The 52,890-nt window shown below is 39.4% G+C and carries 43 protein-coding genes and 2 pseudogenes; 24 read left to right on the top strand and 21 right to left on the bottom strand.

Going from position 1 to position 52,890, the window contains the following annotated elements; genetic code table 11:
* Together L655_RS0123445 and modA are read right to left on the bottom strand one after the other, a co-directional pair.
* Window positions 1–290 (bottom strand): annotated as a pseudogene (locus L655_RS0123445) (molybdate ABC transporter permease subunit); the annotation flags it as partial.
* Complete coding sequence (gene modA, locus L655_RS0123440) at window positions 277–978, bottom strand: molybdate ABC transporter substrate-binding protein (RefSeq protein WP_024606456.1); 702 nt, start codon at window positions 976–978, stop codon at window positions 277–279. The pseudogene L655_RS0123445 and the gene modA, both read right to left, overlap by 14 nt.
* Window positions 979–1,074: 96 nt before the next feature.
* Here modA and glp point away from each other — a divergent pair, with 96 nt between their 5' ends.
* The gene (gene glp, locus L655_RS0123435; protein ID WP_024606455.1) at window positions 1,075–2,310 is read left to right on the top strand and encodes a gephyrin-like molybdotransferase Glp; all 1,236 of its coding nucleotides are present in this window, start codon (window positions 1,075–1,077) and stop codon (window positions 2,308–2,310) included.
* A gap of 52 nt (window positions 2,311–2,362) precedes the next feature.
* On the opposite strand, the gene L655_RS0123430 is transcribed toward glp, so the two are convergent.
* Together L655_RS0123430 and L655_RS0123425 are read right to left on the bottom strand one after the other, a co-directional pair.
* Window positions 2,363–2,815, bottom strand: a complete 453-nt coding sequence (locus L655_RS0123430; RefSeq protein ID WP_024599117.1) for a hypothetical protein — start codon at window positions 2,813–2,815, stop codon at window positions 2,363–2,365.
* 274 nt (window positions 2,816–3,089) lie between these two features.
* A complete protein-coding gene (locus tag L655_RS0123425) occupies window positions 3,090–4,514 on the bottom strand; it encodes a sodium-dependent transporter (RefSeq protein WP_024606454.1) in 1,425 nt (474 codons plus the stop codon).
* A 189-nt stretch (window positions 4,515–4,703) separates the two neighbouring features.
* On the opposite strand from L655_RS0123425, the gene L655_RS0123420 reads away from it, so the two are divergent.
* From L655_RS0123420 to L655_RS0123395, 6 genes are all read left to right on the top strand, one after another.
* On the top strand, window positions 4,704–5,006 hold the full coding sequence (locus L655_RS0123420; protein WP_024599115.1) for a YciI family protein: 303 nt from the start codon (window positions 4,704–4,706) through the stop codon (window positions 5,004–5,006).
* A gap of 160 nt (window positions 5,007–5,166) precedes the next feature.
* Entirely contained in the window at window positions 5,167–5,424 is a 258-nt protein-coding gene (locus tag L655_RS0123415; protein WP_024594903.1) for a PepSY domain-containing protein, read from the top strand.
* 2 nt (window positions 5,425–5,426) lie between these two features.
* Window positions 5,427–6,101, top strand: a complete 675-nt coding sequence (locus L655_RS0123410) for a response regulator transcription factor (protein WP_002959806.1) — start codon at window positions 5,427–5,429, stop codon at window positions 6,099–6,101.
* Window positions 6,095–7,432: an ATP-binding protein gene (locus L655_RS0123405; RefSeq protein ID WP_024606453.1), complete on the top strand. Its 1,338-nt coding sequence runs from the start codon at window positions 6,095–6,097 to the stop codon at window positions 7,430–7,432. Before L655_RS0123410 ends, L655_RS0123405 begins: the two co-directional genes overlap by 7 nt.
* Window positions 7,419–7,829, top strand: coding sequence for a hypothetical protein (locus L655_RS0123400; protein WP_024606452.1), 411 nt, complete (start codon window positions 7,419–7,421; stop codon window positions 7,827–7,829). Before L655_RS0123405 ends, L655_RS0123400 begins: the two co-directional genes overlap by 14 nt.
* Before the next feature lie 123 nt (window positions 7,830–7,952).
* Window positions 7,953–9,032: an FAD-dependent oxidoreductase gene (locus tag L655_RS0123395; protein WP_024606451.1), complete on the top strand. Its 1,080-nt coding sequence runs from the start codon at window positions 7,953–7,955 to the stop codon at window positions 9,030–9,032.
* A gap of 69 nt (window positions 9,033–9,101) precedes the next feature.
* On the opposite strand, the gene L655_RS0123385 is transcribed toward L655_RS0123395, so the two are convergent.
* Window positions 9,102–10,139, bottom strand: coding sequence for an AI-2E family transporter (locus L655_RS0123385; RefSeq protein ID WP_024595420.1), 1,038 nt, complete (start codon window positions 10,137–10,139; stop codon window positions 9,102–9,104).
* Between the two features lie 170 nt (window positions 10,140–10,309).
* On the opposite strand from L655_RS0123385, the gene L655_RS0123380 reads away from it, so the two are divergent.
* On the top strand, window positions 10,310–11,200 hold the full coding sequence (locus L655_RS0123380; RefSeq protein WP_024606450.1) for a TIGR01777 family oxidoreductase: 891 nt from the start codon (window positions 10,310–10,312) through the stop codon (window positions 11,198–11,200).
* 155 nt (window positions 11,201–11,355) lie between these two features.
* On the top strand, window positions 11,356–12,519 hold the full coding sequence (locus L655_RS0123375; RefSeq protein WP_024606449.1) for a GGDEF domain-containing protein: 1,164 nt from the start codon (window positions 11,356–11,358) through the stop codon (window positions 12,517–12,519).
* Between the two features lie 134 nt (window positions 12,520–12,653).
* Here the strand turns inward: L655_RS0123375 and L655_RS0123370 are convergent, their stop codons facing one another.
* Window positions 12,654–15,206, bottom strand: coding sequence for a glycoside hydrolase family 3 N-terminal domain-containing protein (locus L655_RS0123370; protein ID WP_024606448.1), 2,553 nt, complete (start codon window positions 15,204–15,206; stop codon window positions 12,654–12,656).
* Complete coding sequence (locus L655_RS0123365) at window positions 15,206–16,480, bottom strand: sugar MFS transporter (protein ID WP_024606447.1); 1,275 nt, start codon at window positions 16,478–16,480, stop codon at window positions 15,206–15,208. Before L655_RS0123365 ends, L655_RS0123370 begins: the two co-directional genes overlap by 1 nt.
* 268 nt (window positions 16,481–16,748) lie before the next feature.
* On the opposite strand from L655_RS0123365, the gene L655_RS0123360 reads away from it, so the two are divergent.
* The 3 genes from L655_RS0123360 (at window position 16,749) to L655_RS0123350 (ending at window position 20,513) form a co-directional block, all read left to right on the top strand.
* Window positions 16,749–18,077 (top strand): GH1 family beta-glucosidase, encoded by a 1,329-nt coding sequence (locus L655_RS0123360; RefSeq protein WP_024606446.1) that lies wholly within the window; start codon window positions 16,749–16,751, stop codon window positions 18,075–18,077.
* Window positions 18,078–18,123: 46 nt separating this feature from the next.
* On the top strand, window positions 18,124–19,446 hold the full coding sequence (locus L655_RS0123355; protein ID WP_024606445.1) for an MFS transporter: 1,323 nt from the start codon (window positions 18,124–18,126) through the stop codon (window positions 19,444–19,446).
* 62 nt (window positions 19,447–19,508) lie between these two features.
* The gene (locus tag L655_RS0123350) at window positions 19,509–20,513 is read left to right on the top strand and encodes a LacI family DNA-binding transcriptional regulator (RefSeq protein WP_010552528.1); all 1,005 of its coding nucleotides are present in this window, start codon (window positions 19,509–19,511) and stop codon (window positions 20,511–20,513) included.
* A gap of 72 nt (window positions 20,514–20,585) precedes the next feature.
* On the opposite strand, the gene L655_RS0123345 is transcribed toward L655_RS0123350, so the two are convergent.
* Window positions 20,586–21,254, bottom strand: coding sequence for a DUF2987 domain-containing protein (locus L655_RS0123345; RefSeq protein WP_024606444.1), 669 nt, complete (start codon window positions 21,252–21,254; stop codon window positions 20,586–20,588).
* Window positions 21,247–22,053: a glucosaminidase domain-containing protein gene (locus tag L655_RS0123340; protein ID WP_024606443.1), complete on the bottom strand. Its 807-nt coding sequence runs from the start codon at window positions 22,051–22,053 to the stop codon at window positions 21,247–21,249. Before L655_RS0123340 ends, L655_RS0123345 begins: the two co-directional genes overlap by 8 nt.
* A gap of 248 nt (window positions 22,054–22,301) precedes the next feature.
* On the opposite strand from L655_RS0123340, the gene L655_RS0123335 reads away from it, so the two are divergent.
* Window positions 22,302–23,594, top strand: a complete 1,293-nt coding sequence (locus L655_RS0123335; protein WP_024606442.1) for an anti-phage deoxyguanosine triphosphatase — start codon at window positions 22,302–22,304, stop codon at window positions 23,592–23,594.
* A gap of 104 nt (window positions 23,595–23,698) precedes the next feature.
* Here the strand turns inward: L655_RS0123335 and L655_RS0123330 are convergent, their stop codons facing one another.
* On the bottom strand, window positions 23,699–25,855 hold the full coding sequence (locus L655_RS0123330) for a prolyl oligopeptidase family serine peptidase (protein ID WP_024606441.1): 2,157 nt from the start codon (window positions 25,853–25,855) through the stop codon (window positions 23,699–23,701).
* A gap of 164 nt (window positions 25,856–26,019) precedes the next feature.
* Here L655_RS0123330 and L655_RS0123325 point away from each other — a divergent pair, with 164 nt between their 5' ends.
* The gene (locus L655_RS0123325) at window positions 26,020–26,334 is read left to right on the top strand and encodes a DUF962 domain-containing protein (RefSeq protein WP_024606440.1); all 315 of its coding nucleotides are present in this window, start codon (window positions 26,020–26,022) and stop codon (window positions 26,332–26,334) included.
* A 511-nt stretch (window positions 26,335–26,845) separates the two neighbouring features.
* Window positions 26,846–29,416 carry a TonB-dependent receptor gene (locus L655_RS0123320; protein WP_024606439.1) on the top strand — a complete coding sequence of 857 codons (2,571 nt, stop codon included), beginning with the start codon at window positions 26,846–26,848 and terminating at the stop codon, window positions 29,414–29,416.
* A gap of 81 nt (window positions 29,417–29,497) precedes the next feature.
* Here L655_RS0123320 and L655_RS0123315 read toward each other — a convergent pair whose 3' ends face one another.
* The 3 genes from L655_RS0123315 to L655_RS0123305 form a co-directional block, all read right to left on the bottom strand.
* Window positions 29,498–30,556 carry a branched-chain amino acid aminotransferase gene (locus L655_RS0123315; RefSeq protein WP_275041178.1) on the bottom strand — a complete coding sequence of 353 codons (1,059 nt, stop codon included), beginning with the start codon at window positions 30,554–30,556 and terminating at the stop codon, window positions 29,498–29,500.
* 134 nt (window positions 30,557–30,690) lie between these two features.
* Window positions 30,691–31,743, bottom strand: coding sequence for an acyl-CoA desaturase (locus tag L655_RS0123310; RefSeq protein ID WP_024606437.1), 1,053 nt, complete (start codon window positions 31,741–31,743; stop codon window positions 30,691–30,693).
* A complete protein-coding gene (locus tag L655_RS0123305) occupies window positions 31,740–32,783 on the bottom strand; it encodes an iron-sulfur cluster-binding domain-containing protein (RefSeq protein WP_024606436.1) in 1,044 nt (347 codons plus the stop codon). The genes L655_RS0123310 and L655_RS0123305 overlap by 4 nt, the downstream gene beginning before the upstream one ends.
* A gap of 267 nt (window positions 32,784–33,050) precedes the next feature.
* Between L655_RS0123305 and L655_RS01000000126130 the strand changes: the two are divergent.
* From L655_RS01000000126130 to L655_RS0123275, 5 genes and pseudogenes are all read left to right on the top strand, one after another.
* Window positions 33,051–34,165: pseudogene (locus tag L655_RS01000000126130) on the top strand (PQQ-dependent sugar dehydrogenase).
* Window positions 34,166–34,318: 153 nt separating this feature from the next.
* Window positions 34,319–34,498, top strand: a complete 180-nt coding sequence (locus L655_RS0123295) for a DUF6435 family protein (protein WP_007375469.1) — start codon at window positions 34,319–34,321, stop codon at window positions 34,496–34,498.
* 614 nt (window positions 34,499–35,112) lie between these two features.
* Entirely contained in the window at window positions 35,113–35,400 is a 288-nt protein-coding gene (locus L655_RS0123290) for a hypothetical protein (protein WP_024606435.1), read from the top strand.
* Between the two features lie 86 nt (window positions 35,401–35,486).
* Complete coding sequence (locus tag L655_RS0123285; RefSeq protein WP_024606434.1) at window positions 35,487–35,966, top strand: hypothetical protein; 480 nt, start codon at window positions 35,487–35,489, stop codon at window positions 35,964–35,966.
* A 730-nt stretch (window positions 35,967–36,696) separates the two neighbouring features.
* Window positions 36,697–37,449 (top strand): DUF5677 domain-containing protein, encoded by a 753-nt coding sequence (locus L655_RS0123275; RefSeq protein ID WP_024606432.1) that lies wholly within the window; start codon window positions 36,697–36,699, stop codon window positions 37,447–37,449.
* Between the two features lie 387 nt (window positions 37,450–37,836).
* On the opposite strand, the gene L655_RS0123270 is transcribed toward L655_RS0123275, so the two are convergent.
* The 7 genes from L655_RS0123270 to L655_RS0123240 form a co-directional block, all read right to left on the bottom strand.
* The gene (locus tag L655_RS0123270) at window positions 37,837–38,289 is read right to left on the bottom strand and encodes a GNAT family N-acetyltransferase (RefSeq protein WP_024606431.1); all 453 of its coding nucleotides are present in this window, start codon (window positions 38,287–38,289) and stop codon (window positions 37,837–37,839) included.
* A 60-nt stretch (window positions 38,290–38,349) separates the two neighbouring features.
* Window positions 38,350–38,943 carry a DUF2238 domain-containing protein gene (locus tag L655_RS0123265; protein ID WP_007583339.1) on the bottom strand — a complete coding sequence of 198 codons (594 nt, stop codon included), beginning with the start codon at window positions 38,941–38,943 and terminating at the stop codon, window positions 38,350–38,352.
* 61 nt (window positions 38,944–39,004) lie between these two features.
* Window positions 39,005–39,796: an SDR family oxidoreductase gene (locus L655_RS0123260; RefSeq protein ID WP_024606430.1), complete on the bottom strand. Its 792-nt coding sequence runs from the start codon at window positions 39,794–39,796 to the stop codon at window positions 39,005–39,007.
* A 60-nt stretch (window positions 39,797–39,856) separates the two neighbouring features.
* A complete protein-coding gene (locus L655_RS0123255; protein ID WP_010553511.1) occupies window positions 39,857–40,360 on the bottom strand; it encodes an Mpo1-like protein in 504 nt (167 codons plus the stop codon).
* Between the two features lie 83 nt (window positions 40,361–40,443).
* Entirely contained in the window at window positions 40,444–40,851 is a 408-nt protein-coding gene (locus L655_RS0123250; RefSeq protein WP_024606429.1) for a hypothetical protein, read from the bottom strand.
* A gap of 71 nt (window positions 40,852–40,922) precedes the next feature.
* Complete coding sequence (locus L655_RS0123245) at window positions 40,923–41,597, bottom strand: Crp/Fnr family transcriptional regulator (RefSeq protein ID WP_024606428.1); 675 nt, start codon at window positions 41,595–41,597, stop codon at window positions 40,923–40,925.
* Between the two features lie 3 nt (window positions 41,598–41,600).
* Complete coding sequence (locus tag L655_RS0123240; protein ID WP_241764550.1) at window positions 41,601–42,260, bottom strand: hypothetical protein; 660 nt, start codon at window positions 42,258–42,260, stop codon at window positions 41,601–41,603.
* Between the two features lie 687 nt (window positions 42,261–42,947).
* Here L655_RS0123240 and L655_RS0123235 point away from each other — a divergent pair.
* The 3 genes from L655_RS0123235 to L655_RS0123225 all read left to right on the top strand — a co-directional run bounded on the left by L655_RS0123235 (window position 42,948) and on the right by L655_RS0123225 (window position 49,047).
* A complete protein-coding gene (locus L655_RS0123235) occupies window positions 42,948–45,914 on the top strand; it encodes a TonB-dependent receptor (RefSeq protein WP_024606426.1) in 2,967 nt (988 codons plus the stop codon).
* 102 nt (window positions 45,915–46,016) lie between these two features.
* Window positions 46,017–47,567 (top strand): tryptophan halogenase family protein, encoded by a 1,551-nt coding sequence (locus L655_RS0123230; RefSeq protein ID WP_024606425.1) that lies wholly within the window; start codon window positions 46,017–46,019, stop codon window positions 47,565–47,567.
* Window positions 47,560–49,047 (top strand): tryptophan halogenase family protein, encoded by a 1,488-nt coding sequence (locus L655_RS0123225; RefSeq protein WP_024606424.1) that lies wholly within the window; start codon window positions 47,560–47,562, stop codon window positions 49,045–49,047. The genes L655_RS0123230 and L655_RS0123225 overlap by 8 nt, the downstream gene beginning before the upstream one ends.
* Window positions 49,048–49,096: 49 nt before the next feature.
* On the opposite strand, the gene L655_RS0123220 is transcribed toward L655_RS0123225, so the two are convergent.
* Complete coding sequence (locus tag L655_RS0123220) at window positions 49,097–51,676, bottom strand: exo 1,3/1,4-beta-D-glucan glucohydrolase (protein WP_024606423.1); 2,580 nt, start codon at window positions 51,674–51,676, stop codon at window positions 49,097–49,099.
* Window positions 51,677–51,915: 239 nt separating this feature from the next.
* Here L655_RS0123220 and L655_RS0123215 point away from each other — a divergent pair.
* Window positions 51,916–52,890, top strand: a 975-nt coding sequence (locus L655_RS0123215) for a family 1 glycosylhydrolase (RefSeq protein ID WP_024606422.1), incomplete at its 3' end; no start/stop codon positions are given.

The following is a 52,890-nucleotide window of genomic DNA, read 5'->3' as shown; positions in this document are numbered from 1 at the left end:
GAGCCAATAACCACGCCCTGAAAACTAAACGCAAGCTGCGTACCCGTTAGCCAAAACCAAAACTGCCCAAAAGCGTGATCAGGCGAAAACAAAACAAGTAAATAAAACCCTAACAACGTAGGCGGTAGCACTAAAGGCATTGCAATTAATGCCTCTAAAAATGGTTTAAATTTACCGTTATAGCCAGCGAGCTTGTATGCCAGCGGAATACAAAAAATAAGAAGGAGTACTGCGGTTATAAAGGCAAGTTTTATAGTTAACCACAGCGCGGTTAAATCACTTTGAAGCATTGTTATCCTTTATTCTGTAACCTAATTCAATTAACTGCTGCTGCGTAGCCTGCGTCATTAAAAATTGCATAAGTTGCTTAGCGCTAGCATGCTTTTTAGTCGAGCTAATAATAACGCCTTGTTGAATTATGTCGGGATATTGATTGGTAGGCAGCACGGTGTAATCTAAATATTTTTGATCTTGCGTGTTACTGTAAGCCGCCTTTAGGGATGAAACAGCCACCAGCCCTACTCCTACATTACCACTTTGCACAAACTGAAACGCATGCGTAATATTATTCCCGTACACATAATTTATTGGTTTTTTAAAATGGTTATTCGCGTAGTGCTCTGAGGCACGTCCGTATGGTGAAAAACGCGGATTAGCAATGGCTACTTTATCATTTACTTTTTCAGCTTTGGGTTGCCACAAAGCAAGTTCGCCTAACGCGTAAGTGATCAAACTACTTTGCTCGGCATAACCTTCTTTAATAAGCGATTGCGGGCGAAAATCGTCGGCCGATAAAAACACATCAAATGGCGCGCCATGCACTATTTGCGAATATAAAACACCGCTAGAAGCGGCTGATATTTTCACGTCAACATTAGGTAATGGGGATTTTTTTAGTAGGGTTTCCAATACAGTTTTAAAATTACTCGCTACGGCTACATGCAGCGTTTCTTTTGCGTTTACGCTGCACGAAAGCATGCATATCACACACAAAAAATAACCCAACCATGTATTGTAAAGCTTTGACATTATAAGTATTGTTTCAAAATAAAATGATTTAAGTAAGCAATATATATGAACGATGTTTGCAATGCACCCGGTTTATTACCAATTGAAACTGCAATACAAAATATACTTGGCACAATAACGCCTGTTAAAGACGTTGAAACCATTTCTATAATGCAAAGTGTTGATCGCGTTTTAGCAAGCGATGTTAAGTCAACTATAAACGTACCCGCTCATAACAACTCAGCAATGGATGGCTATGCGCTGTGTATTTCAGATAAAAGCTTAACCTACACACAAGTAGGCAGCGTGTTTGCAGGTCAAGTTTTTGAAGGAACACTTACCCCAGGGCAATGCGTAAGAATAATGACCGGCGCCGCCATTGCACCTGGCGCTAACGGCGTTGTAATGCAAGAAAACGCCTCGGTTGATGGCGATAAAATTACGTTTACTGCGCAACCTGAGCGAAATGGAAACGTGCGTTTTGCTGGCGAAGATATTGCTATAGACGACGTTATTTTAAAAGCAGGCGATAAATTAAAAGCCGTTGATGTGGGATTACTGGCATCTTTAGGAATTGCGAATATAGATGTGGTAAGAACCCTAAATATAGCCGTGCTTTCTACAGGCGATGAGCTAATAGAACCTGGTCAGCCTCTTAAGCAAGGCGCTATTTTTGAAAGCAACCGCGCTGTTATTATTAGTGCGCTGCAACAAAAAAATATAGACGTGCTTGATTTAGGAATAATCCCTGATGACAAAGAACTCATCACTAATGCATTTTTAAAAGCGAACGAACTTGCCGATGCCGTAATAAGCTCAGGCGGTGTATCGGTTGGTGAAGCCGACTTTACCAAAGAAGTGCTCAACGAAATTGGCAATATCCACTTTTGGAAAATAGCCATGAAACCAGGCAAACCTTTTGCCTTTGGTAAATTAAGTAACAGTTACTTTTTTGGCTTGCCAGGTAACCCTGTGTCGGCTGCTGTTACGTTTAATCAGTTAGTAGAGCCTGCACTGCAAAAGCTGTCGGGTCTTGGTGACGTAAACCCTAAAATGCGCTTTAACGCTGTTACTACATCCGTCATTAAAAAGCGCCCTGGCAGAGCTGACTTTCAACGCGGTACTGCAACAATTAACGAGCAAGGTGACTTAGTGGTTGCCCCGTTTAATAAACAGGGCTCGGGTGTACTTTCGTCGCTTAGTAAAGCTAACTGCTTAATTGTAGTGCCTGCGCAAAGCGGCAATATCGAAAAAGGCGCAACAGTAAGTATTGAGTTGCTAGAAAGTATTGAGGTGTTATAAAGCCTAACATGCTACAGCTAACTGTATAATTTAGCTGTAGCGCTACTCTAATTTAAAATATTTTTATGTTTAGAGTTTGGATTAAACAGTTTAACTTTTCGCTACGTCCTACAAACTCTTCTTTGCTCAACCTATTAACACACTTCAGCGCATTTTTAGTCGCAAAGTATCTATCATAACTTAGGCTTCTTTCGCATTTAACACTATACGTTGAGGGCCAAGAGCCACCGGCACCCGTTGCTATGCCAACAACGTTACATGTAGCATCTATATACTGCTCCCATGCTTTTATTTGCGCTTTAACTGCATCTACTTGGTAATCATCAGTTAGTTGCGGGTAGATCTCATCCATCATTTTACTGATTTTAGTTTTGTATCTATTGCCCTCTAAATTATAAGTATTGCCCGTGTGCATTGCACCGCCTTCTGGCCAATCATCAGTACTTTGTGCAAATGCGCCAAATGATGAAATAGCAAAAGCAAACCCAATAATAATTTTATTCATTTTAAATCCCTTTAATACCAATCTGCTTATATATGGGGTCTATTTAACGTTAAGAAAATTACGCTAGAACTAGGCAAAAATTTTTGTATCTAGTTGTTCTAAATAAAAAATTTTTAACGACGTTATAGTGCAATTTAATTCGTTAAATTGATCAAAGATTTATGCAGGTTGGTATAATAGTTAGACCAGATACCTGTACAAAACGCCTATAAAAAATGCCGCTAAGCTTAACTGAGCGGCATTATATTATTCAATAAGCTTTTAAAGAGGCCTATTAAAAACCAAATATTTTTAAATCAAAAAACTTAGTCGCCACTGTATTTATAAATATTACAGCTAGAATGACAGGAATAAACGTTGAAAGTGAAAAGTTAACGTACTTTTCCATCAAGCTTCCCGCATAATTAGGCGAACCTAAGCTTAGCTCTTGTGTTAAGCGTGCTTTTTTCCAGCGGTACATTACAAACAAACACACCATTAAGCCATTAAGCGGTAAAATTGTGTCGTAAAATACATCAACAATAATATCAAAAAAGCTCTTACTAACGCCGCCATAACTGGTGAAAGATGTAAGGCTGTCAATCATACCAAACGACATTGTACATAAAATAGTAAGTACACCGGTTGAAAGTGTAAGGATGCCCAGTGCTTTTTTACGGCTAATACCTTTACGGTCGCTTAGTGTTGCTGTCGGTACTTCCACTATTGAAACAAGTGAAGTAATCGCTGCAAAAAATACTAATAAGAAGAATGAGAACGCAACAATAGACGCACCTACATAACCAATATCATTTTGCAGTGCTAATAATATTTTAGGTAGGTATACAAAAATCATTGATACGGACGAATCAGAAAGTGCTGATGGGTCTGTATTTGGGTCAAAGCTAAATATCGCTGGCAACACCATTAGCCCCGCTACAAACGCAACGAGTGAGTCAGTAATAGCGACCATTTTAGCACTGCTTACAATGTCATCTTTTTTAGAAATGTACGACGCGTAAGTCATTAATATACCCATACCCAGCGATAGCGAGAAAAACGCTTGGCTTAATGCGCCATTAAGTACACTTGCATTCATTTTAGAAAAATCAGGAATAATGTAGTATTTAACACCGGCCATTGCGTTATCAAGCGTTAATACATAAGTAACTAGAGCTAGTAGCATAACTAATAAAGCGGGCATTAAAAATTTGGCGGCTTTTTCTATGCCTTGTTTAACACCACCTAACAAAATTAAGTTCACCATAATAACCACAACAGCCATATAACCAAACACAGTGTAACTATTAATAAAAACACCAAAGTGGCCAGGATCTGCAAGTAAATCTAAATTACCGAGGCCTGTTTGCGTTAAATAACCAAAGATCCAAACCGTAATCACCATATAAAATACAGCAATCATAAATGGTGTAAGCACCGCAAAAAACCCAGCTAACTTCCATTTTTTATCGTTATTAGATAATAGTTTGTACGAACCAAGTGGATCTTTTTGAGCGTTACGACCCATTGCCATTTCAGCCATCATGACTGGTAAACAAATGAATATGACAAATAAAGCGTAAATTAATAAGAATGCGCCACCACCATTTTTAGTAGCAGAAACCGGAAAACCAACTAAATTACCAATACCAACAGCTGAACCGGCCGCTGCCATTATGAATCCAAGGCGGGAACTAAATCGTTCTCTATTTTCGCTCATGCATAAAACCTTTTTATTATTTTGTATATTTCAGCGACTCTACCAGTGTTACACAGAGATTTTCAAGCAATTACAGCTTAAAAATAAAATCGAAGTGTAAACCTGTGTAAATACGCTTTTAATTCACCAATTTTCAACGCTGTGGTAGTATTGCGTTAATCAAATTTAACAATTTTTATGAGATTCCTTATGTTGTACATGATTCACTCAACAGACGTTGAAAACAGCTTAGAGCTTAGAAAAGCAGCACGCCCGGCACATTTAGCACGCCTTAGTGAGCTTGATTCACAAAACCGTCTACTTACCGCCGGTCCATTACCGGCAGTCGATAGTGAAGATCCTCAAGAAGCAGGTTTTACCGGTTCATTAGTGGTTGCTGAATTTGAATCAATTGAAGCAGCTCGAGAGTGGGCAGCAGCAGACCCTTACGTTGCCGCTGGCATCTATGAAAATACAATTGTTAAACCTTTTAAAAAGGTATTTCCTGCTTAAAAAGTATTAAACCCTAGAGCGTGCGTTGCACTGTAATTCAGGGTTTGTTCACAGGTTTTTAATTAAAATTATCAGGATAAAAACGAATTTACCGTTTTTACTTGAATTTTAGTAACTTAGTTAATTAAACTAAGTGAGTCTGGTCTAGGAGTTTTCCATTATGCGCGTATTATTAAGCCTCGGTTTTATTGCTTGTGTTAGCTTAGCTAACTTTAGTCAAGCAGCAACCGCCACCCAAGCATCTCATGCTGAGGTGGACAAAAAGAAAGCCGTAATACTCGCAAAGAAAACAATTGGCGGTAAGACCTTAAAAATTACCGAAAAAACAGATTTTTATACCGTACGAATACTCAAATCTGACGGCCACGTCGTTGATTTACATATTAATAAAAAAACCGGCGAAGTGAAAAAGGATTAAAAATGCGAATTTTAGTTATAGAAGACGATTTACATTTAGCAGATAACCTACGTAATGCCTTAGAAAAAGAACGTTACAGCGTGGATTTATGCCACGATGGTGAAGCAGGTCTTTTCCACATTACAGAATACCCGCTTGATATGGCCGTAGTTGATTTAGGTTTACCTAAAATAGACGGTATTGAGCTAATTAATAAAGCACGAGCACAAGGCATTACAATCCCTATTTTAATCTTAACCGCGCGCGATCGCTGGCAAGATAAAGTAGAAGGTTTAGATGCAGGTGCCGATGACTACCTTACTAAGCCATTTCATGTTGAAGAGCTTATTGCCCGTTGTAATGCATTAATTCGTCGCAGTGCTGGTAAAGCAAATCCAGAAATGACTGCAGGTCCAATTAAAATCCATACACGTTCACAACAAGTATGGGTTGATGACAAAGAACTTAGCCTGACAGCTTACGAATATAAAGTACTTGAATACTTAATGGTAAATCCGCAAAAAGTAATTTCTAAATCAGAATTGACTGAGCATATTTACGACCAAGATTTCGATCTTGATTCAAACGTAATTGAAGTATTTGTACTACGTTTGCGTAAAAAGCTTGACCCTGATGGTGTGCTAAACCCAGTAGAGACACTACGTGGGCGTGGTTACAGGCTTAAAAGCCAGTGGTAATACCGCAAATATCGTTAAAAATAAGGCAAGGATTTATCCTTGTCTTTGTTTTATTAGTCGCGCTCCCTATCTTATTTTATTCAATTGGCAAAGCGTATTACGCTTCACTTGTTGATGCGACTGAAAAAACTCTCGAAGCACAGCTTTACTCGCTAATATCTGAAGTCGACTTTACTGAGCATGGTATTATTATGCCCAGCACTATTTTAGCGCCTGAGTTAAACAGATTAAATTCTGATACCTACGCAATGATCTACCGCGATGATGACCCGGTTTGGAACTCAGAGTCGGCTGTAAATTTAAACTATGTACCTCAGCAAATAGAGACCAAAGCAGGTGCTGCTGACTTTAGGCGTGTAGAATATAATAATACCGCTTATTGGCAACTTAGCCTGACTGTAATTTTAAACAACATAGATCAATCAGAACAAGCTCGCTTTATATTAGTTAAACGTAACGACGCTCTACTTCGTTTAATGGATGGCTTTAAGCAAACCCTTGTAGATTGGATGTTTATCATGGGGATTGCAATCGCAGGCCTGATGGCGATTGGTTTCATTTGGAGCGCTCGCCCACTCCAACGACTCGATAAAGAAATAAAAGCAATTGAATCGGGTGATATTCAAGAAATTAAAGGCCTCTACCCTGTAGAACTGCAAACAATAAAAGCAGACCTAAATTTGCTACTTGAGTCGCAACAACGCCAAAAAGAACGCTATAGAGCCTCATTGAGCGATCTTGCTCATGCACTCAAAACGCCGCTTGCTGTATTAAAATCAAGTCCATTGGCAAACGATGCCGATGCACAAGAACAACTCGACCGCATTAATGTGATGATCGAGCACCAATTAAAACGTGCTGCAACGGGCGCATCAGACACGTGGAAAAAACAAACCCCTATTAAGCCAGTACTCGATTCAATACTCAGTGCTATGGCAAAAGTATATCGTGATAAAGATATTATTTTTAGCTGCACTGTAACCGAAAAAGATTATTTTTTAGGCGATCAAACAGATTTAATGGAATTACTCGGTAACTTGATTGATAACGCCTGTAAAGCGTGTCGCTCACAAGTAGCAATACAAGTTATTCAAAGCAAAACTTTATGTATTGGAATTAGCGATGATGGTCCTGGCGTGCCAGAGGACAAACGTGAATCTCTACTTACACGGGGTACTCGTCTGGATACATACGAAAGCGGACACGGCGTAGGGATGGCAATTGTATCTGACTTGGTTAAGTCCTATCGCGGTACACTTACCATTACAGAAGCTGATAACTTAGGCGGCGCTCAATTTATTTTAGAGTTTAATTACAATGACAAAAAGTAACTATTTATTAAAACTAACTGCCATTGTGTTATTAGCTTCAAGCCAATACAGCTTTGCAGATGAAGCATGTACTTTAGCCGCTAAAGCAACAACCGATGAAGCTAAGCGATATATTCAATGCCTAGATAGCCAAATTGATAAAGCAAAACAAGCACAAGGCAGTTGGATACAAAAGCGTAAATATGAGCTAACTAAGTCACAAGAAAGCACAGGCAATACGCAAGTGCTGCCGTTATTTATGCGCAGCATTAAAACTAATGAAAAGTACCTTGAGAGCGCCTGCCAATGGCGTTACTTAATAAAACTTCCTAATGCGACAACCGCAGCCATTAGCTATAAACTGTGTGAAATTGAGCTTATAAATCAATTTACAGAATCACTAAAACACCCATTTTGACGTAACTTAAGCACACTAAACTAGTTACGTTTCTTTACTCACTCCCTATAGCTTACTTGACAATTTATTCATACCAAAACAAACGACCTACTAGTAGATTGCTAAAAACTAATGGATAAACAGATGACTAAACCAGTAATTATTATAGGTGGCGGACTTGCTGGTTTGTACAGTGCGTATAAATTACAACTACTTAATATTGAGTACTTATTATTAGAAGCTAAATCGCAATTAGGTGGCCGAATTTTTGCCGCGCAATCACCAATAAATAACGATGTTAGTTTTGATTTGGGTCCTACGTGGATATTTCCCCACCAACCAAAAATTCAAGCGCTAATAAAGTCACTCAACTTAAGTATATTTGAGCAATACCATAAAGGTGATGTGTTATATCAAGCACCTAACTTCAAACAACCTCAACAAATTGCAGGTGCTGGAGATATGCAACTATTTAGACTCAAACACAGCATGAATACCTTAATAACTGCCTTATATGAGCAGCTTAATCCTGATTCAATATTATTAGAACATAATGTCACTGAGCTTAAAAAAGGTGATAATAACTGGCTAATTACGGTTAATCACTTAGGCAATATAAAGCACTTTACTACTGGCAAATTAATTTCAGCAATTCCTCCTCGTATGGTTACAACGCATTTAACACCTGAACTATGGGCGACTCCAACACTCATAAACCGCCTTAGCAGCGTACCTACATGGATGGCAGGACAAGCCAAGTTTATAGCTACTTTTGAACATGCATTTTGGCGTGATAAAAACTTATCTGGGCAAAGCTTTAGCCGCGTAGGCCCTATGGTAGAAATTCACGATGCCAGTGCTGAGGATAGTAATTACGCCGCATTATTTGGCTTTATAGGTGTGCCCTACTTATCACGAAACCAAGTAACTCAAGAGCAATTAATTCAAGCCTGTGCCCAACAGCTCAGCTACTTTTATGGTAAGGATGCTGAAAAGGCAACCGGATACTTTATTAAAGACTGGGCAGAGGATAAATTTGTAGCTAATAAAGACGATCAAACTCAGCCTTCACAGCACCCAGAATTTGATTTTTCAAACTTGGAAGAGCAATTAAGTAACCTCAATATTCATTTTGTAGCGAGTGAGTTTGCAAAACAAGAAGCAGGATATTTAGAAGGCGCAATATACGCAGTGGATGACGCTATTAAATCGTTTATTAATTAATAGCCCTGTATTTATTGATAACTTAACCATCAAGGGTTTTAATTTTACAGCCCTTGATGGTTATAAATGTTAGTTATTTTTAGTAACGTCTTCACCGCTGCCCAATAAAGTGGCAACCCACTTGCCTTCTGCACTGGCTTCTAGGGCTATTTTTACAATCATTGTTAATGGTACAGATAAAAGCATACCCACAGTACCTAATAACCAGCCCCAAAATATTAATGATAAAAACACCACTAACGTTGAAAGACCCAGCCCTTTACCCAAAAATTTAGGCTCTACAATATTACCCATTACCGTATTTATTGTTAAATATCCTGCAGCAACAAGACCTGCCACTAATGGGCCTTGAGTAATAAGGGCAAGTAATACAGCTGGTACAGCCGCAATAATTGAACCTATATTTGGAATGTAATTGAACATAAATGCCAACACGCCCCAAAGCACAAAGTAGTCAACGTCTAAAATCCATAAGTAAAACGCAGCAATAATACCCGTCCCTAAACTTACTAGCGTTTTAATTGCCAAGTATGAATTAATAGATTCTAAAAAGCGGTCAATTTGCTTCATTTTACTATCAGGGTCTTCAAGTGCCATATGTATTTTCTTGCTCAGCATTGGCCCTTCAAACAGCATAAAAACAACCGTTAAAATAATTAAAAACATGTTTGCCATTACGCCACCTAACCCAGTGAGCATATTAGTGGCCACATCAACCATTTTGCCAGGGTCGAACATATTAATTAACTGATCTTTATTGATCAGTATGTTGTATTGAGATGCTAAATCGACCAGCCACACAAACTCTTCTTTAAGTTGTGTTTTATACTCAGGAAGCTGCTGAGAAAAGTCGTTGATAGATTGCCCTACAAGCCCGCCAAGGCTTACCCCTAAGCCAACTATAATCAGCACGACCAACATAACAGCAATGCCTTTAGGAATTTTGTAGCGCGCAAAAAACTTGATAAGCGGGTTACAAATAATGGCAATAAATGCCGCCAAAATAAACGGAATAATAATTACACTCGCGGCTTTTATTCCAGCGAGGACCACTACTAAGGAAGCAAAAACTATTAAGCTTTTATTTACTCCAGTTAAACTTGCCAATTTATTAATCCTTTTATTAACTATATCGTCCCAGTGTAAGGCAAAAGGTAATTAAATGAAATAATTACGAAGTGATCATAAAAGCCTGTTTTACGTATAAATTTGCAAAGCTGTTTGCTAGCGAGTATGTTTTTTAATCACTTGCTTCTATTTTATTGTAAGGATGAATAATGCATATATTTATAACTGGCGCGACCGGATTAATTGGTAAGCACTTATGCCCTTTTTTACTTCATCATAATACTGTTACTGTACTTAGCCGCAATCCAACTAAAGCAAACGTATTATTAGGCCACAAATTTAAAGCCGTAAGTGACATTAGTGATGTTGACTTTAACACTGTTGATATCGTTATTAATCTCGCTGGCGAGCCGATTGTAAATAAACGCTGGAGCGACAAACAAAAGCAAATAATACGAAACAGTCGTATTGATATTACACAGCAAATTAGTCAAGCGATTAAAGCCTGTAGTATACCCCCGCATACTTTTATATCTGGCAGTGCAATTGGTTTTTATGGTCGACAAAATAGTAATCCTATTGATGAAACTTTTGAACGCCCACACGATGAATTTAGCCACCAGCTTTGTAAAGACTGGGAAAATGCAGCACTACTCGCCCAATCAGAACAAACCAGAGTATGCCTTTTGCGAACGGGTATTGTTTTAGCTAAAAAAGGAGGTGCACTTGGAAAAATGTTACCTGCTTTTAAATTATGCCTGGGTGGCCCGATTGGTAATGGCGAGCAAGGCATGTCGTGGATACACATCGACGATATGATTCAGCTAATACTCTTTATTATTAAACACCCAGAAATATCAGGCCCTGTTAACGCAACAGCACCCAACCCTGTAAGCAATGCTCAATTTAGTAAAAGCTTAGGCGAGGCGCTCTCTCGACCTGCATTTATCACTATGCCAACCCCAGTACTTAAACTATTAATGGGTGAAATGTCAGACTTACTAACAACGGGGCAATTTGTAGTCCCTAAAAAGGCACTCGTTAACAATTATCGTTTTCATCATCCTGATATAAAATCGGCTTTAGAGAGCTTGGTTTAGCGGGCGTTAATATTCGTTCAGTTAAAATCCCTTTCAAATTAGATACATGGGTAAATTACTACTTTTTACCCATATTGACCTTTAAACATTAATACATAATAATCAGCAAGTTTTCCACGCCAACCACGCCTATCTTTAATAAAAGAGAATCTTAAATGCTACACCTGCCTACTGTGATCAGTCTCTCTTTTATTCTTAACGTATTAATAGGCTTGTTTTTTTTATCCGTACATAACTTTAAAAAACAAACATCATTTTTATTATTTGGCCTAGCGTGCATTACCTTTGCATTTGCCGAGTTACTTGCCTGTTTAAAGTTAGTAATAGACGCGCCTTTTATTACTCACTATTTGGCTGATATTTTTATATTACTAAGTCCATTGTTAATTATTATTGGGTTAAATAAATATAAGCACAGTAAGGCACTAAACTTAAAACATCTGTATTGTCTCCTTGGATTAACGGGGGTTGCTTTATTACCCATATATTCAGACCCTGCAGGGCAAATGCTGACAAGCTTAATTATTTCGGTTTTATACCTATATTCCGCATATATTATTAAGCAGATGAACTTTGTAGCCACTTTGCAAAAAAAAGCGCTGATAGTTTGTTTGTCAATTCACAGCATTTTAATGCTCATACAAACAACACTATTGGCAATATCTATTTTTAGTACTAATTCGCCAAACTACATAGAGCCACTGCAACTTATCTTAAGTAGTCATTTAATTTTAGCCACTTGTAGCGCACTAATATTGCCATACCTGCTGGCTTCTAATACAGAGCATACACTTTCAAGCCTTGCTAACACCGATACTTTAAGCCAATTACTTAATCGCCGTGGCTTTTTTACAAAAAGTAAAGAAGCACTAAGTGATCCTAAAAATATAGACAAAAATGTGTCTGTTATTTTGCTCGATATTGACTTTTTTAAACGTGTAAACGATCAGTTTGGTCACGAAGCGGGCGACCACGCAATTAAGTGGATATCTCACTTTATTAAAGAGCAATTTTTAAATGTAGGTATTAGTGCCAGAATTGGCGGAGAAGAATTTGCCATTTTACTACCTGATTACACACTTAGTGCAGCAAAACGTGATGCTGAGCTATTAAGAAAGAATATAAGCACTCAAGCTTTTTATCATGAAAATCAGCATATAAAACTTTCCGTAAGCGCTGGGGTAAGTAATGCAATTAATGGGAATGCAACTATAAAAGAGCTGCTCGCTTATGCTGATAAACGCCTTTACTTAGCTAAAGAAACAGGCCGAGACAAAGTAGTAACCTTTGATGAAAAAAACTTACTCACTAAAAGTTAATTGCTTTTAAGTGACTTATAAGCGCATTAAAAACAACTATATTTACACTACCATATTTTATCTAGCTAACATCTATCCATAAAAAAAGCCCTTCATTAGAAGGGCTTTGGTATACACACAATAAAGTTAATAAACTACTTACAAGACAGCGTAGCCTCGTCCGCTTTATTTGGCACAAACTGAATATTAGCTACAGAAATTGATGCTTTACCATTGCTGTGCAAGCTAAATGGGCTTGTAAGGCTTGCAAAATTAACACCCTTATCAGCAAAACAACCTAAATCAATTGATACTGACTGCCATTTATTTTCAATAGTTTTATCCACTACGTTTGCTAAATCAATGCTTGCACCACACTCACCCGAACAAGTCATAGCAAGGGCTACATCGTTCGTTAGTGCCTCGTTTAATTTAAGATCAAAGCTAATCACACTGTTTGCTTCAACGTAGGCAATGGTATCTTCTGCAAAGCTTGTTACTATTTCAGCACTGGCTTTTTCTGCACCGCTGAAGTTAAATTGGCGCGCGTCTTCTTGTACTGTTTTGTCCTCAGTACGGTATTTAATTGCACCAAATTCATGGGTACTACTCGATACATCTAAAAGCCCATCGCCCGATTTTAACAATAAGCGCCATGGTGCTACAGGTGCACCAACAAGTATATCCATACTTGTAAGCCCTGAGTTATCAAGTTTAGAGTCTTCATCAAGGTCGTCAGCTAGCACATTTTTATCGCCATACGTTAAACCAAAACCATAAGGAAGTAATGGATCGTAATTTTCATCGCCCTTATTAACCGCAGTTTGTACCGCCGATTTAGGCCAAGAAAACGATAGCTTACCTTTAAAGTTATTTTGGATGGTGCCGTCTGCCGCTTTTAATAACACATCAGCAATACCCGCACCTTCTGTACCTGGTAACCAAGCAGCCACAAAAGCATCAGATGCGTTAAGTTCGCTGTTCACCCACATAGGGCGACCTGAAATAAACACAGATACAACAGGAATGCCTTGCTCTTTTAGCGAGCTTAAAAGTGCTAACGACTTTTTATTTCCGCGCTCAAACTCAAGGTTATCTTTATCGCCGTGCCCTTCTGCGTAAGGTTCTTCACCAAATACAACAATGGCAACATCAGGACGTTGTTCAAACGTACCATCAGCACTTAAAGTAACACTTCCACCTGCTGCAGATATTTGCTCTTCAAGCCCTTTGTAAATTGACGTTGCTCCAGGGAAGTCTGCATTTTTATTATTAGTCCCTTGCCACGTAATACTCCAACCACCCGACTGTTTACCTATGTTATCGGCACCATCACCTGCAACAAGTACGTGTTGATTAGCTGCGATAGGTAATAGGTTATTTTTATTTTTAAGTAATACAAGCGATTCGCGCACAGCTTGGCGTGCTACTTCGCGATGCGCTTGAGCGCCAATAAGCTCTGTTTTACCCGAGTACAGGCGCTTAGCCGGACTTGGTTTATCAAATAACCCAGCGCGTAACTTAACGCGTAAAATACGTGCAACCGCATCATCAATGCGGCTCATACTTATTTTACCTGCTTTTACTTGTGCAATTGTATTTTCATATAGCGGCTTCCACGCACCTGTTGGCACCATAAAAATATCAAGGCCAGCATTTACCGCTTCTGGGCAGCTTTCGTTAGTACAGCCTTTAATTTGCCCATGGCCGTTCCAATCTCCCACTACAAAACCATCAAAACCCATACGTGTTTTTAATACATCTGTAAGTAAGTATTTATTGCCGTGATTTTTAACGCCATTCCAGCTATTAAAAGATGCCATAACAGATTGACTACCCGCCGACAAACCACCTACGTAACCTTGGGCATGAATATCAAATAGCGATTGCTCGCTGTCTATATTATTTCCCTGATCATCTCCATCAACGGTGCCGCCATCGCCAATAAAGTGCTTAACCGTGCTAATAACGCGCTTATCACTTAAAAAGTCGCCATCGGCTTTACCTTGCAATCCATTTACAATCGCTGCTGAGTAATCGTGAACAATTTTTGGATCTTCAGAATAGCCTTCGTACGTTCTGCCCCAACGGTCGTCTCGTACTACTGCTACAGTGGGTGCAAATACCCAATCTATCCCCGTAGCCATTACTTCTACTGCGGTAATAGACGCTATTTGCTCTATTAAATCTGGGTTATTAGCCGCGCCTAAACCAATGTTATGTGGAAAAAGTGTCGCGCCAATTACGTTATTATGACCATGTACTGCATCGGTGCCCCATATAGTCGGAATTTTGCTGCCGTCCACTGAGTCATCAATAGATGCTTGATACATTTTTTCTGCAAGTGCAACCCAATCCTCTGGCGTTGCATGCTTATCGCCATTAGGAAAAGCACCACCGCCATTGAGGTAAGAGCCAAAACCATATTTACGCATGTCTTCAACGGTAATATCACGAATTTCTGGTTGAATCATTTGCGCTACTTTTTGCTCAAGCGTCATATTTTCTAAAAACGTGACAATTTGAGCTTCAATAGCAGGGTCTTTTTTCACTGCAATTGAAAGCTTTGGCCAAATTTTCTCAAGCTTTGATTGCGCTTCAACATTTACTTTTTCAACATTGCTTTCGTTAGTACATCCGCTTAGTGCAGTAACACTTCCTACTAACGTTGCAATTGCTAATGCATTAAGTTTAAAAGTCGTTTTCATTATGATGGCTCCTTCACTAATACTGGTTTGCTGCCTCGTAGGCCGTAAAAAACAATGAATATGTAACATAAAATAGGTAAAACATACGAAAGTTGAACACCCACACTATCAGCAAGCGCACCTTGTAAAAGTGGCACTATTGCACCACCTACAATCGCCAAACACAAAATACCAGAGCCTTGAGCGGTATGCTTACCAAGTCCATTTAACGCTAAACTAAAAATAGTTGGGAACATAATCGAATTGAATAAACCAACCAATAGTATTGACCACATTGCTAATTGACCCGACGTGCTCATGGCAATAATGACTAAAATAATAGCCATGGTTGCGTTAAAGCCAAGTACTTTACCTGCGGGTAGTTTTTGCATTACAGCAGCACCAATAAAACGCCCAACCATAGCACCACCAAAATAATAAGTGATGTAATGAGCTGCAACATTCTCTTTTAGCCCTGCTATATTTTCTTGTGCTAAAAAGCTTACTAAAAAGCTACCAATTGCCACTTCGGCGCCTACATACATAAATATACCCACAGCACCTAATACAAGATGGCGATACTGCCAAGCACTGCCTTCAATTGCCTCTGATTTTTCGGCTTCTGCTTTTTGCTCGCTCATAATGTCTGGTAATTTAAGCCAAGCAAAAATACCGGCTAGTAAAATAAGCATTGCAGCTAGAAGGAGGTAAGGAAGTTGAACTGACTCTGCATTTTGAGCCGGTGTTAAAAAGGCTTCTGACGCTGAGTCTAGAATTAACAGAGCACCAAATGATGGCGCAACAGTGGTACCTAATGCATTAAAAGCTTGGGTAAGCGTAAGTCGAGATGACGCAGTTTTTGGTGAGCCCAACAAACTTACGTAAGGATTAGCAGATACTTGCAATAACGTTATGCCGCTGGCAAGTACAAATAAAGCGAATAAAAATACAGAGTAACTATGTAAAGACGCTGCTGGGTAAAATAATATACACCCGACTGCTGCAATTAATAATCCAATCACAATGCCTTTTTTATAGCCCACCTTTTTAACTATATAACCACTTGGAAGTGACATTAAAAAGTAAGCGCCAAAAAAGCAAAACTGAACCAACATGGCTTGTACATACGTTAAGTTAAATACGGCTTTTAAGTGTGGGATTAAAATATCATTTAAGCAGGTTATAAATCCCCACATAAAAAATAATGTTGTTAGAGAAGTTAATGCAAAACTGTAATTTTTATCCTGATAGTTTTGCGACTGTGTGTGTGTTGTCACTGGTGCTGAACTTGCCATGTGTTCTCCGTATTTTATTATTATAAATCTATTCTTAAGCTGCCCTGTTTTAGTTTTCAGCTGTCTTTAAACCATCCAGAAGCATTAAAGAGTTGACCTAAGAATTAATAAACACTAACCTTAAATGTAAGCGCTTTCATATGCAATTAAATACGAACAAGCTGTATATTTCAACACTTTTTATTTTTTGTACCACGCATACAGCATTAATTAAGCAAAAACACAGAGCTTATTTCTCTGTAAATGACTAACAAAAGGTTTGTTATTAATGACAAAATTATCATTACCACCCCATTCACCGCTTTTATCTAAAAACTTTGTATACGGTGTGGCCACAGCTTCTTTTCAAATAGAAGGCGGATCCCAAGATCGTCTCCCATGTATTTGGGACACTTTTTGCGATACGCCCAATAAAATAGTCGATAGCTCAGACGGGCATACCGCGTGCGATCACTATAACCTTTGGCGTGATGATATAGACCTTATTGAGTCACTTGGCGTAGATGCTTACAGGCTTTCTATTTCTTGGCCGCGCGTGATGACCCAAGACGCAAAGTTAAATCCTGTTGGCGTGAAGTTTTATACTGATATTTTAGATGAGCTAAAACGTCGCAATATTAAAGCCTTTGTTACTTTGTACCACTGGGATTTACCGCAACACCTTGAAGATGAAGGCGGTTGGCTTAACAGACAAACAGCTTACGCTTTTGAACATTACGTAAATTTAATTACCAAAGCCTTTGGCGATCGCGTTCACTCTTATGCCACATTGAATGAACCATTTTGTAGTGCGTTTTTAGGTTACGAAATTGGTATTCATGCCCCAGGTAAAGTGGGTAAAGAATATGGCCGTAAAGCAGCGCACCATTTATTATTAGCCCACGGACTCGCTATGAGCGTATTAAAGCAAAACTCGCCTAATACATTAAATGGCATAGTGCTTAACTTTACGCCGTGTTATAGCCTTACTCAAAGTGACGAAGACTTAAAAGCCACTGCATTTGCAGACGACTATCTTAATCAGTGGTATATAAAACCAATAATTGATGCCCAATATCCTGATATAATTAATCAATTACCATTAAACCATCAGCCTGAAATTCTTGAGGGCGATTTGGAACTAATTTCTCAATCTATTGATTACTTAGGTATTAACTTTTATACCCGCCAAGTTTATAAAGCGCACCCTGCTGACATTTATGAGCCTATTTCACCTACGGGCCCGCTAACTGATATGGGGTGGGAAATTTACCCGCAATCGTTCACCGACTTGCTCGTATCGCTTAATAAAACATACACCTTACCGCCTATTTATATAACCGAAAATGGTGCAGCAATGCCCGATACGTATAATAATGGTGCAGTTAACGACTTAGACCGTTTAAGTTATTATAATACTCATTTAAACGCGGTTCATAATGCAATTGAACAAGGTGTTGTTATACATGGCTACTTTGCTTGGAGTCTAATGGATAACTTTGAATGGGCTGAAGGCTATTTAAAACGTTTTGGTATTGTGTATGTAGATTATAAAACCCAGCAACGCACTATTAAAAAAAGTGGCTTAGCTTATAAAGAACTCATCTCTAAAAGATAAGAGCATACCCATAACTAAAAACAAGTATAAAGCGGGATAAATAATCATGGTCAGTGTAAAAGAAAAAATAGCGTATGGCTTAGGCGACACCGCCAGTAATATCATTTTTCAAACAGTTATGATGTTTTTAATGCTGTACTACACAGACGTAGTGGGTTTATCACCCGCTGTTGTCGGTACTATGTTTTTAGCAGTACGTATTTTTGATGCCGTAACCGACCCATTAATGGGCAACCTTGCTGACAAAACACATACGCGCTGGGGGCACTTTCGCCCCTACCTACTTTGGCTTTCGCTTCCTTTTGCCATTATTAGTATTTTAGCGTTTACTACGCCTGATTTAGAAGGCACCGATAAAATAATTTATGCCTTTACTACTTACACACTACTTATGGTGGCTTACACCGCTATCAATATTCCTTATTGTGCATTGGGCGGTGTACTTACTGCAGATGTAAAAGAGCGCGTGACTATTCAGTCTTACCGGTTTGTATTTGGTATGTTAGGCGGCGTAATAGTAGCGGGTTGTACTATGCCAATGGTTGAGTACTTTGGCCAAGGCGATGCTGCTAAGGGCTATCAATACACCATGACTGCAATGAGCATTTTAGGCTTTGTACTTTTTTTACTTTGTTTTTTAGGCACAAAAGAGCGTATACAACAGCCAAAAGAGCAAAACATTCCTTTTGCCCAAAGTATTAAAGCATTAATTAAAAACGATCAATGGCGAACACTTTGCTTAGCTGCGTTTTTTTTACTTACCGGTCAAGTATTAAGGCTTACGCTTGCTGTTTACTACGTAAAATACTATTTAGGTCGAGACGATCTAATCACCTTATTTATGACACTAGGCGTTGCAGCAAGCATGCTAGGGTGTGCTTTAGCTCAACCACTTGCAAAGCGCTTTTGTAAAATAAAAGCCTATATAAGCTTACAAGTTATTGCTGCCGCTATTTGTGGTTTTAGCTACTTTATTAGTAAAGATCAATTAGTACTCGCATTTACTGCCTTTATTTTATGGAAGTTCTTTTTAGATATGGCAACCCCTTTGTTGTGGGCCAAAATGGCCGACACCATAGATTACGGGCATGAAAAAACAGGTGTACGCATTACGGGTTTAGTTTATTCAGGCGTCATATTTTTTATTAAAATGGGCGTGGCGGTAGGCGGCGCAATTGCAGGCTGGTTGTTATCTTTTTACAGTTATCAGGCCGATGCAGTACAAACTCTTGATACCCAACACGGTATTTTACTGTCATTCACTGTACTACCTGCTTTTGGCTCATTATTTGTTGCCTACATAATGAAAAAATATACACTGACTAATCAGGTTGTTGAAAATATTCAATCTAAACTAACAGCTAGTTAAGATATATACTCTAAGGTATTATTTAGCCGAAGTAGTTAAGGATAAGCGAGTGAACAAATAACATGGCAACAATTTATCAAGTCTCAGAGCTTGCGGGCGTATCGTTAGCCACCGTTTCTCGCGTGATGAACAAAAATACCCGTGTAAGCGATAAAACTAAACAAAAAGTGCTTGATGCTATGGCGCAGCTTGGCTACAAGCCTAATTCAATAGCGCAATCTTTAGCCTCTAACTGTACTAACAGTGTCGGTATTTTAGTGTCTGAGTTACATGGTCCTTTCTTTGCCCAAATGATGGCAGGTATTGAATCAGAGCTTCGTGCTGCGGGTAAACACGTTATTATTACCACCGGACACAGTGAAGAAGACAAAGAACAAGAAGGCATTGAGTTTTTAATTAGCAGACGCTGCGATGCCATTATTTTGCACGTTGAAGCCGTCTCAGACGACTACCTAATAAAATTAAGCCAAGGCTCTACACCCGTTTATTTAATGAGCCGTTACGTAGAGCAACTAAAAGACAACTGTATCAGCCTAGATAATCAATTAGGTGGTTACCTAGCCACTAAATCGATATTAAATCAAGGCCATACACAAATAGCGTATATTGCAGGCCCGCAGTTTAAAGCCGATGCATTTAATAGACTTGAAGGTCACAAACAAGCACTCACAGAGGCTGGTGTTAAATTTGATCCTACGCTTTATTATATTGGCGACTTTAACGAAACTGGCGGTAGTAAAGGCTTAAAACATTTTATTGATGAAAAACTTAGCTTTACTGCACTGGTATGCGCCAATGACGAAATGGCTTCCGGTGCCATGAAGTATGCACGAGAGCACGGTTATAACTTACCAATTGATTTATCGATTGTTGGATTTGATAACGTTATTTTTGCAAACTACCTATACCCTACACTCACGACCATAGATAATCCGGTCGGGAAAATGGGCGAAATGGCAGCTAAATTAGTGCTTAAAGACGTATATCAAAATAAAAACCTCGTTATAAATCGCTTTTTTGAACCTACTTTAATGCAGCGCGATTCATCAGCACCACTTATTAAATAAAAACCAAAGACTAAAAAAGAGTACTGATTTTGGTACAAAAAAAGCGGCTAAATGCCGCTTTTTGTATGTGAGCTACTTAACAATCCAAGGCGTTACTTTAATAACGTTCGATATATCGCCAAGCACTGCGCTATCATCTTCCCAGCTATCTTCAACTGCAAAATAACACACTGACTTTTCACACGTTATGCTCTTATCATCAAATTGCATTGGGCTTTTAAATGTAACTGCTACGCCCTTTTGCTCTGGTAATAAAAACCACATTAATTTACTTACAAAAAAGCCCGATAAATCAGTTAACAGCTCATCAAGTTCTTCGTTAATGGTATATAACGACTGCTTTGAAAATGTTAAATCTTCAAGTTCGTTTGCTTCTATTTGAAGTTTTAATTGGCAATCATGATCTGGATTTTGTGGCTGCACCACAATGACGGCTTTATCTGTATCAAGTTGCTTATCGAACGGTAATAATAGCTGTGCTTTATCGGTGAAGTTAAGTGGGTACTCGTTTCTTTCAGTTAAAATAGTGCCGCTTTTAATGGCACACGCTTCATTAGTTGCTATATCACTTATATAAAAATTAACTCGCGCATATTGGAAGTCGCCTTTGTTAACAACTTTTAATCGGTCATAAAAACCGTCATACGACATAACAAATTCTCTTGCATTAACATTAAATGCACTCATGCCCAGCAGCACTAACGCAATGGCGTTGGTGCAATTAAAAATGTATTTATTCATCAAAGTAGGCTCTATTTTGGCTAATCATCGTGTTTAGCTCTTCTATATACGCTTCACCGCGCTCAGAGTAAGACATTAAACCATGTGTAAGTTCAGTCGCTAAAATTGGTTTTTGCTCAAGACGTAAGTTTTCACGTATTGCGCGTAAATCTTTATAAGCAGGATGCGTATTTATGTTTTTAAAATAAGAGTTTATAGCAGCTCTTACCGATTTAAACGCAGCAACTTCGTGTGCAGCTCCAGTATTACGGCGTTTTGGTACCATGCCACAACCTTTTGTGTAACACCACTGACCAAAAAAGTTAAGGCCAATACGTGCAAAACGCGATGTGCCCCACGCCGATTCATTTGCAGCTTGCATAAGCGCTAATTCTTTAGGGATTATATCAACACGGCGTAGTGCTTGCGTAAGTATTAGCGTATCAATGGTGGTTGGTAAGCCGTACGACTTTAATATTGCTGCAATATCTTTGCTTTGCTTTTTTTCTAAAGGTAATTCGTTTTGTAGCATCATGCGTGCTATTTCAAGCTTAGCGCGTTGCTGTAATATTTTTTTGTTTTCGGCTTCAACGTGCGGACGAATAAAGCTAAAAAATGCATGTTTTTTTTCTTTAACATCACTAAATTCTGAAAACTTTGGCAGTTTTACATTATGTAATGGTTTTTCTTTTTTCTTCACTTTTTTTGGTTGTTCTGACGTTTGTTCATCTAGTTCAACATCATCATTTTGTATAAACGGATATGCAAGCGCCCATACAAAAAACACGGTTAGTAAAAGCTTAAAAATCGTTTTTAACATGTATTCTCTCTTTGAAACAACAACTATGCATGGTTAATACACAAGCATACGAAGGCGCATTATACCTAAGCCACTTTATAAACGCGAATAACTGGGATTTGATGACCTTTTACGGTTGAATTTTCAGCAGTGGATTTGGGTTTTAGATAAAACAGAGCCTATGTAGTGCATTTGCTCATTCGCAATTTATAAGTCCATGGGTATACTGAGCAAAGTTTAATAATATTAACTATGTGTGAGTAAGCAGTATGGATAAACAATGGCAAAGCCGAATAATAGAGCAATATAAACATCGTCCTAACGATAACCGCTCGCCGTGGCAGGTCGACCGTTCGCGTATTATTCATGCCGCAGCATTTAGGCGTTTGCAAGCTAAAACCCAAATTATGGGTATTGGCCTAAACGATTTTTACCGCACTCGCCTTACCCACTCTTTAGAAGTATCGCAAATTGGTACCGGCATATTGCGCCATTTAAAAGCGCAACATAGCGACTTTACGCACTTTCCATCAACTGGACTGCTAGAAACACTGTGTTTGGCGCACGATATTGGCCATCCGCCTTTTGGTCATGGTGGTGAAATAGCGCTAAATTACATGATGCGCGATCACGGTGGTTTTGAAGGTAACGCACAAACACTGCGCATAGTTGCAAAACTTGAGCCCTATAGTAATGGGCACGGTATGAACCTAACTCGTCGTACTTTATTAGGTTTTATAAAATACCCCGCGTTTATTAATACGCTTTGGCATACCATTCCCGATGCCACAACCGGTCGTGCATTTATAAAAGCAGATGATTGGCGCCCTGCCAAAGGGTTATACAACGACGATGCAGCCATATTCAATTGGATAGTAGAACCACTGAGTCAAAACGATAAAACATTGCTAGGTAACCATGCCGCTATTGATAAGTACCGCGCTAAAACAACGTATAAATCGCTCGACAGCGCCATAATGGAACATGCCGACGATATAGCATACGCGGTACATGACTTAGAAGATGCCATTGCAACCCACGTACTCACATTAGACGATTGGCAAACCCATGCTCTGCCCCATTTAAAAGCACTAAACTTTGACTGGCTAAACGACATGCTTGAATCGCTGACCCAGCGCTTGTTTTCAAAAAATGATTATGAGCGAAAAGATGCCATAGGTGAGCTGGTTAATACCTTTATTATTCATATACATTTGGATATTCAAAACGATAACTTTGAATGCCCTATTTTAAAGTACACCGCTAAATTAGATGCCCAATACGACAGTGTATTGCAAATACTTAAGCATTTTGTGTTTCAACGTTTAATACGTGACCCCGAAATGCAGCAAATAGAATTTAAAGGTCAAAATTTGCTAATAGAGTTATTTACCGCTTTTGCTAGCGATCCGCTGCGTTTATTGCCCGAAACAACACAAGCACAATACATAGAAGCGCAAAAGCAAAACCAAGGGATGCGTATAATTTGCGATTATTTGAGTGGAATGACCGACGAGTACGCCTATAAAACATACCAACGATTGTTTTCACCTATGCAGTAGCTAACTGCTAACTGCTAACTGCTAACATTGAAAAGGCCGAGTAAATTTAATTTACTCGGCCTTTTTGCTCAGCTATTAAAGTTAGCTATTTTGTTAAAGCGCTTTTATAACGACTCTACGCCCATGTTGTATAACGTAAAACCAAATATATCAGCGTACTGCTCAATTGTTTTACTCGTTGGTGTACCTGCGCCATGTCCCGCATTTGTTTCTATACGAATAAGCGTTGGATTATTACCCGTTTGCTTTGCTTGAAGCTCAGCGGCAAACTTAAACGAATGCGAAGGGACAACGCGGTCATCATGATCGCCAGTTGTGATCATAGTAGCTGGATACTCAACACCTGCTTTTACATTATGAAGTGGTGAATAACCTTTAATGTATTCAAACATTTCTTTGCTTTGCTCACTGGTACCGTAGTCGTATGCCCAACCAGCGCCCGCAGTAAATGTATGGTAGCGCAGCATATCAAGTACGCCTACAGCAGGTAGAGCCACTTGAAATAAGTCTGGGCGCTGCGTCATTACTGCGCCAACTAACAAACCACCGTTAGAGCCACCCCGAAGTGCTAAGCGCTTTTTAGACGTGTACTTTTTATCTTTTAAATACTCAGCTGCGGCAATAAAATCGTCAAACACATTTTGCTTTTGCAATTTAGTGCCTGCATTGTGCCAGTCTTTACCGTACTCACCACCACCGCGAATATTAGCAACGGCGTACACACCACCTTGCTCAAGCCATACTGCATTAACGGGGCTAAAGCTTGGCGTTAAACTAATATTAAAACCACCGTAACCGTATAAAATTGTAGGGTTAGAACCATCAAGCTTAATGCCTGTTTTATAGGTAATTACCATCGGTATTTTAGTACCGTCTTTTGAGGTGTAAAACACCTGCTCAGACGTGTAATCATCACTATTAAAATCAATAGCCGACTTACGATAAACACCCGATTCACCCGTAGCTACGTCAAACGTATAAGTAGTACCTGGTGTTTTGTAGTTAGTGAACGAATAATAAAGCGTTGTTTGATCTTTTTTACCGCCAAAACCACGTGCAGTACCCACGCCTGGTAATGTAATCTCGCGAATTAGCTTGCCTTTTTTGTTGTACTGTTTTACCTGCGAAATAGCATCAACCATGTAGTTGGCAAAAAAGGTATCGCCACCTTTTGTCAGGTTTAGTACGTTTTTGGTTTCAGGAATTAAATCAACCCAATTTTCTGGGCTTGGGTTGCTTGCATCAACCGTCACTACTTTTTTGTTTGGTGCATTAAGGTTAGTAACTAAAAACAGCTTGCTGCCTTCGTTATCAATAACTGATGTATCTGAATCAGTATTTCCTACAACCGTTACAAACTCACTGTTTTCTTTTGTTAAATCTTTTATAAACAGCTTATTGCCTGAAGTAGACGTACTAGCTGAAATAAGTAAGTAGCGGCCGTCATGAGTTACATCAGCGCCTACATAGCGATGCTTTTGTTCATCAGTTTCACCAAATACAACACTATCTGCAGATTGTGCAGTACCTAGCTTATGGTAATACGCTTTATGCTGATCTGTTTTAGCCGAGAGTTCACTGCCTTTAGGTTTTTCGTAACTTGAATAGTAAAAACCTTCGTTGCCAAGCCACTCTATGCCACTAAATTTAACGTCAACAAGCGCTTCTTCAACTTGCTCTTTAGTATGTGCATCAATAACTATAATTTTACGCCAATCGCTACCACCTTCAGATATTTGATACGCGAGCAATGACCCATCTTTTGAAAACGATAAACCCGACATAGACGTCGTACCATCTTCACTAAACTTGTTTGGATCTAAAAATACTTCAACGTCGCCGCCATCTTTACTGCGGTACAAAACATATTGATTTTGCAGGCCATCGTTTTTATAAAAATAGGTGTAATCGCCTTCAGTAAAAGGAGCGCCTATTTTTTCGTAATTCATTAGTTTTTCAAGGCGCTGCTTTAACTTATCGCGATAAGGTATTTGTTCTAAATAAGAAAACGTTAAATTGTTTTGCGTTTTAACCCAATCGGCAGTTTCTCTGCTCATATCATCTTCAAGCCAACGATATGGGTCACTAACGGCTTCTTCAAAGTAGGTATCTACTACATCGCCTTTTTTTGTTTCTGGGTATATAACTGCGTTAACTTGCTTCATAGGTGCTTTTACTTCTTCTTGAGTTACCGTATTAGTTGGCTCTGAACAGCCGCTAAGCGCTACAATTACAGCACACGCTAGAGTATGTTTAAACATCCCGAGTTCCATTCTTATTTATTAATAGTGCGCCTAAGTTATTAACTTTTAGCCCTTTTGTCTATTTAGATGCGTTAAGCGCCATTTATCGCTGTAAACAAATGTAAACTTACGCTTTAATAACACGACCCTCATTAAAATAAAAAACAATAAAAGAGCACACTATGCAAAGTACAAACCCCACGTTTAAAAGCTTTAAAGCTTTCTATCCTTATTATTTAAAAGAGCACCGCAACGTGACTTGCCGCCGCTTACATTTTATAGGAAGCACCCTCGTTCTTGCTGTAATCGCAATAGCATTATTAAAACAACACTACGGTTTATTGTGGCTATTACCTGTTATTGGATATGGGTTTGCGTGGGTCGGGCATTTCTTTTTTGAAAAAAACCGCCCTGCTACTTTTAAACACCCTTTTTACAGTTTGTGGGGAGATTGGGTAATGTTTAAAGACATACTTATTGGAAAAATTAAATTTTAACACTATTTCTAGCACTCTTTTTTATACCAATTACTTATAAAAACAAAATTACTTCATGCTTTAAAGTATAGGTTCTAATAAGTAGTACATAATTTATAATACACCCATTAAATGTTAATTTAGTTAACATTTAATGGGTGTATTTTTATTTTATATTTTTAAAAATATTTATAGCTCAACAGTTGTTTATTGCCAGCCCAATAAAAATGGCTTCCTACAAATAATTAGTTAAATCTACCAACCTCATCTTACCAGTTAATTAAACGTTAAATTTAATTTTTAAATATAATTCATTATCCATCAATTACTTAGCAATCACCTTCCTATATAACTAAAACAATGGTCATTATAAAAAACAACCAAATGTAATTGTAAAAAACCTTAAATTAATTGAATGTTATTCAATTGACTGGCTTTGTTAATTAAGTATATGTTCAAGGTAACAAAGAGGTTTAATCTTTATCTTTTTGTAAAAAACTAAAATAATTCAATGGGTATGGGGAAATACAGCATGAATAGAAAACCGTTATTAAAATTACAGCAGTCGGTACCACAAATATTACTCGCCATGAGTGCATCAGCTGCACTAGTTGGTTCGCTCTCAGTAAATGCTGCAGAGCAAGAAACCAAAGCAGAAGAAAACATCGAACAAATAAGCGTAATTGGCTCTCGCCGATTAGGCCGTACAGTAGAAGACAGTGCAGTACCCATCGATATAATTGGTGCAGATGCACTTAAAAACTCAGGCTTTACTGAAACGAATGCCCTACTTAGCAATTTATTACCTAGCTTTAACTTCCCGCAAGCATCACTTACTGACGGTAGTGACCATGTACGCCCTGCTCAACTTCGTGGTTTAGCACCCGATCACACTTTAGTGCTTGTTAATGGTAAACGCCGCCACAGTAATGCATTACTTAACTTAAATGGCTCAACGGGTCGTGGTTCATCATCAGTTGATTTAAATGCTATTCCAGCAAATGCTATCGACCGCATTGAAGTATTACGTGATGGTGCAGCAGCCCAATATGGCTCTGATGCTATAGCCGGTGTTATTAATATTGTGCTTAAAAGTGCCAGCAGCGGTGGCTCAGTGGCGGCTATATATGGTGCTAACGTAACCGAAATGGACGGTGTACCACAGCTTGAGTCTGGATCTGAAGGCAGTGATGGTAATTTAGCCTTTACCGAAGGGGGCGATCGCTCTTTAACAGACGGCCAAACACTAACGCTGCAAGGTAATATGGGTTTTGAACTTGGCGATAATGGCTTTTTAAACATTTCAACAGAATACCGCGACCGCCATTCAACTAACCGCTCTGACTACGATAATCGTGAAAACTACGCACGATTAGATGATGGCTCTCTCGACCCACGTGAACTTACCGTAAATCGATATAACCATAACTTTGGTAATGGCGATGTAGAAGACTTTTCAGTGTTTTATAACGCAGGTTACCAGTTAACAAATGAGGTCGATTTATATTCGTTTGGCTCTTACAGCAAACGCGAAGGCGAAGGCGGTGGTTTTTATCGCCGTGCAAGCGATAGCCGTAATATAGAAGAAGTTTACCCTGATGGCTTTTTACCGGTTATTACTTCAGACATAGATGACTTTTCACTGGCACTTGGCGCTAAAGGTTTTGTAAGTGAATGGAATTACGATGTATCGGCCGTATATGGTCAAGATGCATTTGAGTTTGGTGTAATAAATAGTTTAAATACCTCATACGGCCCGACTAGCCAAACAAGCTTTGATGCAGGAACACTTACTTACGATCAACTTACCTTAAACGTTGATTTTAGTCGCGAAGTAGACGTCAGCTTTTTAGAAAGCTCGGTAAGTGTAGCTGTAGGTGCTGAGTATCGCCGCGAAGGATACCAAATAGATGCAGGCGAAGAAGCTTCATATGCACAAGGCACATTTGGCCCAGGAGGCGCAGTAACCGACCCAGTCGATGGCCCATTTGGCGCAGCGGGCGCACAAGTATTCCCGGGGTTTACACCCGAATCAGAGGGCGACAATAGCCGCCATAACGTGAGCTTGTATATAGACCTTGAAACCTACCTAACCGACGATTGGAATTTAGCGGTTGCCGCCCGTTATGAAGATTACTCAGACTTTGGCGATACACTTAACGGTAAAGTTGCGACTCGTTATTCATTAACTGAAGACTTAGCGCTGCGCGCCTCTGTATCAACTGGTTTTAGAGCACCCTCTTTGCAGCAACAATACTTTACCTCAGTGGCCACTGTATTTGTTGATGGCGAACCAACCGAAACAGGTACGTTCGCACCAAGCAGCGATGTAGCAAAAGCACTGGGCTCACCTGGTCTTGATGCAGAAGAAGCTACTAACTACGGCGTTGGTTTTACATGGTCTACCGACTTTAATTTCAGCTTATCGGTTGATTACTACCAAATATTAATTGATGACCGCATTGTGTTATCAAACAACTTATCGGGCGATGCTACTGCCGATTTACTTCAAGGCACAGGCGCTAACCAAGGTCGTTTCTTCTTAAATGCAATTGACAGTAAAACCCGTGGTGTTGATGTGGTTGCCTCTTATAATGTAGCAACTGATGGTTATGGCGATTTAGCCTTTAACCTAGGTTACAACTACGGTAAAAATGAAGTAACAAATATTATCGACCCACCAGCAGAGCTGCAAGGTGCAGGGTTCGATCAAGATAACCTGTTCTCAGGCACTGAGCTGCGTCGTTTTGAAGTAAGCACACCGCGTAATAAGTACAACTTAAGCGCAACATGGACTAACGACGACATACGTACCACGCTTAGAACAACACGTTACGGCGAAACTCAAGACCCTTCAGATATCCCAGAACGTAACGAAGTGCTTAAGCCCAAATGGATAACCGACTTAGATGTCGCCTACTCCCTTAGTGAAAACTTATCGCTGAGCTTAGGGGCTAATAACATTTTTGATGTTTACCCAGATGCAACCCGTGAAAATGTTGACGATGTAACCACCTTCTCACGTTTATTTGCTTACTCTAGCTTCTCGCCGTATGGATTTAACGGACGCTACGTGTACGGTAAAATAGAAATGAAGTTTTAATAAGCGCAGCTTAAAGTAACCAAACACACAAAAGCCACCGATTAGGTGGCTTTTTAATGCGAGTTGCTGATAAATCTATAATTAAATTTTAGTTAACCAGCCGTGCTTGTCTTCACTTTTACCCCATTGAATATCGTTCAATGCTTGGCGAAGGCGTGCAGTCGTTGGGCCTGGCTCGCCAGTACCTACTTTGTACTCTTTATCGTTATGAATAAATGTACCCACAGCAGTTAGCACAGCTGCAGTGCCCGAAAGCGCGGCTTCAGTACCTGGTTTAGCAGCACGCTCTAATAGCTCAGTAACGCTAAAGTTACGCTCGCTTACCGTCATACCTAAATCTTTGGCTATGGTTAAAATACTATTACGCGTTACACCATGTAAAAACGTGCTATCAAGCGCTTTAGTAATAATTTCGTTGCCATCAATAAGTATAAAGTTAGCAGCACCGGTTTCTTGTACATCGCCACCTGGGCAAAATAAAATTTGGTCTGCCTGATACTTAGTTCGTGCAGCACTAATAGGTGCTAGAGCACTGGCGTAGTTACCACCACTTTTTACCATACCCATGTGCGGAGCGCAGCGCATGCCATCTTCTTCGAGTAGTACACGCAGTGCAGTTGCACCACCGGCAAAGTAATCACCTACTGGCGATAGTAACGTGTATAAAAGCGAGCTCATTGATGGCGCTGCTGCTTTACCAATTGCAGCCTCAGTACCAATGTGCGTTGGACGAATATACATAGAGCCCGGCGGTAATGGCGTTTCATCTGCGTATTCGCGCATAATATCGATAATCATCTTTTTTAGCATATCGCTGTCAAAACTCGGTAAGCTTAATAGCGCTGAGCTTTGTTGCATGCGTGCAATATTTGCATCCATTCTAAAAAGATAAACAGAACCATCTTCATGGCGAAAGGCTTTTAAGCCTTCAAAACATGTACTTGAATAATGAAGAACGTGCGCACCAGCATGAAGTTCAAGTTTATCGGAAGGGACAATCGAGCTTTCGCTCCATTTATTATCAGAAAAACGAGCTTGAATCATCTGCGGCATAAACACGGTACCAAATGCGGCCATTTTAATCTCTCTTGTGTGGTCTATTTTCCTCCATTGTATGACAATCACCCGCCATTTAACCATAGCTAAAGTAAGGCTTTTTTAATTAACTATGAGAAATTTTTGCAAGTGCTGTTTACTAATCAACCGCATTGGGTGCTATAAACAAAAAAATCGGCTAATGCAGTTGCACTAGCCGATTCTTAAAGGTAAATAATTTACTTGAACGAATATCTAATAATACGTTTTAGCACCGAGGTATACTGTTTAAAAAAGCTACCTGTATGGTAATCAATACCGTGTTTTTTCAAAACGGCTTGTACTTGAGGTGCAACTTCTTGGTAGCGCGAAGACGGCATATCTGGAAATAAGTGATGCTCTATTTGGCAGCTCAAATGCCCCGTTAAAACATGAAACCAATGCGACCCTTTAATATTAGACGAGCCCAGTACTTGGCGATAATACCACTGCCCTTGCGTTTCGTTTACGCAGTCTTCTTGTTTAAAGGTTTCTGTCTCTTCGGTAAAGTGACCACAAAATATTATGGTCGACGTCCATAAATTACGGATTAAGTTAGCTACCAAGTTACCCGCTAATACCCATAAAAATAAAGGCCCTGCAAGTAACGGAAATATCGCATAATCTTTAATTAACTGGCGAGCGCCTTTACTAAAAAAGCGCTGCTTTAATGTAGAGTGTGATACAAGCCCTTCACGGTTTTCTTTCTTTTTACCGATAAAAACACGCTCTGCAGCTAACTCGTGATACGACACGCCCCACTGAAATAACACACTTAAATTAATATATGTAAAAAACTGCCATACATTTTTAAAGCGCCATTTAAAATCATCGCTTAAACGCAACAAGCCATAACCAAAGTCTCTGTCTTTACCAATAATATTAGTATACGTATGGTGTTCAAAGTTATGAACGCGGTGCCAACTTTGTCCATCGCACGCTATGTCCCACTCATAATGTTGTGAGTTAAGTTGCTTGTCGTTCATCCAATCGTATTGACCATGCATTACATTGTGGCCAATTTCCATATTGTCTAAAATTTTAGCAAGCGCTAATAGCAGCACGCCTGCAACCCACAATAGTGGCTGAATAAAACCAAGCATAAGCAAAATTCGCCCGCTCCATTCACACACTCGCTGTTTGCGCACAACAGAGCGAATGTAGTCAGCATCTTGTTGGCCAACTTTGCCAAGGGTGTCCATTTTAATGGCATCTAGCTCGCTTGCGAGCATGTCGTAGTTAATGTTTTTCATAATTGTAACTCCAAATCACTAACAGGTTGGCTTACGCAAAGTTGTATTAATTGCTCGCCGTTGTCACTCAATTCACCTGTTTTTAAATTACGTACCACGCCTGACTTTTTAATACATTGGCATTGATGGCAAATACCAATACCGCAACCGCGTTTAACGGGGAGCTTTTTTTCTTCAAACTGAGTCAGTAAAACATCGTTGCCCGATACAACATGGGCACTGGCGTTAATTTTCACATTAAATTGGCTGTCGTCGTTTAAGCTAGGCAGCGCCAAACCAAATGCTTCTTGGTAGTAATTTAGCTTATGCGTTTTAGCAAAATCGCTCACCGTCTGCATAAATGCAGCAGGGCCACAGCAGTATATGTCTGGGTTTTCCCACGGCTTAATATTGCTGGTTATATCGCTTGATTGCTCACGCGTTAATAATAAAAACGAAAAATGCTCAAATTGCGCTGCCAACTCACTTAGCTCATCAACACATTGATGCTCAGTGGCTTTTGCGTAATACACTAACGAGACTTTTTGCGTAGTTTGGCCTAAGTAATCATCAAGCATAGCCAGCATAGGTGTTATACCCGACCCACCGGCAACAAAAGTAGCCGGTGTATGTGTATTTTTAAATACAAAGTCGCCGTTTGGCGCAGAAATATTGCACCACAAACCCGCTTTTAATGCGCTACTGAGTAAACCTGTAAAGCGCCCTTGCGCATTTATTTTGATTAGTAAGCGCACCAAACCTGTATTTTTAAATTGCTGAGCGCTTGAGGCCACGGTAAAAACGCGTGTTAATAATCGCCCATTAATTTCAAGCGTTAAACTTATATGCTGCCCTGACGTATGCGCCTGCCATTGTTTACTCGGCTTAAGTTGCACACTTAAAAAACCGCCATCAAGTACAGCTGTACTAACTACTTGCGCTCTAAACTGCCCTGCACGCCACGCAGGTTTAAACACCTGCATTACGGGCTCTATGTAGCCTGCAAAACTTTGATGGTGTAAAAACCATTTTGAAAATTGGTTTAATACTTGAGTCATCATGGTTAAATCTCTATCAAATCTTAATTGCTTTGAACTTACACGTGTACGCCCAAACTTCAGCGCACAAGTGTACGCTCAAATTTCAAGTTTTCAACCCCAATAGAGTAATTATTCAATTTTTTTATTAGCGCTAATTGCTAAAACAATTTCCTGTGAAGAGGTAATTTTATAAATAGAAGTGTGTGTTTTTCATTCAACTCAACACTTAACAAATTTATTTATGCCATGATAAGGTTGTGTAAGGTTAGATTAATTTTGGAAGCCATAATGATAAATTTAAGATCACATAACACTCACCCTAAACTAATAAGTGCAGGCTTAGCCGTTGCTATATTTGCTATTAACGCACCCGCGCATGCAAAAAGCGATTACGTAAAAAACTATAAACAGCTCGATACTTTATCGCTTAGCGTTAACGCAGTAACAGCGGCAGAAGGTGTAGTTATACCTTGGGCTATTGAGCCTTTAGCTAATGGTGATTTACTAATATCTGAGCGCAGTGGAGCGTTATTTTTATTACCTAAAAATACCACTAAATTAACTAAGGTTTCAGGGCTGCCCGACATTGACGCTAATGGCCAAGGTGGATTACTTGATTTAGCACTACACACCGACAGTAAACAAAACCAATGGCTGTACTTTAGTTACGCAAGTAGTGAGGGCAAAGGAAGCGGAAGTAACACCGCCTTAATGCGCGCCAAGCTAAGTGACGATCATATGCAGTTGTCTGATCAGCAATTGCTATACAAAGGCGAGAATAATAGTACCAAAGGCCAACACTACGGCAGNACATAAACCCACAAGATCTCACCCGTGATGGCGGTAAAATTTATCGCTTACACGAAAATGGTAATATCCCAAGTGATAATCCGTTTGTTGAACAAAAAAATGCAAAACATGCGGTATGGTCTTATGGACACCGTAATCCACAAGGTATGTGGATTGATAATCAAAATAATATTTTATGGTCTCACGAACACGGGCCACGCGGCGGCGATGAACTTAATATAATAAAAAAAGGCGCTAACTACGGATGGCCTTTGGTCAGTTATGGCGTTAACTACAGCGGCACCAAGTTTACCGACCTTAAAGAAAAAGACGGCATGCAATCGCCTGTATTACACTGGACCCCTTCAATTGCCCCTTCCGATATGTTGTATGTAACGAGTGATAAATACCCAAAGCTTAAAGGTAAGCTATTATTAGCATCAATGAAATTTGCATTTATTAGCGCATTGGAAATCTCAAAGGGTAAGGTTGTTAAGCAATATAAAGTACTCGATGGAATAGGCAGAGTACGCAGCTTAGCCCAAGGCAGTGATGGTTTTATTTATTTAGGTATTGATGGGCAAGGTATTAAACGCCTAGAGCCAGAAACGTAAGCACTAAAACTAGCACACAGTACGTTAATAATTACACCCTGTTTACTTTGCGCTTTTAAAGCGAAAAGTAAACATTTTCACCAAACAAAGAACTATTAAGCCCATTAATGCGTACACTAACTACATATAATTTAATAAATTAAGAGAATACTAATGTTTTCATTTTTAAAGCCTGATCCCGTAAAAAAACTGCGTAAAGAATACGACGTAAAGCTTGAGCAAGGCATGCAGGCACAAAGAAAAGGCGACATTAAAAGCTTCGCTATGTTAAGTGCAGAAGCCGAAAAAATCTGGAGTGAAATAGAAACTCTAGAGGCTAAAAAAGCCAAATAATACCAATCGTGTTAAGTTATTAGACATTTATAGCGACGGATAAATAGAGTGATAACAAGGCGTAAATTTCGATATGTAGTTGTTCTACATGAGAAGTTTATAACGCCGTTAACGCTTTATTTAGCACGCTAGAAAGGCTAAATATTTAAGTCGACTGGTATAAGTATACTTAAACGCGTCTCCCCTGTTTCAAAAAAAGGAAGACGCGTTTAGTAAATAATTCATGACCTCGTTTTACTGCTTCCACCATCCGTAAACCATCTTATATAATATGCTTACACAAACAAGTGTACTTAAAGCGGTTACTTGCATTATCGCCACCGTTTTTTAGTGACTATTAAATGATTTAAATCGGATTTGGTTTTCATTTTAAATATTTAATTGCTGTATTTATGTACCGCGCTGGCGTTTTTCTTCCTAAGTCTAAAAATGAGGACGTTTTCCTCTTTTCTGCATATTATTAAAAGAACAGCCCGACTTAAAGTTTAATACTCGCAATGTGTTACAGGATTTGTTATTAATATTAAAAATAATTAAAAGGACATACGTTGCTCATAAAAAGAGGAAAGTGTCCTCGATAAAGCTGTTATATGTCAAATAGGTTGTATTGAGAATTGTCATTATATATTCGGAAGGTAACCAATGGGTCTAGCGAAACCTACGCTGTACTTGCGAAAGGGTCATGGAACCTACGCAGCCTAATAGCTGAATTAGAGGTATGGCTTGATAGTGAGGCGGATACTTTACCATCGGGTTTTAAATGGATCGCTGATGTAGGATTTTCACCCCGTGTTGATGCATGTGGCGGCGGCCCGATCTTAAAGGTTGAGCTAATGCAAAAATGTGTTGATTTAAATATAGAAATTTACCTATCCGAGTACACTGAAGATGATGACATATAAAAAAATTCAAGCGGACACTAACAAGAGCGTTCAGCGCTGCTTAATTTGGTGTTAGTGGTCCTTAACAATGGGTTTTCAAATTTAGGATGAATGAAGAGAATGAAAATTACTTTATAGCAAAGTATGTAGCAGGTGCTTGTGAAACTGATGATTTGATCAATTATGCAAATTATAAGTTAAACAATGGCGTTTATTCTGACGAGCTACTGGATATTATTGATGCAGAACCTAAGTGTTGGGGAATTGTTTCACCTCTTTTTGAAAGTCTTATTGCTCAACTACCTTCATTTGAGGATTCAATTAATTTAATAATTAAATATCACTTAAAGTTAATTGCTAGTGAGAAAGTAGACCCATTCATTCAATTTCGGCAGTTGCTAAATGATATTAATAATTTTGATCTATATGAAAACGTGGCTAAGTATGCTGGAGATAATGTAGGGATCGAACATCTTTATGGGTTGTATTACGCAAGAGATGATTTGGATGTAAATGATAATGATGGTGTTGTTGAAATAAGTGTTCTGATGCAAGAAAAATCTAAAAAATGGCTATCGGAACACTAACAAACGCATCAAAGAATTATAGTGACACCCATCCTAATTACCTTGATCCGACTTTCCTTTAAATAAAAAGCGGAGCATTACAGTGAACAAAGGTATGAATAAATTGACCTTACGGGGTCAAATGAAAGTGAATATCTTACTTCACGCTGCGGCAACTGTATTGCCTTGTTCATAATATAGAAAAGCTGCAAAATACGATACATTGAGAAGGGGAAGCCCTTTCAACCTAAAATAAAGCCACTCAAACACCCGTAACCCCTTCAAAAACGCCAATTAAAACAATATCAAACGCTTCAATATTCTGCGTAAAAATACAGTAATCAATTGAACCAAAATAGGAACTCAGCTATGGTTTGTTTATCAATAAATTAAATAATAAAACGAGTTAATCTACAGGCTCGTTCGGGTTACTCAAATATGCTGTTCCAGATAGGAATTATCATTTGCGCTTTAGTTGTAGGATTTATTGAGACTTATTTTTACATGGGCTTCGCTGCACGATTAGCTAGAGACAATAAGGAAATCGGTATAACAAATTTTCGTTTAACTGAAGCACACGAGGCATTTACAAAAGGAAATTGTTGCACAAAACACATTCTTGAAAATGAGTGGTCAAAGTTTAAATGGTGTCGTAGGTTACGTATCTCACTTTTTATTGTCTTTGTGTTATCAATATTCTTTGTAAATAATTAACCAAGTGTAGCCCTAACCAACTGTTTAAAGTGATTCAATGGAAAATTATCACGATTCTTTTAAAAAATATGAGTCTGCGCTTTTAGAATGTACAAAGCTGTCTCAAGAGTGTGCTGGAATACCATCACCAACCAGTTCTCATTTTTATGCTTCGCTATTGTTTACGAAGTTATGTAATTGCGCTCACTCCATTGGTCGCTTGGCTCCAAAACCCCAGCAGATTGGTAAGGATGCTCACTGGGATTATAGTTCTGTTGCATCTTTAACTAGAGATCTTATTGAGTGTTATCTTACTTTTTATTACCTGTGTAGTGATAAGTGCTCAAGTGAAGAGTGGAATGCTCGTTGGCAATTGATGAATCTACACGATCATCTATCAAGGGTTAAAATGTTCAATGCGTTAGGCATGAACTACGAGGAAAAGGAAGAAGCTAAGAGCGTAAAAAATGAAGTCATAGAAAATTTAAAATCAAACAAATGGTTTCGTAAATTATCTGATAAACAACAAACACATTTTTTAAAAGGCAAAAATGCCTTTTTCAAAAGTCAGGATGAAATTCTGACTGCAAGTGGTGGTAACGTCTCAGACTTCAGGTTTAAATACATATTTGCATCTAACCATACCCATACTTTCCCAATGGGCTTCTATAGAATGGCTGATGGTAATAGAGGTCGTGGTGTCGAATCACAAGTAGAGATTCAATATACAGGGCTTTGTTTAGAGTGGGTTTCGGAGTATTTGCTCAAAGCAAAAGCAGAATTCGGCGGTAAATTTAAAAACCAAAAATAGTGTAACCTGCCATGTAACAAGCGCTTCAATAATGATAAATACTAGTTGGCTCCTACGCTGCGCTTCGGATATTTGGCAAGCATTTATAAAAGCGCAAGCTTTGTAGCTACTCTGTGGTGTATATCTTTATTGCTGCCATTATTGCTTTTGGCAAATGATGAAATTTCATAGATCCCAATAATAGCTGTTGTTCTTATAATTGTTTACGGCACAACTATTTCTCTTTTTAGAAGGGATCAGCTATTTGAAGGGACTTGGTGTATGTCAGATGTAGTCGCATATATTTTAGTGCCTATTTGTCTTTTTGCATTTGTCACATATATGATGCTATCAAGCTTAAACACCTAACAAGAACATTAGACGGAATTTGCTCTTCGCCCCCGTTTATTAGGTCTCACGATTATTTTTACCATACACATTCTCAGGATTTATTTGCATTAATAGTGCGGGGTTATCTATTGGTTTAAACCCGTATTGTGCATAAAGCCCGTGGGCATCAGAAGTCGCTAATAAAAAGCGCCTGAGCCCTTGCAGCTCAGGGTGCTCCACTATCGTTTTAATAAGTAACTTACTCAGCCCATTACCTTGCAAGTGCGGGGCAATAAATACATCTGCTAAATAGGCAAAGGTTGCTTTATCGGTCACTACTCGGGCAAATCCAACTTGTTCGTTATGAGCGCTGTAAACACCAAAGCACATTGAGTTATCAATAGCCGATTGCATCACGCTTTTAGGAATGCCTTTGGCCCAATAGCTATTAGCAATAAAGTTATAAATAACGTTAAAGTTAAGTTTGCTTTTGTCTGTGCTAATTGAGTAGTTACTAATGTTTGCTGTCATACGTTAGTAGTCTTTTTTATCAATGTTTTTATAAACATTTCTATAGAACGTTCCTATAGCCTATAAATAATCTTTAACGTTTTTTAGCTGTTTGTCGTGTACTTTTGAAAGTACTAATAGCGAGCAAATAGCCCCAAATAACGCCAGTCCCATATCTGATTGGGTATCCCACACGTAACCTTGCGTGCCTAAAAACGCTTCTGCGTTTTCGCCGCTTAACACTGCAACCCACCACTCTATTAATTCGTAAAAGGCGCTAAATGCTAAACATACCGAAATAACAAAGGTGATTAACCAGCCTCGACCATTTACTACTTTTTTGCGCAGTAAAATTTCGCGTGCTAGTAGTGCAGGTACAAACCCTTGAAAAAAGTGCCCTACTTTGTCGTAGTTATTACGCTCGCTACCAAATAGATTATCGAAAAAAGGGACTTCGGCGTAGGTGTAATGCCCGCCAATCATCAGCACAATGCAATGCGCTAAAATAAATGTATATAAAATAGGAGTAAGTTTAAAGTGGCTATAGGTACTTGCTAGCAGCACTAAACCAATAATTGCGGGGATAACTTCAAGCAGCCATGTAAATTGATCTTTTGGGTTAATACCAGACCAAATTAATACAATAAAAAACAGGCTCAGCCATAAATACTTCATTTAGAATCCTTTTCTAAATTGATCAAATTTACGGCATTTTACGCTTTTGAAATAAACGACGCTACCTATAGTTTGTTTTTGCAGTAATGCGATTAAACAAAGTAGGAAAAAAGCGCTTAATTGTAGGCGCCCAACCACTTAAACCTTTGCCAATAATCACTTCGTCTTTTTTATCGCTAATGGCACGAATCATTTTTGAAGCCGCTACGCTTACATCCATGCCATTTTCTATCGATTCTTCTGGTTTATTTTGCGCTATGCCTTGCTCGTTTAGTGAGTTATGCGCAATTGCTGTTTTAATAGAGCCTGGGCAAATTGTTAAACAATGAATATTATGTTGTGCTACTTCTGCACGTAGGCAATCCATAAAACCAACCACCGCATATTTTGAACCCGAATAACCCGTTCTAAATTTTGAACCAACTTTACCCGCCACACTACTAATAGACACAATTGAGCCACTGCGCCTTGCCACCATAGTAGGCAATACAGCTTTAGTAAGAGCAATTAAGCCAAAGTAATTAACCTCCATTAATTGGCGATACACGTTAAAGTCGTTTTCTAAAAATAAGCTACGCTGCGATACGCCGCCGTTATTAATTAAAATATCAATTGCAGGAAACTCACTCATTTTTGCTGTTATTGTGCTCAGTACGTGTTCTGGCTTGGCTAAATCAAGCGGCACAACTAAGTGCCCTTCGCCTTTAAGCGTTGCCTTTAAATCGTTTAGTTTATCTACATTGCGCGCCGATAAAATAACGCGCGCTCCAAGCTCGGCAAATTGTATAGCAAGCTCTTTACCAATACCTGACGATGCCCCGGTGATCCACACGGTTTTATTATTATATTGCATGCGTTATCTGCCCTTTTATTGTTATTTATTAGGTTTTATAAAGGTACTTAGTAAAGTATTTTACGCCTTTGTAGGACCTGCTATTGCGTTTACTTCATCTTCTAATGTTTTGTAAAAACCCATTAAAAATAGTAGTTCAACAGTTACGTACAAAGGGCCAATAATTAAACCAATTAAATCATCTACAAACGCCGGTTTTTTACCTTCGTAATAGTGCCCAATAAACTGTAATACCCAGCCAAATACAAACACACCTACGCCAATACTCAACCAAGGCCAAAACGCCATTGCCGCAATAGGCTGAGCACCAACAAGGAGTAAAGTGAATATCACGGCCATAATAAAGCCAAGCGAAAAGCTTAGCATAAAATAATAAACAACCGACGCTAATACAAAAAGTTGTGCACCATCAATTACTACACTACCAAGGGGTATTTGAATACGCGCTAGTAAACACAAGGCTGCAAATACAATCAGCGGAATACCAATAAAGTGCGTTAGTACATTACGTTTAGAACGATGATACAAACCATATTTACCAAGTTGCTGTTGAAGTGTTTTCATTGTTTTGCCTTTATTTTATATATAAAACTTACTTTAGCAAAAGTAAGCACAGCAACAATGTCAGGTATCCGACATTTTGTAAATTAAACAAATGCAGAAATTATTTTACCCAGCTTATGCTCACCTTTCATATCCGTTCGCTCGCGCCCTTTTTGATACTCTTGCTCAAGCATTTTTTGAAGTTCCTCTATTTTATCAACAATTGCGCTAGGGTCTGCGTCCTCACTTTGCTGTTCTTTAATGAGCTCTTCTATTGTTGCTTTTAGCTCGTCTATTTTGTCTTTGTTTACACCTAAGCGCTGATAAACCAGCGCTTCTTGGGCACTTTCTAAAAACGTTTGATCTTTAGGCGTTGAGCTTATGCCTTTAACACCATTTGGTTTTTCATTAGGGAGGGTATTAGTTGCCGCAACTTCGCTTGAACCTGCCGCTTTATTTACTGTTGGAGAGTTATAATTACTATATTGATTTTTAAAGGTTATTGTAGTCATTAGCTCAAATCCATTGTTGCATTACATATTATGTAGCAATTTTGGTTCCAACTAAATAAAGCAGCTTCTATTTAAGCTTGTGTAGCACGGGCCTGTAACTTTTGTTTATCTAAAACAGTTATGCGTTGATACCCCAAACTAATAGCTTGTAAGCTAACAAGCTGTTGCAGTATTTGATTAATAGTTTGGCGCGTTAGGTAGGTCATATCAGCAAGTTGCTGCTGAGATAAAACAAGCGGTGTTAAGTGCTCTGTATGTTCGCTAAGCATTAAAAGTCGATTGCATACTTTTTGCTCAGCGCTTAGTAATGCGTGATCTTCCATTGAGGTAAACATTAGGCGTAACTTTTGTGCCAGCAATAAACCAAACTCTTGCCAATATTGTGGCTGTTCGTTTAATAGCTGTTCAAGCGCGCGTTGGGGCACGTAAAAAAGCACAACATCAGTTTGTGCATATACATCGTGAGTGCGCAGGCCACCATCAAACAAGGTAACTTCGCCAAACCACAGTGATGAATCAATAAAGCTCAATACGGCTTCTTTGCCTTGGTTACTTACGCCACTAATACGCACCACGCCGCTAAGCACTGCATAAATTCCATCGTGCTTATCACCTCGCAAAAATAATGACTGCTGAGCCTTTAGCGAGAGAGTTTTGCCCTGCGTTAGTAAAAAGCTTTTTAAATAAGCGCTACGGTTTTTAAACCAATGCCCTTGCTCTATTACGTTTTGCTGCTGTGGAGTCATTATTTACTGCATTTGCTTATTAAATGGCTGTTTTTCGCTAACCAATTTTTTAGGGAAATTTAAATCGGTTGCTATAACAAAATCATCGTAAGGATCATTACCCGAAAACAGCTCAGTTATTAATGCATCGTTTTTATAAACATTAACGGTTACACCGCTGCCCATACCGCCTGAGTTAATAATATAGTAGTGATATTCGCCATTACTAAAAAATAAAATACTCTCGCCAATACGCCCTACTTGCCTGTAGTAACTACCAAATGGTGCATCTGGTGTTGCTTCTTTTTCAAGCCCTATGTCATTTACTCTACCAAATCGATAACTAAGCGATGAGTCATCTTTTGCAACGCAAATAGAAAGCACTTTATCGGTAGGCTCTAACTTATAGGCTGTACTTACATCTGGGTTACGCACAACTTTATGCATTTTTGCGTTAATGTAGGCTGCTTCATTACTATTACAATGTGTTGCTAGCATACCGACTACTAAAGCGGGTTCGTTTGTTTGAGCTGCTGGAGGCGTGTTTACTTTGAGATTAGAGGGTGAGTTACTTACATTATTATTTAGCTGAGGACTACCTTGAATTGCCATACTTTGGTCGTCACAACCAAACAATGCAAACAAGAAGAAAGAATAAAAGCTCGCTAAAAATTTAATGCGCATAATAAAATCCATCTATGAGAGAGCCTTTAAAATAGCGATAAAACTAGCGACTCGCAACACCTTATGCGCAATACTTTATAAGTTTATTTTTAAACCATCTTCTGCAAAAACTACGTTACTTTTTAGTGATTTAATTAACGATTTTTTAAACAACTACTGGTTTTTAATGACCGATTCATAAACTGAGATAGAACCGCCGCTTGATGCGTTTTCATCAATTGCGTTGTACATAATCACTACATCGGCATTTTTGCTAAGTTAGCAAATGTACCTATTTTTTGTTGAGTGACCAACGGCCAATTTATTAATTTTAGCTAGTATTAAAAGCTGATTTAAACACCTTATAAAAGTGTGTAAATAACTAAATTAATCAATAATTGGTTTTCTTATAATAAAATGTTGTTACCGCACTATTCAAACGGTTTTTTATAACCAATTGTAATTTATAATTTAAATAAAATTAAATCCAAAAAACATACATTTTAAAAACAATTTAGTCTCATTTTATTAAAACAACAGTTGACCCTATTCAAAATATAAACTAGCATTTCTGGAAGCGCTTCCACAAAATCTAGTTAAACAGATTTTTCTGGAAGCGCTTCCACACATTTGACAATGTTTATAACTACACAATAACAGCCCCATACAAGCTGTTAATAATAATGATAAAAGCGCGAGGGAAACCGAATGTCCAACCATATTGTAAGAAAAACAAAGATAGCAACCAGCCTATCTCTGATTTTAGGCGCATCAATCTCTTTACCTGTATATGCACAAGAAGCAAATACAGATGTTGAAGTAATTCAAGTTACTGGTTTTAAAAGTAGTATTAAAGAGTCTACTCGTTTAAAACGCGACGCCGCAGGCGTTGTAGATGCTATATCAGCTGAAGATATTGGTAAATTTCCAGATACCAACTTAGCCGAGTCGCTACAGCGTATTACGGGTGTGTCGATTGATCGCTCAAATGGTGAAGGCTCTAAAGTAACGGTTCGTGGTTTTGGCCCCGACTACAATATGGTAACCCTAAACGGGCGTACAATGCCGGCGGCATCTTTGCCTGCAGGCGGTGGGACACCTAGCTCTCGTGCATTTGATTTTGCAAACTTAGCGTCTGATAGCGTTAAATCGGTTGAAGTATATAAAACGGGTAAAGCAAGCATTGCATCAGGTGGTATTGGCGCAACAATTAATATTAATACCGCTCGCCCGCTCGACAATCCAGGCTTTGTTTCAAGCATTGGCGTAAAAGCATTACACGACTCAACAAACCGCGTTGGTGATGACATAACACCAGAGCTTTCGGGCTTAATTAGCTGGACCGACAGTGAAGCTAAATTTGGTGCCTCGTTAACTGCAAGCATGCAACAGCGCGATAGCTCATCAACAGGTGCGTTTGTAAATCAATGGAATACATCTGCTTTTGACGGCACAATCCCCCAAGCAGCAGACGATATTGTTTTAACTAATGCACCCGCCGTTGGCCAGCTTTATTCAATGCCATCAGATTTGCGCTACACCATTGCCGACAGAGAACGTACGCGTACAAACGCGCAATTAACGCTGCAATACAGCCCTATTGACGATTTAACAGCCACGCTTGATTACACATATTCTAAGCAAGATTTATTCGAAGCCCGTGCTGAGCAATCAATTTGGATGGATAACTACAAAAGCGCGCTAACATTTGACGACAACACGGTAAAAACTCCTATTTATTACCGAGAAGAACGTCGCGATCAGCAAACACGCGATTTAGGTTTAGCGTTTCAAGAGTTAAACCAAGTTAACCAAAACGATTCTATTGGTTTAAACGTTGAGTACTATTTCAACTCAGAATTGAGCTTTATGTTTGATGCGCACAATTCAAAAGCCACTAGCAAACCAGATGCACCTTACGGCAGCTGGGTAAACGCAGGCTTGGGCGCAAACGTAGTTAACGCACAAGAAGTTGATTTTAGCCGTGAGCTTCCATCAATGAGTATCGATTTTGATGATTGCCGCCGAGACAACCTAAATTGTAATAACACATTAGATGCCTCTGATGTGGGTACGTCTATTTTAGATTCTAACTTTGCTCGCCAAGAATCTGAAATCACAGAATTTAGAATCCATGGTAAATACGAAATTGAAAACGGCGCAATTGACTTTGGTATAGAGTCTCGCTCTATGGAAAGCCATTCACTGCAATCACTTACACGTAATACAATGGGTAACTGGGGTATAGAAAACCCAGGCGAACTACCTGATGGCTACCTAAACCCAACAAACTTTTTAGCTGAGTTTGACGACTACGATACATCGGGCTCGTTCAACCAAGGTTATACTGGCAGCGCATCGCAAATTGGTTACTGGGCAGGTGAAGAATACGGTTTTAACTTTGCAGCCGATGGCGCATTTGCAACAAACCGCACCATTGAAGAAGACATAACCGCTGCGTTTGTGCAATTTACTTACAACGGTTACATTGGCGATATGCCATACAACATTGTTATTGGCGCGCGCCAAGAGTCTACCGACATTACCTCAACGGCTAATATCGATTTACCTAACGCAGTAGCGTGGGAAGGTAATAACGACTTTAATGTTCGTTTTGGCTCAGCTAAAGAAGATTTCACGCTTAAATCTAGCTACGATCACTTTTTACCAAGCTTTGACTTTGACATAGAAGTAATTGAAAACGTAAAAGCGCGTTTTTCTTATAGCACGACAATTGCTCGCCCAACTTACGATAACTTAAGTTCAGCAGCGACTGTTGGTGTACCAGGTGCCCCTACTCTTTTAGCGGGTTCTTCACCGGCTACAGCGTCAACGGGTAATCCTGGTTTAGTGCCGCTAGAATCAGATAATATTGATGTATCGGCTGAGTGGTACTTTGCAGAAACTAGTTATGTGTCGGTAGGTTATTACACTAAAGACATCGAAAACTTTATTGGTTTAACACCAATGACGCAAAACTACTACGGATTACGCGATGCAACAGCGGGTCCTCGCGCACAAGCTGCCATTGCTGAGCTAGAATCTCGCGGACTTGCCCTAACCGATTCAAACTTATTTCAAATGGTTGCCGCAACAGAAAACAATGTTGATTTTGACTCTATGACCTACGAAGAGTTTGAAGCCGCCTACGATGTAATTGCTAACAGCGATGACCCATTACTAGAATTTACAGCACAAGTACCTACCAACAATAAAAATGCCACAATTGATGGTTTCGAAATTGCCTTTCAGCACTTTTTTGGTGAAAGCGGTTTTGGTGTGCAAGCAAACTACACCACTGTTAATGGCGACATAGACTTTGATGTAAACGCTGACCCTACTACAACACAATTTGCACTAGTGGGTTTAAGCGATACAGCTAACTTTATTGCAATGTACGAAAACGATGATTTTCAAGCACGTATTGCTTACAACTGGCGTGATAAGTTTTTAAATAGCGCAGCTCGATACGTAAACGAGCCAGGCTTTACTGAAGAATATTATCAAATCGACTTTAATGTTGCGTACAACTACAGCGAACAACTATCGTTTTTTGTTGAAGGCCTTAATATTACTGAACAAAACAGCCGCGAACATGGCCGTACGTCAGTACAATTGTGGAACCTACAACAGCTAGGTGCACGTTACAATATTGGTATGCGTTACAACTTCTAAAGGTAATACAAAGTAAAGCCGTTAGTTTTTACTAGCGGCTTTTTTGTATTTAAAACAGTATTAATGCTAGTTTAATTGTTATCAACTTTAGGGTGTTAACTCATGACCAAACCAATAACAAAAATAGTCGTTTTAGGTGGTGGTACTGCCGGCTGGCTAAGCGCAGGCTTATTAGCCGCCGAACACCCGCACCTTAATGTAACGTTAGTGGAGTCGGCAAACGTGCCTATATTGGGTGTGGGCGAAGGCACATGGCCGTCAATGCGTAACACGCTGCAGCGCATTGGCATTAAAGAAATTGATTTTATAACCCAGTGCGACGCGTCATTTAAACAAGGTTCTAAATTTATAAATTGGCGCAACCTCAGCGAGGGAGAAAACTACTACCACCCTTTTATGAATCCACAAGGCTACGAGCACACTAATTTACACGCCAGCTGGCAACGTATTGCACCTGATCAAAAATTTGCCGACGTTGTTAATATGCAAAGCTTTGTATGCCAAGCAGCACTTGCACCAAAGCAATTACAAACACCCGAATATGCAGCGGTCACCAACTATGGCTATCATTTAGATGCGGGTAAATTTGCTGAGTTTTTAAAAAATCACTGTGTTAAAAATCTAAACGTTACACATATTATTGACGATGTAACCGAGGTTATTAACGACGAACATGGCTATATTGCTTCATTAAAAACAAATAATAATGGCGATATAACAGGTGATTTATTTATAGATTGCTCAGGCTCTCGTGCTCGTTTAATTGGTGAGCATTTTAATAGTGAGTTTATAGCGCAAGATCATATTTTATTTAATAACAGCGCTGTTGCGGCGCAAATACCTAATGCACACATCGATCAGCCAATTGCCTCTGCTACGCTATCTACAGCGCAAAGTAACGGCTGGATTTGGGATATAGCCCTGCCAACACGCCGTGGTACAGGTTATGCATTTAGTAGTAAATATCAAAGCGATGAAAGCGCAACAAATACACTAAAAAGCTACATAGCCAAAACTACCAGTGAGCAACAAGCTGAGCAACTTACCTACCGTGTATTAAAATTCAGCCTTGGTTACAGGGAACAATTTTGGATTAAAAACTGTGTTGCCGTGGGTATGTCTGCTGGCTTTTTAGAGCCGCTTGAAGCGTCAGCTCTTGCTATGGTTGAACTTTCAATTAGCATGATAAGCGAGCAACTACCGCAAAACCGCACCCACATGAGCCAGCTTGCAAGTCGTTTTAACAGCCGCTTTAGCACTCGTTGGCAGCGCGTTATTGAATTTTTAAAACTTCATTATGTACTAAGCGAGCGCGACGACACTCCCTATTGGCAAGATATTAGTAATTTAAATACCGCACCCGAGCGCCTGCAAAACTTACTTAAACTTTGGCAATTTCAGCCCCCTAGCCGCTTTGATTTTATTGAAAACGAAGAAGTGTTTTCATCAAGCAGTTACCAATACGTTTTATATGGCATGGGCTTTAATACACAAGCAGTATCTGCACAAAATACATTTAACGACCCACGTGCTGGGGATTACTATTATCAGCAAAATCGCGAAAAAATAGCGCAGTGTTTAAATGGACTGCCAAGTAATCGCGCGCTTTTAAATCATCTTTTATCAAATAATGGGCAGCCAAATAATGACTAAAACAAACGCTGTTAAAAACGTAGTAATTGCTGGAGGCGGCACTGCAGGTTGGATGGCCGCAGCGGCACTTGCTAAACTAGTTGGTAACAATATAAACATAACCCTTGTTGAATCTGACGATATTGGCACTGTAGGTGTTGGCGAAGCAACAATTCCGCCTATTCGGACATTTCATAAATTGCTGGGTATAAACGAGCAAGCATTTATGAAAGCCACTCAAGCCAGTTTTAAACTCGGTATTAGCTTTGAAAACTGGGGCGATGAAAACACGCGTTATATTCACTCATTTGGCGCAACGGGCAAAGAATGTTGGGCGGGTGAATTTCATCACTTTTGGCTGCAAGGTAAAGCACTTGGAATAAACAACCCATTTGGCGATTACTGCTACGAGCTGCAAGCGGCTAAAGCCGGTAAGTTTGCGTTTAATCAGCAAAACCCTATTAACTATGCCTACCATATGGATGCCACGCGTTACGCGCAGTTTTTACGTGAATTTTCAGAGCCACTGGGTGTAAAACGCATTGAAGGTAAAATACAAAAAGTAGTAAAAAACCCTAAAACGGGCCATATAGAATCATTGATTTTAAATAATGGCGAGCACATTAACGGCGACTTTTTTATTGATTGCACTGGCTTTAGAGGCTTATTAATAGAGCAAGCATTACATACTGGCTACGAAGACTGGTCGCATTTACTACCGTGTAACAGCGCCATTGCGGTGCAAACAAAATCAACCAGCGAGACCGTATTACCGCTTACCCGATCTATTGCCCACAAAAGCGGCTGGCAATGGCGTATACCGCTGCAAAACCGTGTCGGCAACGGATTAGTTTATTGCAGCCAATATATGGATGACGAGCAAGCCAAAGCGCTCTTATTAAGTAACATTGAGGGCGAGGCGCTTACAGAGCCACGTATTATTAAATTTAAAACAGGGCGCCGCTTAAAAGGCTGGAATAAAAACTGCCTAGCGCTTGGCCTTGCCAGCGGTTTTGTAGAGCCACTTGAGTCCACCAGCATTCACTTAATTATGTCGGGTATTATTCGCTTTATGCGTTTATTTCCGTTTAATGGCATTACCAATCACGCCATTGACGAATACAACAAACAGCTTAAAAGCGAAATTGAAAATATTCGCGACTTTATTGTGCTGCACTACAAAGTAACTAATCGCGATGACAGTGAGTTTTGGCAGCATTGTAATGCCATGGAAGTGCCAAAAACACTTCAGCATAAAATTGATTTGTTTAAACAAACCGGCCGTGTATTTTTAGATGATGGCGACATTTTTAGAGTCGATTCATGGGTGCAAGTTATGCTTGGTCAAGGCATTGAGCCTAATCAACATCACTTAATAGCCAGCATGATGAGCGACGAAGAACTCACCCGTTTTTTACACGGTATTAAACAGCAAATAGAACAGCGCGTTAGCCAATTACCGCCTCATCATGAGTTTTTAAAGCAGTATTGCCCAGCATAAAAAACCCTTATTACTAAGGGTTTTTGGTACACACAACAACTTTTACGTTTTATTCTTCACACTTAACCACGGCGCTTTTAGCGCTTTGTGGTTTAAAGCTAATATCTGAAACTGAAACGCTAAGCTCTCCTGCTGTTTTAATAATAAAAGGGCTGGTTACTCTGGCAAAATCAACGCCCTGTTTAGCAAAACACGTTAAATCTATACTCATGGTTTGCCATGTATTTAAATCAGCATTTTCAAAATCACTGGTAATATCAAGCTCGCCACCACAGCCTTGTTCGCACTTCATTGCAAGGTATGTATGTGAGCTAGGTATTTGGTTTACTTTATAGCTAAAGCTAAGGGCGGAATTTGCTTCAATGTAGGCCACTTTGTCTTCGGTAAAGTTACTATTAATTTCGATATAGCTGGGTGCAGTGCCATCAAAATTAAATTGCATCGCATCTTCTTGAATCGCTTTGTCTTCAGTACGATAAGTAATGCCGCCAAGCTTTACACTATTACTTGCTACTTGGTGCTGCTCGCTGTTTGAATTTAAAAACAAACGCCACGGTGTTTTAAAGCTGCCATTAAATATAGATAGCGGCGCAAGGTTACTAATATCAACACCTGAGTCTTCATTTAGATTATTGCTAAGCGTACTTTCATCTTTATACGTTAAGCCAAAGCCATAGGGTAATAATGGTGAGTAATTAGCATCGCCCTTATTTACTGCGGTTTGTAGTGGCGATTTAGGCCACGAGAACGACAATTTACCTTTAAAGTCATACTGTACCTTCCCATTTTCATCCGCTAATAAAACATCAGCAATGCCTTGTCCTTCAGTGCCAGGAAGCCATGCTGCTACAAATGCATCTGACGCGTTTAGCTCGCTGTTAACCCACATTGGTCTGCCCGATATAAACACCGACACCACCGCAATACCTTGCTGCTTCAATGTTTTTAATATTTTAAGAGAGCGTTTATTGTTACGTTCAAACTCAAGGTTGTCTTTATCGCCATGCCCCTCTGCGTATGGTTCTTCACCGAATACAACAATGGCTACATCGGGTTTGCTAGTAAATTCACCCGTTGGGCTTAAAATAGCGTTACCGCCAGCAGCCTCTATTTGCGCTTTTAACCCCGCATAAATAGACGTTGCCCCAGGGAAATCTGCATTTTGATTATTAGTTCCCTGCCACGTAATACTCCAACCGCCCGATTGCTTGCCTATGTTATCAGCCGCATCGCCTGCTATAAGTATGTTGCTTGACGGGTTAAGCGGTAATAAATGGTTGTTGTTTTTAAGCAGTACTAACGACTCTTTTACCGCTTGGCGGGCAATATCGCGATGTGCTTGCGCACCTATTAATTCTAATTTACCTGAATATTTTCGATTTGCAGGGCTTGGTTTATCAAATAAACCCGCGCGTAATTTAACGCGTAAAATACGTGCTACGGCGTCATCTATTCGCGCCATTGTTATTGTGCCCGCTTTTACTTGTTTAATTGTATTTTCATAAAGTGGTTTCCAAGCACCCGTTGGCACCATAAAAATATCAAGCCCGGCATTAACAGCTTGCGGGCAGCTTTCATTTGTACAGCCGGCAACTTGTCCGTGTCCGTTCCAATCGCCTACAACAAAGCCATCAAAACCCATTTTTGTTTTTAATACATCGGTAAGTAAGTATTTGTTGCCGTGATTTTTTTTACCATTCCAGCTATTAAACGATGCCATAACCGACTGACTACCTGCGGTTAAGCCACCTATATAACCTTGCGCATGAATGTTATATAACACCTCTTCGCTATCAATGTTATCGCCTTGATCGTCACCATCTACTGTGCCGCCATCGCCTAAAAAGTGCTTAACGGTACTAATTACGCGTTTGTCACTTAAAAAGTCTTCATCGGCTCTGCCTTGCAATCCGTTTACAATTGCGGCTGAATACTCACGTACAATTGCAGGGTCTTCTGAGTAGCCTTCGTACGTTCTGCCCCATCGGTCGTCGCGCACCACCGCAACAGTCGGTGCAAACACCCAATCTATGCCTGTTGCCATTACCTCTATTGCAGTAGCTGCTGCAATGCGCTCAATTAATGCGGGGTTATTAGCAGCACCTAAACCAATATTGTGCGGAAATAACGTCGCTCCAATCACATTATTATGGCCATGTACTGCATCAGTGCCCCACATGGTTGGAATTTTACTGCCATCAATTGAGTCATCAACCGATGCTTTATACATGCTCTCAGCAAGCGTTATCCAATCTGCAGGCGTTGCATGCTTATTAGCATTTGGGAACGAGCCACCGCCATTTAAATACGAGCCAAAACCATATTTACGCATGTCTTCAACACTAATATCGCGAATTTCAGGTTGGATCATCTGCGCTACTTTTTGCTCAAGCGTCATTGTTTTTAAGTACTGTGCAATCGTATTTTCAATTTCAGGGGTTTTAACTACTTTGCTTTTAAGCGTTGGCCAAAGTGATAAATCACCTTGCTCATGCTCAGCCTTTTTGACTACGGCGCTTTGGCTATTATTTGCGTTAATCTCTTGTTTGTTACACCCACTTAAAACGCACAATCCTCCTATTAAAATAGGGAGCATGTGTAACCTGTTAGTGTTTAAGCTTTTTTTCATTTTTATAGCCCTGTGTTGTGTCAGTGTGATTTTGTGAGCGCCTATTTGTTATTTAAATTTAACTATTGACCTGTTTAACAATAGCCACTAACCTAAATATGGAAGCGCTTCCTTAAAGTTATTAAATACCATACTTAGTGATTAATCAAATTAAATATGGAAGCGCTTCCAATAATAAATTTAATATACGCTCTATACAAAGCAAACTTTACCAAAAAAGAAGCAGAGGTTTTCTCTTAATGAAACAATTATCTTTACCTAGTGGCTCACCACTTTTAGCCAAAAATTTTACTTATGGTGTAGCTACGGCCTCATTTCAAATTGAAGGCGGCGCAGCTGATCGCTTGCCATGTATTTGGGATACCTTTTGCAGTAAAGAAGGCAAAATAGTCGATAATTCAAATGGCGATGTAGCCTGCGAGCACTACACTCGCTGGAAAGACGATATAAACTTAATTGAATCATTAGGTGTAGACGCTTACAGACTTTCTATTTCGTGGCCGCGCGTAATGACTAAAAGCGGTCACTTAAACCCGACAGGCGTTAAGTTTTACACCGACATTTTAGATGAATTAAAACGTCGTAACATTAAAGCTTTTGTAACGCTATACCACTGGGATTTACCACAACATATTGAAGATGAAGGTGGCTGGCTAAACCGTAACACCGCTTACGAATTTGCACATTACACAGATTTAATTACCAAAGCTTTTGGGGAACGTGTGCACTCTTACGCCACCTTAAACGAGCCTTTTTGCAGCTCTTACTTAGGTTACGAAATAGGCGTACATGCACCTGGCATAGTAGGTCGCGAATTTGGTCGTAAAGCCGCGCACCACCTATTACTGGGTCACGGTTTGGCTATGCAAGTACTTGCTAAAAATAGCCCAAATACACTAAACGGTATTGTACTTAACTTTACGCCTTGTTACTCAGTTACCCAAAGTGAAGACGATTTAAAAGCTACTGCATTTGCTGATGACTATATAAACCAATGGTACATGCAGCCTGTAATGCAAGGTAAATACCCTGATATTATTAAGCAATTACCTAAAGCCCACCGCCCAGATATTTTAGATGGCGACATGGAAATAATTGCTCAACCACTAGATTACCTAGGGGTTAACTTTTATACCCGCATGCATTATCAAGCAAGCGATACCGACTTTTACCATGAGCTGCCACATAAAGCACCAATGACCGATATAGGCTGG

This window comes from Pseudoalteromonas sp. TAE79, assembly GCF_000498015.1.
Classification (GTDB): Bacteria; Pseudomonadota; Gammaproteobacteria; order Enterobacterales; family Alteromonadaceae; genus Pseudoalteromonas.
Note: the sequence above shows the minus strand (reverse complement) of the source record. Positions and strands in the feature narration are given on the sequence as shown.

Excerpts from the sequence above, each read along its gene's own strand:
- modA (WP_024606456.1), bottom strand. The coding sequence starts at position 978 with ATGCTTTCGTGCAGCGTAAACGCAAAAGAAACGCTGCATGTAGCCGTA.
- glp (WP_024606455.1), top strand. The coding sequence starts at position 1,075 with ATGAACGATGTTTGCAATGCACCCGGTTTATTACCAATTGAAACTGCA.
- L655_RS0123430 (WP_024599117.1), bottom strand. The coding sequence starts at position 2,815 with ATGAATAAAATTATTATTGGGTTTGCTTTTGCTATTTCATCATTTGGC.
- L655_RS0123425 (WP_024606454.1), bottom strand. The coding sequence starts at position 4,514 with ATGAGCGAAAATAGAGAACGATTTAGTTCCCGCCTTGGATTCATAATG.
- L655_RS0123420 (WP_024599115.1), top strand. The coding sequence starts at position 4,704 with ATGTTGTACATGATTCACTCAACAGACGTTGAAAACAGCTTAGAGCTT.
- L655_RS0123415 (WP_024594903.1), top strand. The coding sequence starts at position 5,167 with ATGCGCGTATTATTAAGCCTCGGTTTTATTGCTTGTGTTAGCTTAGCT.
- L655_RS0123410 (WP_002959806.1), top strand. The coding sequence starts at position 5,427 with ATGCGAATTTTAGTTATAGAAGACGATTTACATTTAGCAGATAACCTA.
- L655_RS0123400 (WP_024606452.1), top strand. The coding sequence starts at position 7,419 with ATGACAAAAAGTAACTATTTATTAAAACTAACTGCCATTGTGTTATTA.
- L655_RS0123395 (WP_024606451.1), top strand. The coding sequence starts at position 7,953 with ATGACTAAACCAGTAATTATTATAGGTGGCGGACTTGCTGGTTTGTAC.
- L655_RS0123380 (WP_024606450.1), top strand. The coding sequence starts at position 10,310 with ATGCATATATTTATAACTGGCGCGACCGGATTAATTGGTAAGCACTTA.
- L655_RS0123375 (WP_024606449.1), top strand. The coding sequence starts at position 11,356 with ATGCTACACCTGCCTACTGTGATCAGTCTCTCTTTTATTCTTAACGTA.
- L655_RS0123370 (WP_024606448.1), bottom strand. The coding sequence starts at position 15,206 with ATGAAAACGACTTTTAAACTTAATGCATTAGCAATTGCAACGTTAGTA.
- L655_RS0123365 (WP_024606447.1), bottom strand. The coding sequence starts at position 16,480 with ATGGCAAGTTCAGCACCAGTGACAACACACACACAGTCGCAAAACTAT.
- L655_RS0123360 (WP_024606446.1), top strand. The coding sequence starts at position 16,749 with ATGACAAAATTATCATTACCACCCCATTCACCGCTTTTATCTAAAAAC.
- L655_RS0123355 (WP_024606445.1), top strand. The coding sequence starts at position 18,124 with ATGGTCAGTGTAAAAGAAAAAATAGCGTATGGCTTAGGCGACACCGCC.
- L655_RS0123350 (WP_010552528.1), top strand. The coding sequence starts at position 19,509 with ATGGCAACAATTTATCAAGTCTCAGAGCTTGCGGGCGTATCGTTAGCC.
- L655_RS0123345 (WP_024606444.1), bottom strand. The coding sequence starts at position 21,254 with ATGAATAAATACATTTTTAATTGCACCAACGCCATTGCGTTAGTGCTG.
- L655_RS0123340 (WP_024606443.1), bottom strand. The coding sequence starts at position 22,053 with ATGTTAAAAACGATTTTTAAGCTTTTACTAACCGTGTTTTTTGTATGG.
- L655_RS0123335 (WP_024606442.1), top strand. The coding sequence starts at position 22,302 with ATGGATAAACAATGGCAAAGCCGAATAATAGAGCAATATAAACATCGT.
- L655_RS0123330 (WP_024606441.1), bottom strand. The coding sequence starts at position 25,855 with ATGTTTAAACATACTCTAGCGTGTGCTGTAATTGTAGCGCTTAGCGGC.
- L655_RS0123325 (WP_024606440.1), top strand. The coding sequence starts at position 26,020 with ATGCAAAGTACAAACCCCACGTTTAAAAGCTTTAAAGCTTTCTATCCT.
- L655_RS0123320 (WP_024606439.1), top strand. The coding sequence starts at position 26,846 with ATGAATAGAAAACCGTTATTAAAATTACAGCAGTCGGTACCACAAATA.
- L655_RS0123315 (WP_275041178.1), bottom strand. The coding sequence starts at position 30,556 with ATGGTTAAATGGCGGGTGATTGTCATACAATGGAGGAAAATAGACCAC.
- L655_RS0123310 (WP_024606437.1), bottom strand. The coding sequence starts at position 31,743 with ATGAAAAACATTAACTACGACATGCTCGCAAGCGAGCTAGATGCCATT.
- L655_RS0123305 (WP_024606436.1), bottom strand. The coding sequence starts at position 32,783 with ATGATGACTCAAGTATTAAACCAATTTTCAAAATGGTTTTTACACCAT.
- L655_RS0123295 (WP_007375469.1), top strand. The coding sequence starts at position 34,319 with ATGTTTTCATTTTTAAAGCCTGATCCCGTAAAAAAACTGCGTAAAGAA.
- L655_RS0123285 (WP_024606434.1), top strand. The coding sequence starts at position 35,487 with ATGAATGAAGAGAATGAAAATTACTTTATAGCAAAGTATGTAGCAGGT.
- L655_RS0123275 (WP_024606432.1), top strand. The coding sequence starts at position 36,697 with ATGGAAAATTATCACGATTCTTTTAAAAAATATGAGTCTGCGCTTTTA.
- L655_RS0123270 (WP_024606431.1), bottom strand. The coding sequence starts at position 38,289 with ATGACAGCAAACATTAGTAACTACTCAATTAGCACAGACAAAAGCAAA.
- L655_RS0123265 (WP_007583339.1), bottom strand. The coding sequence starts at position 38,943 with ATGAAGTATTTATGGCTGAGCCTGTTTTTTATTGTATTAATTTGGTCT.
- L655_RS0123260 (WP_024606430.1), bottom strand. The coding sequence starts at position 39,796 with ATGCAATATAATAATAAAACCGTGTGGATCACCGGGGCATCGTCAGGT.
- L655_RS0123255 (WP_010553511.1), bottom strand. The coding sequence starts at position 40,360 with ATGAAAACACTTCAACAGCAACTTGGTAAATATGGTTTGTATCATCGT.
- L655_RS0123250 (WP_024606429.1), bottom strand. The coding sequence starts at position 40,851 with ATGACTACAATAACCTTTAAAAATCAATATAGTAATTATAACTCTCCA.
- L655_RS0123245 (WP_024606428.1), bottom strand. The coding sequence starts at position 41,597 with ATGACTCCACAGCAGCAAAACGTAATAGAGCAAGGGCATTGGTTTAAA.
- L655_RS0123240 (WP_241764550.1), bottom strand. The coding sequence starts at position 42,260 with ATGCGCATTAAATTTTTAGCGAGCTTTTATTCTTTCTTCTTGTTTGCA.
- L655_RS0123235 (WP_024606426.1), top strand. The coding sequence starts at position 42,948 with ATGTCCAACCATATTGTAAGAAAAACAAAGATAGCAACCAGCCTATCT.
- L655_RS0123230 (WP_024606425.1), top strand. The coding sequence starts at position 46,017 with ATGACCAAACCAATAACAAAAATAGTCGTTTTAGGTGGTGGTACTGCC.
- L655_RS0123225 (WP_024606424.1), top strand. The coding sequence starts at position 47,560 with ATGACTAAAACAAACGCTGTTAAAAACGTAGTAATTGCTGGAGGCGGC.
- L655_RS0123220 (WP_024606423.1), bottom strand. The coding sequence starts at position 51,676 with ATGAAAAAAAGCTTAAACACTAACAGGTTACACATGCTCCCTATTTTA.